Source organism: Campylobacter sp. RM12651, from assembly GCF_022369475.1.
Taxonomy (GTDB): domain Bacteria; phylum Campylobacterota; class Campylobacteria; order Campylobacterales; family Campylobacteraceae; genus Campylobacter_E.
On the sequence record NZ_CP059600.1, the window covers coordinates 1,153,430 to 1,211,100 of the forward strand.

56 protein-coding genes (2 of these 56 running past the window's edge) are annotated in these 57,671 nt (G+C 27.7%); 24 read left to right on the plus strand and 32 right to left on the minus strand.

All coding sequences use genetic code 11. The annotated features are described in order from the left end of the window. Nucleotides 1-235, minus strand: the 5' end (the start) of a protein-coding gene (gene edd / locus AVBRAN_RS05570; protein ID WP_239802694.1) for a phosphogluconate dehydratase. The gene continues 1,562 nt to the left of window position 1, outside the view; 235 of the gene's 1,797 nt are visible here — the first part of the coding sequence; the start codon lies at nt 233-235; its stop codon lies beyond the left edge, outside the window. A gap of 112 nt (nt 236-347) precedes the next feature. Between edd and AVBRAN_RS05575 the strand changes: the two genes are divergently transcribed. From AVBRAN_RS05575 to AVBRAN_RS05605, 7 genes are all read left to right on the plus strand, one after another. Next, nucleotides 348-1,628, plus strand: coding sequence for a glucose-6-phosphate dehydrogenase (locus tag AVBRAN_RS05575; protein ID WP_214120225.1), 1,281 nt, complete (start codon nt 348-350; stop codon nt 1,626-1,628). A 1-nt stretch (nt 1,629) separates the two neighbouring features. After that, on the plus strand, nt 1,630-2,301 hold the full coding sequence (pgl, locus tag AVBRAN_RS05580; protein WP_214117927.1) for a 6-phosphogluconolactonase: 672 nt from the start codon (nt 1,630-1,632) through the stop codon (nt 2,299-2,301). Beyond that, a complete protein-coding gene (locus AVBRAN_RS05585; protein WP_214117926.1) occupies nt 2,282-3,253 on the plus strand; it encodes a glucokinase in 972 nt (323 codons plus the stop codon). Before pgl ends, AVBRAN_RS05585 begins: the two co-directional genes overlap by 20 nt. Continuing rightward, nucleotides 3,253-4,890, plus strand: coding sequence for a glucose-6-phosphate isomerase (gene pgi / locus AVBRAN_RS05590; RefSeq protein ID WP_239802695.1), 1,638 nt, complete (start codon nt 3,253-3,255; stop codon nt 4,888-4,890). Before AVBRAN_RS05585 ends, pgi begins: the two co-directional genes overlap by 1 nt. Nucleotides 4,891-4,947: 57 nt before the next feature. Next, nucleotides 4,948-6,783, plus strand: a complete 1,836-nt coding sequence (locus tag AVBRAN_RS05595; RefSeq protein WP_239802696.1) for a site-specific DNA-methyltransferase — start codon at nt 4,948-4,950, stop codon at nt 6,781-6,783. A gap of 1 nt (nt 6,784) precedes the next feature. Then, entirely contained in the window at nt 6,785-9,541 is a 2,757-nt protein-coding gene (locus AVBRAN_RS05600; RefSeq protein WP_239802697.1) for a type III restriction-modification system endonuclease, read from the plus strand. Between the two features lie 118 nt (nt 9,542-9,659). Further along, the gene (locus AVBRAN_RS05605; RefSeq protein ID WP_239802698.1) at nt 9,660-10,229 is read left to right on the plus strand and encodes a hypothetical protein; all 570 of its coding nucleotides are present in this window, start codon (nt 9,660-9,662) and stop codon (nt 10,227-10,229) included. A gap of 74 nt (nt 10,230-10,303) precedes the next feature. On the opposite strand, the gene AVBRAN_RS05610 is transcribed toward AVBRAN_RS05605, so the two are convergent. Continuing rightward, nucleotides 10,304-11,473, minus strand: a complete 1,170-nt coding sequence (locus AVBRAN_RS05610) for an acetate kinase (RefSeq protein WP_239802699.1) — start codon at nt 11,471-11,473, stop codon at nt 10,304-10,306. 20 nt (nt 11,474-11,493) lie between these two features. After that, a complete protein-coding gene (gene pta, locus AVBRAN_RS05615; RefSeq protein WP_239802700.1) occupies nt 11,494-12,948 on the minus strand; it encodes a phosphate acetyltransferase in 1,455 nt (484 codons plus the stop codon). Between the two features lie 69 nt (nt 12,949-13,017). Between pta and flgH the strand changes: the two genes are divergently transcribed. Then, on the plus strand, nt 13,018-13,695 hold the full coding sequence (gene flgH / locus AVBRAN_RS05620) for a flagellar basal body L-ring protein FlgH (RefSeq protein WP_239802701.1): 678 nt from the start codon (nt 13,018-13,020) through the stop codon (nt 13,693-13,695). A 24-nt stretch (nt 13,696-13,719) separates the two neighbouring features. On the opposite strand, the gene AVBRAN_RS05625 is transcribed toward flgH, so the two are convergent. The 3 genes from AVBRAN_RS05625 to AVBRAN_RS05635 are packed head-to-tail and all read right to left on the minus strand — an operon-like array spanning nt 13,720 to nt 15,578. Next, a complete protein-coding gene (locus tag AVBRAN_RS05625; RefSeq protein ID WP_239802702.1) occupies nt 13,720-13,965 on the minus strand; it encodes an AtpZ/AtpI family protein in 246 nt (81 codons plus the stop codon). After that, complete coding sequence (hemL, locus tag AVBRAN_RS05630; RefSeq protein ID WP_239802703.1) at nt 13,958-15,235, minus strand: glutamate-1-semialdehyde 2,1-aminomutase; 1,278 nt, start codon at nt 15,233-15,235, stop codon at nt 13,958-13,960. The genes AVBRAN_RS05625 and hemL overlap by 8 nt, the downstream gene beginning before the upstream one ends. Then, the gene (locus tag AVBRAN_RS05635; RefSeq protein WP_214120453.1) at nt 15,225-15,578 is read right to left on the minus strand and encodes a hypothetical protein; all 354 of its coding nucleotides are present in this window, start codon (nt 15,576-15,578) and stop codon (nt 15,225-15,227) included. The genes hemL and AVBRAN_RS05635 overlap by 11 nt, the downstream gene beginning before the upstream one ends. Nucleotides 15,579-15,638: 60 nt before the next feature. On the opposite strand from AVBRAN_RS05635, the gene AVBRAN_RS05640 reads away from it, so the two are divergent. Continuing rightward, nucleotides 15,639-16,484, plus strand: a complete 846-nt coding sequence (locus tag AVBRAN_RS05640) for a bifunctional 5,10-methylenetetrahydrofolate dehydrogenase/5,10-methenyltetrahydrofolate cyclohydrolase (protein WP_239802704.1) — start codon at nt 15,639-15,641, stop codon at nt 16,482-16,484. Further along, nucleotides 16,471-17,322: a signal peptidase I gene (gene lepB, locus AVBRAN_RS05645; RefSeq protein ID WP_239802705.1), complete on the plus strand. Its 852-nt coding sequence runs from the start codon at nt 16,471-16,473 to the stop codon at nt 17,320-17,322. Before AVBRAN_RS05640 ends, lepB begins: the two co-directional genes overlap by 14 nt. A 91-nt stretch (nt 17,323-17,413) precedes the next feature. Here the strand turns inward: lepB and AVBRAN_RS05650 are convergent, their stop codons facing one another. From AVBRAN_RS05650 to fldA, 7 genes are all read right to left on the minus strand, one after another. Next, a complete protein-coding gene (locus tag AVBRAN_RS05650; protein ID WP_239802706.1) occupies nt 17,414-18,274 on the minus strand; it encodes a hypothetical protein in 861 nt (286 codons plus the stop codon). 62 nt (nt 18,275-18,336) lie between these two features. After that, nucleotides 18,337-19,191: a hypothetical protein gene (locus tag AVBRAN_RS05655; protein ID WP_239802707.1), complete on the minus strand. Its 855-nt coding sequence runs from the start codon at nt 19,189-19,191 to the stop codon at nt 18,337-18,339. A gap of 73 nt (nt 19,192-19,264) precedes the next feature. Next, complete coding sequence (locus tag AVBRAN_RS05660; protein ID WP_214150618.1) at nt 19,265-20,092, minus strand: restriction endonuclease; 828 nt, start codon at nt 20,090-20,092, stop codon at nt 19,265-19,267. Between the two features lie 37 nt (nt 20,093-20,129). Then, entirely contained in the window at nt 20,130-20,321 is a 192-nt protein-coding gene (locus tag AVBRAN_RS05665) for a hypothetical protein (RefSeq protein WP_214117910.1), read from the minus strand. Nucleotides 20,322-20,385: 64 nt separating this feature from the next. Next, nucleotides 20,386-21,096, minus strand: a complete 711-nt coding sequence (locus AVBRAN_RS05670) for an EI24 domain-containing protein (protein WP_214120649.1) — start codon at nt 21,094-21,096, stop codon at nt 20,386-20,388. Continuing rightward, nucleotides 21,089-22,531 (minus strand): ABC transporter substrate-binding protein, encoded by a 1,443-nt coding sequence (locus AVBRAN_RS05675; protein ID WP_239802708.1) that lies wholly within the window; start codon nt 22,529-22,531, stop codon nt 21,089-21,091. Before AVBRAN_RS05675 ends, AVBRAN_RS05670 begins: the two co-directional genes overlap by 8 nt. 43 nt (nt 22,532-22,574) lie before the next feature. Then, on the minus strand, nt 22,575-23,060 hold the full coding sequence (gene fldA / locus AVBRAN_RS05680; protein ID WP_214117907.1) for a flavodoxin FldA: 486 nt from the start codon (nt 23,058-23,060) through the stop codon (nt 22,575-22,577). A gap of 264 nt (nt 23,061-23,324) precedes the next feature. Between fldA and AVBRAN_RS05685 the strand changes: the two genes are divergently transcribed. Genes AVBRAN_RS05685 through AVBRAN_RS05695 form a run of 3 tightly spaced genes read left to right on the plus strand, consistent with a single transcriptional unit; the run spans nt 23,325 to nt 25,892 of the window. After that, a complete protein-coding gene (locus AVBRAN_RS05685; RefSeq protein ID WP_214120628.1) occupies nt 23,325-24,896 on the plus strand; it encodes a flavocytochrome c in 1,572 nt (523 codons plus the stop codon). A 2-nt stretch (nt 24,897-24,898) separates the two neighbouring features. After that, nucleotides 24,899-25,300: a cytochrome c3 family protein gene (locus tag AVBRAN_RS05690; protein WP_239802709.1), complete on the plus strand. Its 402-nt coding sequence runs from the start codon at nt 24,899-24,901 to the stop codon at nt 25,298-25,300. 10 nt (nt 25,301-25,310) lie between these two features. Then, nucleotides 25,311-25,892, plus strand: a complete 582-nt coding sequence (locus tag AVBRAN_RS05695; protein WP_214117904.1) for a NapC/NirT family cytochrome c — start codon at nt 25,311-25,313, stop codon at nt 25,890-25,892. An 87-nt stretch (nt 25,893-25,979) separates the two neighbouring features. Here AVBRAN_RS05695 and fliS read toward each other — a convergent pair whose 3' ends face one another. The 8 genes from fliS to AVBRAN_RS05735 are packed head-to-tail and all read right to left on the minus strand — an operon-like array spanning nt 25,980 to nt 34,639. Further along, nucleotides 25,980-26,351, minus strand: coding sequence for a flagellar export chaperone FliS (gene fliS / locus AVBRAN_RS05700; protein ID WP_214116767.1), 372 nt, complete (start codon nt 26,349-26,351; stop codon nt 25,980-25,982). Nucleotides 26,352-26,360: 9 nt separating this feature from the next. Beyond that, nucleotides 26,361-28,682 carry a flagellar filament capping protein FliD gene (gene fliD / locus AVBRAN_RS05705; RefSeq protein ID WP_239802710.1) on the minus strand — a complete coding sequence of 774 codons (2,322 nt, stop codon included), beginning with the start codon at nt 28,680-28,682 and terminating at the stop codon, nt 26,361-26,363. Nucleotides 28,683-28,712: 30 nt separating this feature from the next. Further along, complete coding sequence (locus AVBRAN_RS05710; RefSeq protein ID WP_214116763.1) at nt 28,713-29,081, minus strand: flagellar protein FlaG; 369 nt, start codon at nt 29,079-29,081, stop codon at nt 28,713-28,715. 43 nt (nt 29,082-29,124) lie between these two features. Next, nucleotides 29,125-30,945, minus strand: a complete 1,821-nt coding sequence (locus AVBRAN_RS05715; RefSeq protein WP_239802711.1) for a menaquinone biosynthesis decarboxylase — start codon at nt 30,943-30,945, stop codon at nt 29,125-29,127. After that, on the minus strand, nt 30,942-31,877 hold the full coding sequence (hemC, locus tag AVBRAN_RS05720; RefSeq protein ID WP_239802712.1) for a hydroxymethylbilane synthase: 936 nt from the start codon (nt 31,875-31,877) through the stop codon (nt 30,942-30,944). The genes AVBRAN_RS05715 and hemC overlap by 4 nt, the downstream gene beginning before the upstream one ends. Nucleotides 31,878-31,886: 9 nt before the next feature. Beyond that, the gene (locus AVBRAN_RS05725) at nt 31,887-33,494 is read right to left on the minus strand and encodes a cation:proton antiporter (protein ID WP_239802713.1); all 1,608 of its coding nucleotides are present in this window, start codon (nt 33,492-33,494) and stop codon (nt 31,887-31,889) included. Then, nucleotides 33,494-33,847, minus strand: coding sequence for a helix-turn-helix transcriptional regulator (locus AVBRAN_RS05730; RefSeq protein ID WP_214116754.1), 354 nt, complete (start codon nt 33,845-33,847; stop codon nt 33,494-33,496). The genes AVBRAN_RS05725 and AVBRAN_RS05730 overlap by 1 nt, the downstream gene beginning before the upstream one ends. Nucleotides 33,848-33,859: 12 nt before the next feature. Then, on the minus strand, nt 33,860-34,639 hold the full coding sequence (locus tag AVBRAN_RS05735) for a DnaJ domain-containing protein (RefSeq protein WP_214119978.1): 780 nt from the start codon (nt 34,637-34,639) through the stop codon (nt 33,860-33,862). 107 nt (nt 34,640-34,746) lie between these two features. On the opposite strand from AVBRAN_RS05735, the gene gpmI reads away from it, so the two are divergent. After that, nucleotides 34,747-36,174, plus strand: coding sequence for a 2,3-bisphosphoglycerate-independent phosphoglycerate mutase (gpmI, locus tag AVBRAN_RS05740; RefSeq protein ID WP_214119979.1), 1,428 nt, complete (start codon nt 34,747-34,749; stop codon nt 36,172-36,174). 153 nt (nt 36,175-36,327) lie between these two features. On the opposite strand, the gene AVBRAN_RS05745 is transcribed toward gpmI, so the two are convergent. The 5 genes from AVBRAN_RS05745 to AVBRAN_RS05765 all read right to left on the minus strand — a co-directional run bounded on the left by AVBRAN_RS05745 (nt 36,328) and on the right by AVBRAN_RS05765 (nt 42,805). Then, on the minus strand, nt 36,328-37,191 hold the full coding sequence (locus AVBRAN_RS05745) for a hypothetical protein (protein ID WP_239802714.1): 864 nt from the start codon (nt 37,189-37,191) through the stop codon (nt 36,328-36,330). Nucleotides 37,192-37,394: 203 nt separating this feature from the next. Then, nucleotides 37,395-38,249, minus strand: a complete 855-nt coding sequence (locus AVBRAN_RS05750; protein WP_239802715.1) for a hypothetical protein — start codon at nt 38,247-38,249, stop codon at nt 37,395-37,397. Nucleotides 38,250-38,463: 214 nt separating this feature from the next. After that, complete coding sequence (locus AVBRAN_RS05755) at nt 38,464-39,456, minus strand: hypothetical protein (protein WP_239802716.1); 993 nt, start codon at nt 39,454-39,456, stop codon at nt 38,464-38,466. Between the two features lie 333 nt (nt 39,457-39,789). Beyond that, on the minus strand, nt 39,790-41,718 hold the full coding sequence (locus tag AVBRAN_RS05760; RefSeq protein WP_239802717.1) for an ABC transporter permease: 1,929 nt from the start codon (nt 41,716-41,718) through the stop codon (nt 39,790-39,792). Then, a complete protein-coding gene (locus tag AVBRAN_RS05765; RefSeq protein WP_239802718.1) occupies nt 41,693-42,805 on the minus strand; it encodes an efflux RND transporter periplasmic adaptor subunit in 1,113 nt (370 codons plus the stop codon). Before AVBRAN_RS05765 ends, AVBRAN_RS05760 begins: the two co-directional genes overlap by 26 nt. A gap of 70 nt (nt 42,806-42,875) precedes the next feature. Between AVBRAN_RS05765 and fliL the strand changes: the two genes are divergently transcribed. From fliL to AVBRAN_RS05790, 5 genes are read left to right on the plus strand one after another with little or no spacing between them, the layout of a single operon-like run. Then, nucleotides 42,876-43,394 (plus strand): flagellar basal body-associated protein FliL, encoded by a 519-nt coding sequence (gene fliL / locus AVBRAN_RS05770; protein WP_214116740.1) that lies wholly within the window; start codon nt 42,876-42,878, stop codon nt 43,392-43,394. Then, on the plus strand, nt 43,394-43,744 hold the full coding sequence (gene acpS / locus AVBRAN_RS05775; protein WP_214116738.1) for a holo-ACP synthase: 351 nt from the start codon (nt 43,394-43,396) through the stop codon (nt 43,742-43,744). The genes fliL and acpS overlap by 1 nt, the downstream gene beginning before the upstream one ends. A gap of 1 nt (nt 43,745) precedes the next feature. After that, complete coding sequence (locus AVBRAN_RS05780; protein WP_239802719.1) at nt 43,746-45,020, plus strand: MFS transporter; 1,275 nt, start codon at nt 43,746-43,748, stop codon at nt 45,018-45,020. After that, nucleotides 45,008-45,559, plus strand: a complete 552-nt coding sequence (locus tag AVBRAN_RS05785) for a CheB methylesterase domain-containing protein (protein WP_214116734.1) — start codon at nt 45,008-45,010, stop codon at nt 45,557-45,559. The genes AVBRAN_RS05780 and AVBRAN_RS05785 overlap by 13 nt, the downstream gene beginning before the upstream one ends. Before the next feature lie 5 nt (nt 45,560-45,564). Continuing rightward, nucleotides 45,565-46,398, plus strand: a complete 834-nt coding sequence (locus tag AVBRAN_RS05790; RefSeq protein WP_214116732.1) for a CheR family methyltransferase — start codon at nt 45,565-45,567, stop codon at nt 46,396-46,398. 19 nt (nt 46,399-46,417) lie between these two features. Here the strand turns inward: AVBRAN_RS05790 and AVBRAN_RS05795 are convergent, their stop codons facing one another. Both AVBRAN_RS05795 and mnmG read right to left on the minus strand, forming a co-directional pair. Next, nucleotides 46,418-48,448, minus strand: coding sequence for an adenylate/guanylate cyclase domain-containing protein (locus AVBRAN_RS05795; protein WP_239802720.1), 2,031 nt, complete (start codon nt 48,446-48,448; stop codon nt 46,418-46,420). Then, the gene (gene mnmG / locus AVBRAN_RS05800) at nt 48,445-50,301 is read right to left on the minus strand and encodes a tRNA uridine-5-carboxymethylaminomethyl(34) synthesis enzyme MnmG (RefSeq protein ID WP_214116728.1); all 1,857 of its coding nucleotides are present in this window, start codon (nt 50,299-50,301) and stop codon (nt 48,445-48,447) included. Before mnmG ends, AVBRAN_RS05795 begins: the two co-directional genes overlap by 4 nt. Before the next feature lie 49 nt (nt 50,302-50,350). On the opposite strand from mnmG, the gene AVBRAN_RS05805 reads away from it, so the two are divergent. Continuing rightward, on the plus strand, nt 50,351-50,962 hold the full coding sequence (locus AVBRAN_RS05805; protein WP_239802721.1) for a riboflavin synthase: 612 nt from the start codon (nt 50,351-50,353) through the stop codon (nt 50,960-50,962). 8 nt (nt 50,963-50,970) lie between these two features. Further along, a complete protein-coding gene (locus AVBRAN_RS05810; RefSeq protein ID WP_214120047.1) occupies nt 50,971-51,159 on the plus strand; it encodes a hypothetical protein in 189 nt (62 codons plus the stop codon). Nucleotides 51,160-51,193: 34 nt separating this feature from the next. On the opposite strand, the gene AVBRAN_RS05815 is transcribed toward AVBRAN_RS05810, so the two are convergent. From AVBRAN_RS05815 to selA, 3 genes are all read right to left on the minus strand, one after another. Continuing rightward, nucleotides 51,194-52,201, minus strand: a complete 1,008-nt coding sequence (locus AVBRAN_RS05815) for a HAMP domain-containing sensor histidine kinase (protein ID WP_214116717.1) — start codon at nt 52,199-52,201, stop codon at nt 51,194-51,196. A gap of 176 nt (nt 52,202-52,377) precedes the next feature. Then, nucleotides 52,378-52,815 (minus strand): thioredoxin-dependent thiol peroxidase, encoded by a 438-nt coding sequence (gene bcp, locus AVBRAN_RS05820; protein WP_214120049.1) that lies wholly within the window; start codon nt 52,813-52,815, stop codon nt 52,378-52,380. Nucleotides 52,816-52,817: 2 nt separating this feature from the next. Next, a complete protein-coding gene (selA, locus tag AVBRAN_RS05825) occupies nt 52,818-54,104 on the minus strand; it encodes an L-seryl-tRNA(Sec) selenium transferase (RefSeq protein WP_239802722.1) in 1,287 nt (428 codons plus the stop codon). 48 nt (nt 54,105-54,152) lie between these two features. Between selA and AVBRAN_RS05830 the strand changes: the two genes are divergently transcribed. From AVBRAN_RS05830 to AVBRAN_RS05840, 3 genes are read left to right on the plus strand one after another with little or no spacing between them, the layout of a single operon-like run. After that, nucleotides 54,153-55,763 (plus strand): 4Fe-4S binding protein, encoded by a 1,611-nt coding sequence (locus AVBRAN_RS05830; RefSeq protein WP_239802723.1) that lies wholly within the window; start codon nt 54,153-54,155, stop codon nt 55,761-55,763. Nucleotide 55,764: 1 nt separating this feature from the next. Further along, the gene (locus tag AVBRAN_RS05835) at nt 55,765-56,448 is read left to right on the plus strand and encodes a hypothetical protein (protein ID WP_214120052.1); all 684 of its coding nucleotides are present in this window, start codon (nt 55,765-55,767) and stop codon (nt 56,446-56,448) included. Between the two features lie 18 nt (nt 56,449-56,466). After that, nucleotides 56,467-56,913, plus strand: a complete 447-nt coding sequence (locus AVBRAN_RS05840) for a low molecular weight protein-tyrosine-phosphatase (protein ID WP_214120053.1) — start codon at nt 56,467-56,469, stop codon at nt 56,911-56,913. A 14-nt stretch (nt 56,914-56,927) separates the two neighbouring features. Here the strand turns inward: AVBRAN_RS05840 and AVBRAN_RS05845 are convergent, their stop codons facing one another. Beyond that, nucleotides 56,928-57,671, minus strand: the final stretch of a protein-coding gene (locus tag AVBRAN_RS05845; RefSeq protein ID WP_214120054.1) for a tetratricopeptide repeat protein. Its footprint extends 1,509 nt past the window's final position; only the last 744 of its 2,253 coding nucleotides appear in the window; the start codon falls outside the window, past its right edge; the stop codon is at nt 56,928-56,930.

Consider the following 57,671-nt stretch of genomic DNA (forward strand, 5'->3'; position numbering starts at 1 on the left):
ATAAAACATCGTTATAGCTTGAAATAATAGCTAAATGAGTGCTATTTGAATTATTTAATTTTTCTCTTACGCTTTCAGGAATTGCTGCATAAGCGTGAGCTAAATTAGCACAACCTAGCTTTGAGCGATTGATTTTTTCATTAGCATTATCTATTAAATTAAGATAATCTTTTCTAGTTTTTTCACTTCTTTTTATAATCTTTTCAGTGATTTCTAATAATTTTTTATTTGTCATAAATAAGCTTCTTTCATTTAAAATATTTGATTTATTATAAATAAATAAATGTTATTAATGTTAAATCCTTTTTAGTAAGATTTAAAAAATTATTTTTACTTAGGGATTATTTATGAAAACTAATTTTGATTTTTTATTATTCGGAGCTACTGGAGATTTAGCTCTTAGAAAACTTTTTCCTTCACTTTATGAAGCCTTTTTAAATGACTTGCTTCACGAAGATTTTAAAATACTTGCTACAGGTAGAAGCAAGCTTAGCTTAGAAGAATTTAAGCAAAAATTAAACGATAAATCAAAAATCCATTTAAAAGATACTACAAAATGGAACGATTTTTTAGAAAAAATATCTTATGAGAGCGTAGATATTAATAATCTTGAAGATTTTAAAAAACTTAAAAACAATTTAAGAGATGGCAAAGATACTATTATATATTTTTCAATTTCGCCTGAATTTTTCATCACTTGCTGTAAGAATTTAAGCGAATTAAATATGAATAAAGACAATGTTAGAATAGTTCTTGAAAAACCTTTAGGAATGAGTTTAAATGAATGCAGAGCAATCAATGAAAGCGTAGCAAAATATTATAAAGAAGAACAAATTTATAGAATTGATCATTATCTTGGTAAAAGTATGGTTAAAGAATTATTTGAGTTTAGAAAACAAAATCCACATTTTAATGCACTACTTAATAAAGACTATGTAAAAAGCATTAATTTATATGTTTTAGAGCGTTTAGGTGTTGAAAGTCGTGGAGAGTTTTATGATAGTTGCGGTGCTTTAAGAGATATGTTACAAAATCATATGTTACAAATGTTAGCTTTATTTATGATTGATATTAATTCAACTAATATTAGAAAAGCTAAGCTTGAGTTTTTTAACTCACTTGAAAAAATTGATTTTAAAAATGTAATTAAAGCTCAATATGAAGCTAATGAAGATAGCTTAAGTTATTTAGACGAATTAAATGTGGCTAAAGATAGTAGGACAGAAACTTTCGTATCAATTAAAACTAGTTCAAATCAAGAAAATTACAAAGGCGTTTTAATAAAACTTGCAACAGGCAAAAGAATGGCTGAAAATAAAGTATATTTTGATATTGACTTTAAAAATGGTGGAAAAATGTATATAGAAATCCAACCAAAACCTAAAATCAAATTCCTGTTAAAAATAGCCGAAGAATTTAAAGAATTTGAAATAGGAATTTGTGATATTGAAAAAATGCCACCTTATGAAAGATTACTTTTAAATGTAATTAATAAAGATTTAAGTTCATTTAATGAAAAAGATGAGCTAGAGAGTGCTTGGAAATGGGTGCAAGATGTAATTGATAATGATGATTTTACAATGCATAAATACAAAGCCTACACAAATGAAATTATTTTTAAGGACTAAGATGAGATTATTTACATTCAATGACAAAAACATAAGCGAAATCGCTTTATATAAAGAATTAGTATTTTCATTAAATGAATGTATTAATAGTAAAGGTAGCGTAAATTTTTATGTATCAGGTGGTAAAAGTCCTAAAGATTTATTTATTAAATTAAGTAAAGAAAAGCTTGACTGGACTAAAGTAAATGTATTTTTAGTAGATGAAAGGATTTTACCTACAAATCACGAAGATAGTAATACAAATCTAGTAAAGCAAAATCTATTACAAAATGATGCTAGTAAGGCTAATTTAATTACTTGTATTAAAGATGAATTAATTAATGATTATGAGGCTTTAAAAAACCACGCTAATAATATTTATCAAACTCCTGATATTTTGATTTTAGGTATGGGAGCTGATGCTCATACTGCATCAATCTTTCCAACAGCTTCTAATTTAGATGAATTATTAAGTGATGAAAACCAAGCTTATCACATAGTAAAAACTCCTAATTACGATAGAATTAGCCTTAGTTTAGAAAGCATATTAAAAGCTAAAAGAATATTTTTAAATATCAGTGGAGATGAGAAATATCAAGTATTTTTATTAGCTTGTAAAGAAAAAAATAAAAAATATCCAATAAGTTATGTAATTAATTCAAAAGGAAATTTAGATGTCTATTACGCAAAATGAATATCCAAGATTATTAGCAGATATTGGTGGAACTAATGCTAGATTTGCATTAGAATTTAAATCAGGAAATATAGATAAAATAGAAGTCTTACAATGCAAAGACTACGATACTATAATAGATGCTGTAAGAGCATATTTAAAAGATAAAAATGTAAATGTAAAACACGCTGCTTTTGCAATGGCAAATCCTGTTACAAGTGATTTTATACAAATGACTAATAATCATTGGGCTTTTTCAATCAATACCACAAGACTTGCATTAGGATTTGATACTTTATTAATTCTAAATGATTTTACCGCTCAAGCACTTGCTATTACAAAATTAAATAGTGATGAATTAGTTCAAATTGGTGGAAGAGAAGCTGAAGAAAATTGCGTAAAAGCTGTTTTAGGGCCTGGCACAGGACTTGGAGTTAGTGGATTAATCCCTAGTAAAAATGGCTATATTGCACTATCAGGTGAAGGCGGACATGTTAGCTTTGCACCTTTTGATGAGATTGAATCAATGATTTGGCATTATGCAAAAAACAAATTCGGGCATGTATCGGCTGAAAGATTGCTTAGCGGAATGGGACTTGAGCTAATATATGAAGCTTTAGCACATAAAGAAGGTATAAATGATACTTTAGACGCTAGTAAAATTAGCGAACTAGCATTAAGCGAAAAATCAGCTTTATGTAGATTAAGTCTTGATATATTTTGTGCAATGCTAGGAACAATTGCTTCAAATCTAGCATTAACTCTAGGTGCTAGGGGTGGTGTTTATATTTGTGGTGGGATAATTCCTAAAATATTAGAGTATTTTAAACACTCATCATTTAGAGCAAGATTTGAGAATAAAGGTAGATTTGATAGTTATTTAGCAGCAATTCCTGTATTTGTGGTTTTATCAAAATTTCCAGGTATAAACGGCGCTAGTGTGGCACTGCAAAATCATTTAAAGGATAAATAATGTTAAGCAAATTAAAAAGCTATGAAAAATTATGGTCTTTATACAACAAATCAAAAGATACTCATATGAAAGATTTATTCGCTAATGATAATAATAGAGCGAATAAATACTTTTTAGAAGTTGGTGGGATTAAGGTTGATTATTCTAAAAATAGAATAGATGAAGAGATTTTAAGCAATCTTATTAATCTTGCAAAAGAAGCTAATTTAGAACAAAACATTAAAGATATGTTTAGTGGTAAAAAGATTAATACCACAGAAAATAGAGCAGCTTTACATATTGCTCTTAGAAATCGTATAAATACACCTATTTATGTAGATAATGAAAACATAATGGATGATGTAAATGCAGTGCTTAACAAAATGGAGAAATTCTCTCACGCAATAAGATCAGGCGAGTGGCTAGGCTATACAAATCAAGTAATAACTGATATTGTAAATATAGGAATTGGTGGCTCTGATTTAGGACCATTGATGGCTTGTGATGCTTTGAAAAAATACGCACACCCAAGACTAAAAATGCACTTTGTATCAAATGTAGATGGCTCAAAATTACAAAATGTATTAGATAGCGTTCATCCAGAAACTACACTTTTTATAATAGCGTCAAAAACATTCGTAACTCAAGAAACCCTAACAAATGCCTTAACTGCTAGAGAGTGGTTTTTAAATCACGCAGTTAATAAACGCTTTGTAGCTAAACATTTCGTAGCAGTTTCAACTAATAAAAAGGCTGTTGAAGAATTTGGAATAGATAGTAATAATATGTTTGAGTTTTGGAACTGGGTCGGTGGGCGTTATAGTTTGTGGTCTGCAATTGGTCTTCCTATTATGATTTATTTAGGAAAAGAACATTTTTGGCAAATGCTAGAAGGCGCGTATTTAATGGATTCACATTTTAGCTCGGCTGAATATTCTAAAAACTTGCCTGTGATTTTGGCTTTAATAGGTATTTGGTATATTAATTTTTATGGTGGTGGCTCACATATAATCGCACCTTATGATGAATATTTAAAGCATTTTCCAAGATTTATTCAACAACTTGATATGGAAAGTAATGGAAAACAAGTTAGTAAAAATGGGGAATTAATTAATTACGAAACTTCTCCAATCATTTGGGGTGAAACAGGAATTAACGCTCAACACGCATTTTTTCAACTACTTCATCAAGGAACTCATATAAGTCCGATTGATTTAATAGTAAGTCTTGAAAAACCACACGATATGCCAGAACACCACGAAATTTTAATTAGCAATGTATTCGCTCAAGCTGAAGCCTTTATGAAAGGCAAAAACAAGGATGAAGTAAGAGCTGAACTTAGTAAAAGTAATTTAAGTGAAAGTGAGATAGAAAAGCTAATCCCACATAAAGAATTTTCGGGAAATCGCCCTAGCAATACGATTTTATTAGAAAGAATAAGCCCTAGAAATCTAGGTAGCCTAATTGCATTATATGAGCATAAAATATTCGTTCAAGGTGTGATTTGGGGGATAAATAGTTTTGACCAATTTGGCGTTGAATTAGGCAAAACTTTGGCTAAAACAATACTTGAAGAGCTAAGAAGTGATGTGAGTTACGAGCACGATAGCTCAACTACAAATCTAATAAAATTATATAAAGAGTTTAATAAAAAATAATTTTAGGAATTTCTTTATGAAATTCCTATTTTAAATTCCACGAAAAAAGGAGAGAAAATGGAACTTTTACATAAGGACTGCAAAAGTAAATTAGATATATTAAAAGAGCATTTTGCTGAATGTTTTGATAAAGATGGAAAATTTAATTTAGAAAAATTCCAAAGCGAAATAGCTGCTAACGGGGGGGGGGATTTTACAAATGAGAGTTATAGTTTAAATTTTTTAGGCAAAAAACACGCAAAATATCTAGCAAATCTAAAACCATCAAGCTACCTTAAACAAAACGGCACATTTAATGAAAATCTAAAACAAAATCTACTCATAAAAGGCGATAATTTAGAAGTCTTAAAACACTTACAAAATAGCTATTATAAAAAAATCAAAATGATTTATATAGACCCACCTTATAATACCGCTAATAAGGATTTTGTCTATAATGATACTAGAGCTTATAAGCTAGATGATTTAATAAACGCTGGAATGAGTGAAGATGAAGCTAAAAGAGTGCTAGAGTTTAGCACTAAAAAATCAAGCTCACATTCAGCGTGGCTTACCTTTATGTATCCAAGGCTATTTTTAGCTAGAAAGCTTTTAAAAGATGATGGAGTGATATTTATCTCAATTGATGATAATGAAGCAGCTCAATTAAAGCTCTTGTGTGATGAGATTTTTGGTGAAGAGAATTTCGTAGCTGATTTTATTTGGAATAACAAATACACAACTTCTAATGATACAGATATGTCTTATCAACACGAACATATTTTTTGCTATTTTAAGAATAGGATTAATAATAAATTAAATTTATTACCAAGAAGCGAGAAACAAAATTCTGCATATAAAAATAGAGATAATGATCCTAAAGGTGCTTGGAAACCAACACCAATTCATGCAAGAAGTGGAAGTGAGCTGGGTAAATATAGTATAACTTTTCCAAATGGAATAACTTGGCAAGCTCCGATAGGTAGATACCCTAGATATTCTAAAGATAAGTTATTACAGCTATTTTATGATAACGAACTGTATTTTAATTCAAAAGGTGGAATAGATAAAAAAACTTATATTACTGAAGTTAGACAAGGAATTTCTTGTGGTAGTGTGTGGAGTTATGATGAAGTGGGGCATACACATAGCAATAATGAAGAATTATCTTCTTTGCTTGGTAAAGGTATTTTTAACGATCCAAAAGGAACTAAATTATTAAAAAGAATATTACAAATTTCAACCGATAAAGATGATATTGTCCTAGATTTTTTTGCAGGAAGTGGGACAACAGGGCACGCTATTATGCAATTAAATGCCGAAGATAGTGGAAATAGAAAGTTTATTTTAGTTCAACTTGATGAGCCAATAGATGAGAAAAAGAGTAAAATTGCTTATGATTTTGTAAAAAATGAGCTTAATTGCAAGCCAACAATTTATGCAATTACCAAAGAAAGATTAATAAGAGCTGCGAAAAAAATCAAGCAAGATTATCCAAACGCTACTAATTTAGACTTTAGTGAATTTAAGATAGTATATAAAGATGAATTAGAACTAGAAAAAATAGAAAAACTAGATTTAAGCTTAGGCGATAATCTTTTTGCACCATTTAATAACGATAAAACAAATGAAATTCTAACTAGCTATAAATTAGCCGATGGTATAGCTTTAGATATGGAATTTAAAATAATAAATATAAACGATTATAAGGCTTATTATTGTAATAAATTGCTTTACTTAGTTTTCCCACATTTTAAAAGCGAAAATATCAAAACCCTAATGCAAAAATTACAAGATAATGAGCTAATTTGTGAAAGAGTTATTTTATACAATACTAGTTTTACGAGTAGCGAACATAAGAGTTTAAAAGAAGCTTTAATTAAATTAGGCATTAAATTACAAGTGAGATTTTAAGATGGGTAGCTTTAATTATACTAATGATTTAGAATATCAAAATATAGCTATTCAAAGTGTTTTAAAAATATTTTCAAGTAATGATATAAAGGCAAATGTTAAAGAAATTCAAGAGTTTAATGGCATAAAAAATCAAAACTTTATAAATGATAACACTTATGATATTTGTATGCAAACAGGCACAGGTAAAACCTACACTTACACAAAAACTATGTTTATGCTAAATGAAGCTTATGGATATGATAGCTTTATAGTGCTTGTGCCAACTTTAGCTATTAAATCAGGGACTAAAAGTTTTTTTGAGCTATCACGCCAACATTTTATAGATGAGTTTAAAAAAAGCTTAAGTTTTTACGAAGTAAAAAGCGAAAAATCAAGTAAAAAAGAGCAAATGCCACAAAGCATAAAAGATTTTTGCAATCACGATGATAAAGCTTCTATAAGAGTGCTTTTAATAAATGCAGGGATGCTCAATTCAGATACTTTTAAAAAAGAATTTGAAAGCAATCTTTTTGATAAATTTTTTAGCATATTTCCCGCATTAGCAGATACTAAAAGTATTTTAATCGTTGATGAGCCACATAAATTTGATAAAGCAAGTAAAACTTGGGAGAATGTTTTAAAACTAAAACCACAATTTATATTAAGATATGGAGCGACTTTTAAAGAAAACTCAAACCTACTTTATAATCTAACCCCACTTAAAGCCTTTAATGATAATTTGGTTAAAGGTGTAAAAACTTTCGTGCAAGAATTTGAAATAGGAAATAAAGCTTATATTAAACTTCAAGATATAGTAGATAATGAAGCTATTTTTTGTGATGATAAAAAGCGTGAGTTTAGACTTAGCAAGGGGCAAAATTTCGCTTGTTTTTATGATTTTTTAGATATTTTCGTGCAAGATTTAAGTAAGCAAAAAGTACTTTTATCAAATGGCGTAGAGCTAATTAAAGATAAAAAATTTAATCCTTTTAGCTTTAATGATGATTTAGCTAAGCAAATGATAAATGCTTGTTTAGATGAGCATTTTAAGTTAGAGCGAGAGTTTTTAAATCAAAAGATAAAATTAAAGCCTTTAAGCTTATTTTTTATAGATGATATAAATTCTTATCGTGGAGAAAACGCAAGGCTAAAAGAATATTTTGAAAAGGCATTAAAAAGCAAACTAGAAGAAGAATTAAAGCTTGGCACAGGATTTTATAAAGAATATTTACAAAAATCTTTAAACGATATTAGCCTTACTCACGGCGGTTATTTTTCAAAAGATAATAGCGATAAAGATGATAAAATAGAGCAAGAAATAAATGAGATTTTGCACGATAAAATGAGCCTACTTAGTCTTAATAATACTAGAAGATTTATATTTTCAAAATGGACACTTAAAGAAGGTTGGGATAATCCAAATGTATTTAATATTTGCAAACTTAGAAGTAGCGGAAGTGAGATAAGTAAGCTTCAAGAAGTTGGGCGTGGGCTTAGGCTTCCTGTTGATGAATACGGCAATAGAATTACTAATAAAGAATATTATTTAAATTATTTCGTAGATGCTAGTGAGAGTGATTTTACTCAAAAACTTATAAATGAAATTAAGATATGTGATGAGTGTTTTGATATAAAAATAGATGATTTATTAGATGAGAAAATTTATAAAATAATTTTAAGTGAATATGATTTAGATGAAGATTTGATTTATGATGAGCTTTTAGAATGCGGTGTTATAAACAAGCGAAGTAAGATAATAAATGTAGATATTTTAAAAGCAAAATATCCAAAAGCATTTAGCAAAAATAACATTAAAAAAGGCAAGATTAAAAACTCTAATGAATTAGAAAATAAAGTAAAAATCAAAACTAATTTATATCCACAAATCAAGGCTTTATGGGAAGAAATAAACAAAAAAGTATTTTTAAAATACGATGCCATTGAAAATGTGTTTTTAGCTAATTTTAAAGAGTTTTTAAAAGAATTTAAAGCAAAAGATAATTCAAGTTATATAAAAATTACACAATTAAGCGTAAATAATAATCAATTAAAAAGCCAAAAAGATATTTTAAATAATAAAATAAATATAAAAACTCTAAATTATGGAGAGTTTTTGCTAGGACTTAGCACAAAATTAGGTCTTAATCTAAACACTTTACATAAAGCCTTTTATGAGTTAATGAAAGATGGTTTATTTAACATAAATGATTATTTAAATGAGCCTAGTTTGAATGCTATTTGTAAGGAATTTAATTTTTATCTTTTAAGTAATTCTAATAGGCTTTTTAGCATATCTTACGAAGAGTTTTCACACCACATTCATCCTACCAAAATCACTAATGAAAAAGGTGAAATATTAAATGAAATAAATGCTAGTGATATAGGTGTTTTAGGTGGAGATGAATTAGCAAATAATACCTTTTTATACGAGCAGATTTTTTATGATAGTAAAATTGAGCAAGAGATAATAAAAGAAGATATAAAAAGCATACAAGTCTTTATGAAAATACCTAAAAACTCATTAAAAATCCCTGTAGTAGGTGGATTTAGTTATTCACCTGATTTTGCTTATGTATTAAAAGATGATAAAGAAAATATCCATTATTTTGTGCTTGAAAGTAAAGGCGTAGATAGTAAAATCAATCTAAGAAGTGATGAAAATGCGAAAATTACTAACGCAGAAAGTCTTTTTAAAGGTATAAATATTACCTTTGAAAAACAATTTAATAATGATAAATTGGAAACAATCATAAAAAATATAATCAATAAAAAATAATTAATCTAATTTAAATTCCTTAAAGGATTTAAATTAGAATACAAGATTATATTAAAAATATGGAGTGTTAAATACTTTCTTTTATTAAAGAATTAATAAAAAATCTTTATTTGTTGGTTTGAGTTTAGCGTTTTTTATCATTGCTATTTTCGTTTTTTTAATGCTTGTTCAGTATTCATACGATATCTATAGTAAATACTTTAGTTCAACTTATGATAAATTTCTTAAAACCAAAAAAGAGCTTTGCTCTCTTGAAAGGCAATTAGAAGTAGAAGGCTATTTATTATTTTGGGATTTTAAAAATGAGTATACAAATTATAAATATGATTATTCTAAAAGCGAATATAAATGTAATTTAGAAAAAGAAGAAAAATATAAAAGAGCAATTGTAAATTATTTTAAATTAAGTAATGCAAAAATATATGAAGTGCAAAATTATAATAGCATTGATGAAGTTAAATCTCTTAAAACTCTAGATAGTTTAGAATTAAAAGAAGTTAATGAATTTAACAATAATCTAGTATTTTTTGAAAAAAGATTTTTTGATAAAAATTCATTTCAATTTATAGATGGATATAAAATGTATGTAATTTTATATAACTCATATACTAAGGAAAAAGAAGAGAGAGAATATTATATAGATGGGTGTGGTTATGTAACCCCAAAATATAAAATAAAATACAATTAAGAAGATATAATGGCAGTAAAACTACAAATAATGTTTAATTATTTATAGTTTTACAAGAATTTAAATCAATAGGATTAAATAAGTTCCATTGTTTGTTTTACTATTGATAATTCTTCGTTAGTTGGAATAACTAAAATTGGGTATTTTGAATCAGCTTTTGCTATATTTCTAGCTACTTTTTCACGCTTAGCATTTTTTTCTTCATCAATGCTAAAGCCAAGATGTGCAAGTTGCTTACAAACCGCAGCTCTCATTAAATCATCATTTTCACCAATACCTGCTGTAAAAATTAGAGCCTTAGCAGGAGTTACTGCAAGGTATGAGCCTATGTATTTTGCAATTCTATAGCAAAACATATCAAATGCTAATTTTGCTTTTTTATCACCATTTTGCATTTTTTCTTCAATTTCACGCATATCATTTGCACCACAAATTCCTAATAAACCACTTTGTTTATTGCAAATTTTATCAAGTTCAGCAATGCTTAAACATTTATTATATGCTAAATAAAATAAAGCTCCAGCATCAATATCCCCACATCTAGTTCCCATCATTAATCCTTCAAGTGGAGTAAGACCCATTGAAGTATCAACGCATTTACCATCTTTAATAGCACTAATACTTGCACCATTTCCTAAGTGAGCTGTAATTGCATCTATGTTTTTAATACCTAAGAATTTTTCTGCTTCACGAGTTACAAATTCATGAGATGTTCCATGAAAGCCGTATCTTCTAACGCCATCTTCTTCATAATATTTATTAGCTATTGCATAGCGATATGCGATTTCTGGCATTGTTTGATGAAATGCTGTATCAAATACTGCTATATTTTTAACACTTGGAGCAAGATTTATAATTGTTTTAATTCCTGAAATATTTGCAGGATTATGTAAAGGTGCTAATTTTACTAATTCATCTAAAGCTTTTAAACATTTATCATCAACTAATGTTGCTTTAATAAATTTATCTCCACCATGCACCACACGATGACCTACTGCTGCTAATTCATTAAAATCAGTTAAAAGTCCGCTTTTAGCAAATAAATCACGAACTACTTTTAAGCCATCTTCGTGATTATTTATGCCACCTAAATGCTCTAATTCTTTGCCATCAAATTTAATTTTTGCTCTTGAATTACTTTCTCCAATTTGCTCAACCAAACCACTCGCAACACTATCTTCATTAAAAAATAATTGGAATTTCAGTGAGCTTGAACCTGCATTTAAAACTAATATTTTTTTCATAATTTTTCCTTTTTTATAATTTATTGTGCTTGAATTGCACTAATTAAGCATGTATTTACAATATCTTCAACCAAACAACCCCTACTTAAATCATTAATAGGTTTGTTTAAACCTTGCAAAACAGGACCAACCGCAATAGCCCCTGCACTTCTTTGCACTGCTTTATAAGCTATATTTCCTGCATTTAAATCAGGGAATACAAATACATTTGCCTTTCCTGCTACTTTGCTATCAGGCATTTTTTTACTTGCTGTTGCAATATCTACTGCTGCGTCAAATTGTATAGGACCATCATAATTTAATCCCTCATAAGATTTTGCTAATTCGCACGCTTGTTTTACTAAATCAACGCTTACTCCACTACCGCTATTTGCAGTTGAATAAGATAGCATTGCAACTCTTGGCTCAAAACCAAAAGCCTTATAAGTAGCCGCACTAACACTTGCAATTTCGGCTAGATTTTCAGGAGTTGGATTAGGATTTACCGCACAATCAGCAAAATACCAAACCTTATCACTTAAGCACATAAAAAATCCACCACTTACACTCTTAACACCTGGTTTAGTTTTAACTATTTGAAGAGCTGGGCGAATTGTATCAGCAGTTGAACATGCAGCCCCACTAACCATAGCATCAGCGTAGCCTAAATGCACTAATAAAGTTCCAAAATAATTTCTATCTTTTATAAGTTCTTTTGCTTGCTCAAGGCTCATTCCCTTTGATTTTCTAGCTTCATAAAGTGCATTTGCACATTCATCATCTAATGATGAATTACCTGGATTATAAGTCTTAACATCATCTAAATCTATACCTAAATCACTAGCTTTTTGTGCTATTTCTTTATTGTTTCCTAAGATAATTAATTTAACAGCTTTACCTTCTAATAAAATACTAGCAGCCTTTAAAATACGCTCGTCATTTCCTTCTGGTAAAACTATGGTTTTAACATTTTCTTTAGCCTTGCTCTCTAGCATAACTTCAAATGCCATTGGGCTTATATAATCAGGTTTTTTAAGATTTAATAACTCATCTAAGCTTGTATTTTCATTATATAAACTTGCGTATTTATGATGAATTTTAGCAAACTCAAATTTGGTTAAATCATTATCAATTACATAATTTAAATTAAGCTCTTTACTTAGTTTTAAATTTATCCAAAAAGTATCAAGACCACCAAAAACTCCAAAACTAGCAACTAATACAAAATCATATTTAGCTTTTAATTCATTAACTTTAATGATTATATTTTTATAAAAAGTATTTTCATTTTTCAAATACTCTTTAACGCCTGTTGCACTATCATATAAGTATTCAGTTTTTATATTATGCTCTTTTGATAATTTATTTAAACCACACACCCCGTCTTCACAAGCAAGTGCTTGGAAAACAACAATATTTGAATATTTTTTTGATAATTTTATAGCAAGATTATCTAAACTTTCCCTGCTTTGTTTTTGAAAGTAAATCGCATTCATTGCTACTCCTTCATTGATTAAATTTCGCTAGAGTATATGCCTAAAATATTAATAAATAAGGAAGAAAATATGAAAAAAAGTTACATAAAATATTTTGTTTTCTCTTTGTTAATTTCAGGTTGTGGTTTGGCTGATCCGCAAATGGATATGAAAGCTCCAACATATGTAGAGCAAATTGAACCTAAGGCTGATAATAATTTAGGAAGTCCAGGCTCACTTTTTGGAAAAGGCTCTAATCCACTTTTTAGCGATAATAAAGCTATGAATGTAAATGATATAGTTACGATAATTATTAAAGAAGACACAAGCCAAAGTAGCAAAGCTAGTAAAAGCACGAATAAATCTTCTAATGCTAATTTAAATTCCGGAGTTTTTGCAGGATTATTATCAAGTCTTAATAAATCAGCAGATATTGGCTTTCAAACAAAAAATAATTCAGACTTTAGTGGTAGCGGTCAAGCTAGTAGAAATGAAAAATTTCAAACAACAATTAGTGCTAGAGTAATAAAGGTATTGGCTAATGGAAATTATTTTATTGAAGGAAAAAGACAATTATTAATAAACGGAGAAAAACAAATCGTTCAAATCTCTGGAGTAATTAGACCTTATGATATAACAGGTCAAAACACAATTGAGAGCAAATACATAGCAGACGCTAAAATACTTTATTCAACTCAAGGCGAAATTGATAAAGCTACTAAAAAACCTTGGGGAACAAAAGCAGTTGAAACTATTTGGCCTTTTTAACCTTGATTTAAGGTTAAAAAGACTTTATTTCTTATCATCTTCGTTGATTTTTAATAATAATTTATAAGCCTTATATACATTTGAAATTGCAGCTGCTATTCCAAACGCAAGTCCTACGAAAAATAAAGGCTTATAAATCTTAGCTAGTAAAAGCCCTAAGCCAACGCCAATTAGCACTGCAACTACAATGCTAATACCTAAGCTTAGATGATTTGCAGCATCTATTACACTTTTTACTTTTTTAGCTCTTTTATTTTCTTCGTTATGCACGAATAGCCTTTTTGAACGCATTTATAAATATTTCAAGCTCTTTATCTTCAAACTTAGAGCAAATAAATGCAGTTTCATAGGTTGATGGTGCAAGATTTACTCCATTTTCTAGCATAATTTTATGAAATCTTGAAAACTTAGCTGTATCACTTGTCTTAGCGTCATCGTAATTTAATGGGTATTTTTCATTAAAGAAAAATCCTAACATTGAACCTATATTTTTAGCTACAAAAGGCACTCCTGCACTTTTACTCTCATCTAGCATAGCATTAATTGCATTTTTTGCCCATTTATCACATTTTTTATAAATATCATCGTTTAATTGCTCAAGATTTGCAATACCTGCTGCCATTGCAAGTGGATTTCCGCTTAGCGTTCCTGCTTGATATACTCCGCCTAGTGGGCTTAGAAGTTGCATAATTTCTTTTTTTGCAGCATAAGCTCCAACAGGAAGTCCCCCACCAATAACCTTACCAAAACAAACCATATCAGGCACAACTTTATAAATCTCTAAAGCCCCACCTAAAGCAGCTCTAAAACCACTCATAACTTCATCAAAAATCAAAACGATTTTTAATTCATCACAAAGCTTTCTAAGGTCTTCTAAAAACTCTTTTTTAGCAGGGACAAAACCCATATTTCCTGCAATTGGTTCAATAATAATCACACCTATTTCACTACCATTACTCTTTGCTATAGCAATTTGCTCTTTTACGCTTTCTATATCATTGTATTTAGCTGTATAAGTATCTTTTACAGCGTTTTTACTAACTCCACTTGAGCTTGGAGTATTAAAAGTAGCCAAGCCACTTCCTGCATTTACTAAAAGCATATCAGCGTGTCCGTGATAACAACCATCAAATTTAATAAGCCCATCACGATTAGAATAAGCTCTTGCTAAGCGAATTGCACTCATAGTAGCTTCTGTCCCACTATTTACAAATCTAATTTGCTCTATCGCAGGATACAATGATATAACTTTTTGTGCTAATTTGCTTTCAGCTAATGTAGGAGCACCATAACTTGTGCCATCTTTTGCTGCATTAATAATAGCATTTGTTACATTTATATCAGCGTGTCCTAAAATGCAAGGCCCATAGCTTTGAACTAAATCAAGGTATTTTTTATCTTCAATATCAATTATATAAGCACCATCGCCCTTTTTTATAAATACAGGCTCACTACCTACACTTTTAAACGCTCTTACAGGAGAATTAACCCCACCTGCTATTAATGTTTGTGCTTGTGCGAAAGCTTCTTTATTTGTCATTTTTTTCTCCTTTTTTCTTGATATATAAGTATAAATTTTTTATTTCTTCATTTGTTAAATAATAATTTGGCATTATATTTTTTGAACTTGTTTTACTAACTAAGGCTTTATAAAAATTCTCATAACTAATATTTTTAATACTAGGGATTATTACTTGAATGGTTTTTCCATTTTCTTTATAAGTAGCAAATATTTGCTCACTTCCATCAAGCCCGTGACATTTATCACAACCAATTCCCCTTGGGTTTTGATACAAGCTTAATTGATATTCATCTTTGCTTAAAAAATCACTATTAGCATAAACAAATACGCTAAAAACTAATAATATTAATTTTGATTTCATTTTATAATCCGTTGTTTTTAAGGGTTATAATACAATCTTTATTTTTATAAAGGTTACAAATTGATACTAGATGGAAAAAAATTAAGCAAAGAATTATACGCACAATTAAAACTCAAAATTAATGAGCTAAAAACCAAACCTTGCTTAGCTGTAATTTTAGTAGGAGATGATTATGCTAGTGGGGTTTATGTAAGAAGTAAATTAAAAGCTTGTAATGAATTAGGAATAATTAGTAAAGATTATAAGCTAGATAGTAGTATTAGCGAAGAAGAATTATTAAAAATCATAAGAGATTTAAATGATGATGATGGTGTAGATGCTATCTTAGTGCAACTACCTTTACCAAATCATATCAATAAAGACAATATCATAAACGCTATAAATCCTATTAAAGATGTAGATGGTTTTACTCCACTTAATTTAGGTTTAGTTTTAGCGAATTTAAAACCACATTTTTATGCTTGCACCCCGCTTGGAATTGATATTTTGATGAAGCATTATGGTATCAGTGTAAAAGGCAAAAATATTTGCATAATAAACGATAGTATCATAGTAGGTCGCCCACTTGCTGCTATGATGATTAATGAAGGTGCAAGTGTTAGCGTATGCCACAAATATACAAAAGATTTAAAAGAGCATACTTTAAACGCTGATATTTTAATAAGTGCTACAGGTGTAATTCATCTAATAAATGATGATTTTATAAAAGATGGAGCTATTTTAATTGATGTTGGGATTTGCAAAGAAATTGATGGCAAAAAACTATCAGGAGATTATCTTAAGACAAGTAATAAAGCTAGTATGATTACTCCAGTTCCTGGCGGAGTAGGACCTATGACTATTTATGCACTAATGCAAAACACATATGAAGCAAGATTAAAAAAGGAAGAAAATGCAAGAAAATAAAACAAAATGGCAAAAATTAGTTGATTTTTGGAATTCATGGACGGGGACTATTGTATTTGTTCTTATTTTTATATTTTTCGTAGCTCAAGCTTTTACAATACCAAGTGGCTCTATGAAAAACACACTTTTAGTAGGAGATCATTTATTTGTAAAAAAATTCGCCTACGGGATACCAACTCCTAGAATTCCATTCCTAGAAGTTCCTGTGTTGCCTGATTTTAAAGGCGATGGGCATTTATTAAGCTATGCTAAGCCTAAAAGAGATGATATAGTGGTGTTTTTGTATCCGCACAATACAAAGCTACATTATGTTAAACGCTGCGTTGCTTTAGGAGATGATGAGATAATATTTGCAAATAAGACCCTTTATGTAAGAATGCACGAAGGAGATGAATACATGAGAGCAAATTATCCTGCTAATAAACAAGTGATTTTACAAGGCAAATTATACATAAAAGAGCCTTATACTAAAAAGGGTATTCATTATGATGAAAGAGTGGATTTTGATAAGGTCATAGAATACTTTATGGCTAAGGGTGAATTTGTAATGAAGCCAATTTATGTTAGTGAATTAAGAAGTGATATTAAAGCGTATTATTATAAGGTGCCTAGCAATGAATACTTTATGATGGGTGATAATCGCGACCACTCAAATGATAGCCGCTTTTGGGGAAGCGTAGATTATAAATATATTGAAGGTAAGCCTTGGTTTGTTTATCTAAGCTGGGATGATGATTATAATATCCGCTGGGAAAGAATGTTTAAAAGCGTTGATACCTTAGAAAACGATGAAAGATATATCCATCACGAAATAAGCGATATTAATTCTCTTGATTGACAAAAATATCTAATTCAAATTCTTGTGATTTGAATTAGAATTTATTTTATAATACATTATATTTTAAAGGTAATTTATATAAAAATTAAAATTATTTAATTGTATTTGAAGACTTTTCACTTAAAATCTTTTCAATTTTCTTTTGTTGTTTTGCTATGTATTTTTCACCTAGTGGTTGTGCTTCTTCTCTAAATTCCATTTCAAATCCGCCTTTACTTATTGCAGAATACTTTTGTCTAAACTCTGTGTATAAAAAATAAACCGATAAATCATCAACAAAAGGCAATGAAACTAGCTTGGTTTTAGTTTGATATATTGTGTAAGTTTTTAAGTTTTTACCATTTAAGAAAAATAGTGCTAAATAGCTTGATAAAATATCTAATATTACAAAAAACATAATTATAGGAAAGAAAATTATTCTAGCTATAGGGTAGTCTAATCTATAATTTAAACTTTGATTTTCTGTTTCTTTAGTGTTATAAGCGTCTTTATTGAATATATACGAATAAGCTAAAGCAGGTCGCTTGGTTTGTAATCTAAAAACTATATCGCTTTTATTTATCGTTGCAGTTACTTTCTTATAGCTCTTTGCTATACCAAAAACACCTGCTTCATCTATCTCATAAGTATCAAAACATATCTTTTCATTATCTACGCTAATATAAAAATCATTATTTTTAACAAATCTAAGTCTTTTTATTTGTCTAAGTTTTAAAAAGAATGCAACGAAAAAAATACCATCAATAATGCCACTCCAACCTTTTTGAATTCTTCGTATGTCAGTCATTGTTTTTTCGGGTTTACTATTTAATTCATTGATAATATCTATTGTAAAATAAAACAAGATAAAAATAAGTAAAATTGAAAAAATCTCATTAAATAACCTAATAAGCTCTAAGCTATATAAATAATCGTTTTTTATTTTATAATCTTTTAAATTATCTATATTCAAATTTATCCTTTATTTTTAATAAGATTAATTATAAAAATTACTAATATTTTTATAACTTGTTTTCATTTTAATTCTCCTTTTAATTTATTTAAATAATTTGTATAAACATCATTAGAGCAATCACTTATATAATTGTCTAAACTAAGATAATAGTTATCAATAAATAACCTAGTAAAAGAATCATAAATTCTATTAAGATTAGGGCTAAGTTCTAAACTCAAATTATTTAAATTTGTTATTGCATAACTACAAGGTTTATAATAACCATAAATATCATAATTTATTAGTTTATCTTTGCTAAGTCTAGTTGGTAATTTTGAAGCTTCTTCTTCAAAGCGTTTTTCATATTTTTTATAATTTTCATATAATTGCACTTCTTTATCAACTATCAATTTTACACTTTTAAAAAATTTTCCATCTATCGTATAGTTTTGTTTTTCAATTGTGCTTAATAATAAGGTATTTGGTTTTTTAAGTTCTATTACTTCGTGCTTTGGACTTTGCTGTAAATTAAAATGACTTATTAATAATATTCCGTGAAAGGCAATCATTAAAAATGAGAAAAAATAGAATATACCTTTAATAAATTTTTGATTTTGTTTCATTATTAACTTATAAAACCACCAAATTAATAGTGAAAATACAATTGGTAGCAATAGTTGTAAAACTACAAACCACCCACCGGCATCTCTATCAATAAGCCCAACTCTTATAACCAAATAAAAAAATAAAATATATAAAGCTATTATAAATCTAGGATAAAGGTTCATTCCTATAAAAAATGTAAGGGCAAAAAGCGTAGGATAGGTAATAAAAAATGGCACATAATCTATAGGAATTAAAATACTAATAATTCCACTAGCTAAACCATGTAAATTATCTAAAAAATATGTTAGATATATTAAAAACTCATTCATATCCTACCTTTAAAAATAAGGTTAATTATAGCAAATAAAAAATTATTAATCTATTATTTATTGTCTTAATGCTTTAATTTATATAGTTAATGATTTGATAATTTATTTCATTTGGATATTCTCTTAAATAACACACTACTCCGTAATCTTTATCATTACAGCTTGTTATAAAATCTTTATAAATTATTTTATTATCACATAATGATGGATTGTTTCTAATAAAAACTTCGCAATCTCCTATAAATTTTCTAAGCAGATATTGTTTTGGTGGATTTGTGTAGCACTTGCATTGAATTAGCCTTATTTCACTATTTTTATACGCTATTAAATCTATGCCTTTATCGTTTTTACCATTCACAAAACCATTTGGAAAAACCTTATAACCTATATTTTCATAGTATATTTTTATTTGATATTCGTAATTTTTGCCTTTTTTGATATTTTCTAATTTGATTTTATTTTGTGCGTTTTTTTCTTCACTTATTTTTAATTCATAAGACTGAATTAATTTATCTTTTTCTAGTTTATAATATCTATTTAATTCTTTTAATTTTTCTTCATAATCTTTTTCTTTTTCTAATATCAATTCTTGTGCTTTTTCAATGGCTATTTTATTAATATCTGAAGTTGTTAAAGTCTGTAATCGTTTTAACTCATCTTTGAGTTTTAATAATTCTTCTTCATATTTATAATTCTTGTATAGCAAAATATTTTTATCAGTTTTTGTATCTTCGTAATCTTCTTTATCTATTTTTAATGTTTGAATTTCTTTATTTTTGTCATTTATAAATTTTTCTGCCTTTTTTATAAATAAAACGAATATACCAAGTAATATGAAGTAAAAAATAGTTATTATTAAGCCATAGTAATTATGTAAAAATTCTAAAATGCTAAATAACATACAATTACCATAGGAATTTCAAATGAAATTCCTAAAATCAATCTAAATCTTTAATGATTTCTTCATCACTTTTTACAACCATTCCAGAGCCGTGAATTACGCTCGGAATACAACTTGTGCAAATATCTACTGGCTTATTGTTTTTATGAGCTCTAATAAATACTGCGTGCTCGTCTTCGCTAGCTTTTAGACTACATACATTACAAATAATTTCATTGTTTAAAACCATAATAATCTCCTTAAAAATAAAATTAAATACTACAAAAAAATCAAAATATAAAAGTTATTTTTAATCAATTTAAAGGCTGTTTTAATCTTAATTCATTTTGAAATAATAAATGAGCTAGAAATATTACAAAAAATACAGGTAGAAAAAACCCAACATAAGGAATATTTGAAGCTAAATAAAATAAAAATACGCAAAAAATATATTTAAATTTAAAAGGTTTAAAACTTAAAAAATCATTTTTATTTAAAACACAACTAGCCACATCGTAAATTAAAAAATTAAAAAATAAATAAAACATTAAGCAAAACATTAAAAATGATGCTATGAAATTTAATATAGGAATTATGTGAAATAAAAGCACAAAAAATAAAAAAAATAAGAATTTCAATACAATTTTAAACAAAAGCCAAGTTATTTGAATTAACCCTATTTCATCTAATTTATTGTAATTATAATGCTTTAAATTAATTTCTCTAACTATCATTGGAGTTAAAAATGAAGTAATAACTAAAGCAAAAAATATAGATAAATATAAAGCTAAAAAACCACCACCTGAAATAGTAATTATCATAATAAATATTTGTATGGCATGTAGTATCATCGCACCTAAAAAAAAGTTAAAAGCTTCTTCGTTAAAATCTAAACTACCAACATAACTAAATGCAAGTGTTAATAAACTAATAAATATAATTGAGCTTATAATTAATGGAAATAAAGAAAATGCTAAAAATCTAAATGTAAAAAAATCTTTTAGGCTAATAATGAAATTATTCATATTTATACCACTTAATTACTTGAGAAAATAATCCGTTTCCATTAAATCCTATTGGCATATTTTCAATACCTTTAATTTTTTTATTATAAGCTAAAAAATAATTGTAATTTACCAAAAATACATAAGAAGGGTTCATTTTAATCTGCTCTTGAAACTCTTTGTAATAATTCTCTTGCACTTGATTTATGGTATTTTTTGCTTGAGTTTTATTAATCTTATTTGTATTTAAAATAGTTGCAAAATTAATACTATCATATACTTCAATATCTACAATCTTACTAGCTTCATAATCATCATTGTTGGTTTGTAATACATCTGTTAATATTCCAAAATCTTTTAATTGCATAGCAAGATTTTCGGCTATACTTAAGTAGTCTTTATTATTTTTATCTACATAAATTTCTAATTTTAAAGGTAAATCTAATTTTTTATAATAATTTGCTGTGCTTTCTTTATTAATATTTAATTCTATACTCTTTTTATCTTTATAAAATCCTAATTCATTTATAATTTTTCTAGCTTCTGCTCTATCACAACCATTATTATTTAAACTTAAAATATGTTTATTAATACTAAAATTTGGTAATTGATTTAAAATAGATTTGTTACAAATAATCAAAGAAATTGCATATCTTAATTTCCTATCATAAATTACTTTATTATTTAATTGTAATGCTATAGCGTGATCTGATTCTAAAGTCTTATATACTAAATCATCATCAATATTTTTTATATTTTTATAATTAATCAAGCCAACATCAATTATGTCATTATTTAAAGCATTTTTTATTTGAACTTCATTTTGATAAAACTTAAAAACTACCCCGTCATTAAGTGCTTTAAAAATAGCATTAGGATTTTTCACTAAAACTATTTGTTCGTTGTTAAATTGCTTTAAATTATAAGTACCAAGACCAATAGCATCACTATTAAACCAACTTAAACCATATTTAATAAGAGCATTTTTTGACATAATCCCTAACGTTAAAGAATTTAAAAAATCATTATCTGGATACTTCAATACAAATTCAACTTTATATTTATCAATTATATTTATTTGAGAAATATTATTATAAAATCTACTATAATTTGAATTAAAAAAGTGATTTATAATTATTTCATAAGTAGTTTTTACATCTTCTGAAGTAAATTCTCCAAAATCTATATTATTTTTTATAAAATGAAGACCTTTTTTTAATTCAAATTCGTATCTTAATTTATCATTACTTATTTTGTATGAATTAGCTAGTGCAGGAATTAATTCTTTATTATTATTTTTATAAAACAAACCTAAATATAATAAATTTACTAAATCATCATTTGGATTATAAATTGGATTTATATTATTTGGTTGATTTTTCATAGCTACTTTAATTAAATCAGCAGATAAAAAATTAATTGAAAACACTAAAAATAATAATAAAAACTTTTTCATAAGTATCCTTAAAATAGCAAGTAAAAAACTTGCTATTTCGTGATTAGAAGTTAGCTTTAATTTGTGCTACCCAGTTTGCAATTCTTTCGTCTGTTAAATCTTCTTGATTGTCATTATCTAATGCAAGACCAACGAATTTACCATCAACTACTGCTTCTGAATCTTCAAAATCATAACCATCAGTTGAAACTGCTCCAACTAAATTTGCACCAGCTTCTTTTAATGCCGCAGCTAATTTACCCATACCGCCGCAGAAAGTATCAGAATAGCTTGAGCTATCTCCCATACCAAATACAGCTACTGTTTTACCAGCTAATTTTAGACCACTAAAATCAAATGAATCCCAATCATCTTGTAAGTCACCACTACCCCAAGTTGAAGTTCCGCAAACTAATTTATCAAAACCATTTAGTTTATCAGCATCAACATCAGCGATATTTAATAATTCAGCACCTAGTGCTTCTGCAATTTTTTCTGCTGCGCCTTCTGTATTTCCCATAGCACTTCCGAAAACTACTGCTACTGACATAATTATCTCCTTAATTTGATTTGCGACATAATTTTACCATTTGAAATTATTGTTAATCATTAACCAAATTCTTTTTACAAAAACCTTAATTATATTAATTTATTTATATAAGAATAAATTAATATCACTTATCAAAAATCCTTATTATTACTTCATAATAATTATTAAACTAAAAATATTATTAAAAAATTTTTATTATTTACTAAGTATATTTTATTTTAAAATAAAATTATTATTAAACTTATTTTTTAATTAGGAGGTTTTATGAAAACTAAAGATAGAAGAGACTTTTTAAAGTTTTCTGGCTTAGTGTATGGCTCTATTTTAATGCCTAATATTGCTTTATCTAATAGTATAGATATTGATGATATAAAATGGGATGAATATTATGATGCAATAGTAATTGGAAGTGGTTTTGCAGGAAGTGCAGCTATGCTAAGTCTTTTGGATAATGGTATTAAAAATGTTGTTATGATTGATAAAATGCCTTATTTAGGTGGCAACTCGGCTTATTCAGGTGGTTCAATGGCTGTTGCTGGCTCAAAATTACAAGCTAGAGATGGAATAGTTGATGATATTAATCTACACATACAAGATACATTAAAAAGTGGTAAGAATTTAAATGATTTAGAATTAGTAAATATTATGATAAATGATGGAGTAAAAACTCTTGATTGGCTTATAGATAATGGAGTTAATTTTAAGTGGGTTAGCAGAAGTGGTGGTCATAGCGTTCCACGCTCTCATTCAGCAGGTGCAGGTAGTTATATCACAAGACCATTACAAGAACAAATTCTTAATAGAGGCGGTAAGATTTTAACAAGAGTTATAATGGATGATATTTTATATGATAAAAATCATAAAGTTGTTGGAATTAAAGTAAGAGAAAAATATCAATTTAACTTTGAGCGTGGATATGAAGAAAAAAACAATGAAAGTGGAATTACTAAATATTATAGAACCTTTGGTGGTATTATCTTAGCTACTGGTGGTTGGGGAGCTGATTTAAAATTTAGACAAATATTTGACTCTAGTTTAAGAGATGATGTATTAACCACAAATCATTTAGGAGCTACTGGCTACACAGCACAAAAACTAATAAATGATAATGTTAAATTCATAGATATGCAATATATTCAAAGTATGCACGTAACAAGTCAAGATGAAGGCGGTTTTGGATTTGCTTATAGATGGATTACTAGGGCTTATGCTTATGGAATGATGGTAAATCCTAAAACAGGAAAAAGATTTGTAAATGAAATTACTGATAGAAAACAAGGTAGCGATGCAATATTAGCTATGAATGAAAAAGGTTTAAATCCACCTGTTTTAATTATGGATATAAATGGCACTAAAACGGTTGATATAGAAGATTTAAATAGGGGCTTATTAGTTGGTGCTGTAAAACAATTTGAAACAATGGATGAATTAATAGCTCATTATAATATCAATAAAGAGCCTTTCTTAGAGCAGTTAAAAAGATACAATGAGTATGTTGAACTTGCTTCAAAAGATAAAGATTATAAAGACCCAGAATTTAATCGCAATTTTTCAGATTACAAAGGAAAGTATATAAAAATAGAACAAGCTCCATTTTTTGCTGCAAGACCAGGACCAAAAGTTCATCATTGTATGGGTGGAGTAAAAACCAATAAAGATTGTGAAGTATATGATAATGATATGCAATTAATTCAAGGTTTGTATGCGTGTGGAGAAATTACTGGTGGAAGACACGGATACAATAGATTGGGTTCTAATGCGGTTTTAGATTGCTTAGTTTATGGAAAAAGAGCTGGAAATACTCTAGCAAAAAATTATAATTTATTAAGGGGTTAGCAATGAGATTTATTAGCATTATATGTTTATTTGCCTGTTTTTTATTTGCAAATGAAAATGTATTAAAGGATTCGTTAGGAAAAGTAAATGTAGATTTTAGTGAAAAAGCCTATGAAGTGAAAGGAATTCATAAAAAATTAAATCTTAAGTGTAATGATTGCCACCTAGAAGCACAAGAGAAAGATTATTCATCAGCTATGCTAAATAGTTGTATAAAATGCCACGGGGATTATTCAAAATTAGCAGAATATACTGCAGGTTACGGACATAATAACAATGTTCATCAAAGCCCACATTATGATAAATTAGACTGCGATAATTGTCATAAAACTCATAAACCATCTGTTAATATGTGTGCTAGATGCCATAGCCAAGAAATCTTAAAAAATTTAAAAGTAAAATAAAGGAGAATACATGAAAAATAAAATAGCTTTTACTTGTATGATAGTAATCATAACTCTTGTTTTAGTATTCTTAGGAGAAAAAATTGTTCATGTAACAGGCAAATATCCGTTTTGTGGAAGTTGCCATTCTTGGGATGGACCTATAGCAATCACAAATGTTAATGATGATATACACGGGGCTAAAAATCCTAAAGGAGTGGTAGTTAATTGTGCTGATTGTCATTTACCACACGACAATTTGGCAAAATACTTATTGACTAAAGCTAAAAACGGAATAGCAGAAGGCTTTACAACTTTAACAAAAGACCCAACTAAAAAAGATTGGCTAGCAAATAGAGAACACGCTAGAAAAAATTATACTTTTGATAGCTCTTGTCTAAAATGCCACGAAAATGCTTTCGTAAAAGACAATGAAAGCACATTACCAATCCATCTTACCTATCTAAGTTTTAAAGGTAGTGCTGATGAGATGAAATGCACCGATTGTCATAAACATGTAGGGCATAAAGATTTAGCACAAACTTTATATGATTTAAAGGACACAACTCCACATAGTTGGGAAGATTGGGAAAAACAAAGAGCTAAGCAATAAGCTTAGCTAATAGAATTTAGAATTAATTCTAAATTCTATAAATTCTTTTTCAAACTTAACTCAAATTCTTTTTCAAACTTATTGATTTTAAAGTTCCATTTGATTTACTTCACGCCAAGCTTCAAGCAAACCATTAGCAACTTTCATAACTTCATCTAATTTAGCAGTATCACTATCAATTATTACCTTACTAAGTGTGCTAATTTGATGAGAATAAAGCCCTTGTAAATAATAACTAACATCACCTTGACTAAAGTCTAAATAATTTAATAGCTCAACAAAAATTGCTGTGGCTTTTTTAATATTTTTACATTTGGCTTCTATATCGTTTTTTTCTATGGCTTTTTTGGCACGAGAGCAAAACCTAAGTATGCCCTCGTATAAAAGCTCAATCATTTTCTCATTACTCTCAATTGAAATATTGTTATGAGAATAACTCGCATAAGCATTACTTACCATTTATATTCCTTATTTATTAGCAAATGCTGCATTTGTTAAAGCTGTAATCGTTTGGCTTTGATTATCAAGCTTATTTAAAATAACATCATACATACTTAGTCTAGTAGCTAAAATCTCATATCTTTTCTCAATTTCTTCATTGGTTTTTTTGATTTCTTCATTTAGCTTTTTAACATCATCTTCTAAATTTTTATTATATTTAGTAAGAGTTCCATCAGTGCCTACCATACTATCTAAAGTATCTTTAAATGTTCTAAACACTCCTGTTTGCTCTGTTTTAATAGTTCTTATTGTTTTTTCTTCTAAACCAAGTTGTAATAACTTCTCGCTAGAACCACCTATTTCAAGTGCATTTTTTCCATCACTTGTAATAATAATATTATTTTCTTTACCTAATTTAGCCGTTACACCATCTATTTTCGCATCATTAATAGCTTCAATTAATTTATTTATATACTCTTCTTGAGTTACTTTGCTATCTTGTTCATTTAACTTATCTAGGAATTCTTTTTTAAAGGTAATTTCCTTACCATTTATCTTCAAATCCCCTTCAGCTAAAGCTACTTTTTGACTAATTGTCTTACTTGTAGTGCTTAATTCTTGGTATTTTACGCTACCTTGTAAGAAATTTTTAATTCCTTCGCTATTTTTCTTATAAGCTTCTTCAAATTTTGATTTTTTAAAAGTTAAAATTCCTTTTTCATTAAGCTCAAACCCCATACTAGATAAACTAATTCCATTTGAATCAGTCTTAGTAATCATTGATGATAACATTGTTTTTAGCTTACTTACTTCGCTAATTCCTTGCAAACTTCCTGCTGTTTTTTTCTCTTTATCAAAACCTGTTGAGGTAGCAAGAGAATTAACTATAGAATTATAATTCGTTGTAAAAGTAGTTAAATGCTCTGTTAAAGAATCTAAATCATCACTTACTTTAAAGTTGGTAATACCTTCTTTTTTAAGAGAAATTTTTGCTCCAATTATTAAATCATCAATGGTATTTGTGCTTCTGCTAATCTCAATACCTTCATAAATAAACTTAGCATCTTGCGCTGTTTGAACATGGTTTGATTTTGCATCAATTCCATCATATTTAGTTTGAGCAGCTTTTACATCTAATTCATTTATAAAATAATTTTCCCTAGAAGTTTCAAAAAATTCTTGAATTCCTTTCTTTTGTTCTGCCGTTAAATTATCAAAATTAGTAGCTTTATTTATACTAACTGCTTTTGTTTGATTAGTAGCACTATCTTTATATGAAATATTTAATTCTTCTCCGGTATTTTTAATATATTCAACCCAGTTTTTTGTTTGTTGAGTCATATCATTTTTATCTTTAAATTCGGCAAAAACTGCTTTTCTTTCACTATCACTTAACTTAGATAAATCTGTATCTTTATTAATTTTAAAAGTTATTTCAGTTTCAACAATATTATCAGGATTACTAGAATCACTTGTATAAGCTTTATATTTTAATTCTTTTTCTTGAGCTAATTCAGAAACTTGTTTTTGAATATTTTCTAAGTATCCACTACCACCTAAAATAACTTTAGATGCGTCTAATTGCTCGTTAGCTTTTTTAAGCTCTGTTTTAGCAGCACTAGCATTTGCAGCGTCTAATAAACCAAGCTTTTTAAGAACTGCTTTTGAAAACTCTGCTGTATTAGGGTCGTCAAGTTTAAAAGCACTTCCAAATACTATTTCATTATCAATTCCTGCTTCTTTACTTGTAATCATAAGCCTATAATTATCATGACCTGTATCTAAAACCTTAGTGCTTACAAAATCGCTTAATTTTTTATTGTTTTCATTTGTAGCTGATAGAATTTTGTCATTTAAAGTTTGTAAAGAATCTCCTGAATTTACCTTAATAGTAAATGTTTGTTTATTTACAGTGATTTTAAACTCTGCTTCTTTTAGCATTTCTTTTTGACCATCACTTTTAATAATACCAACATCGTTAAATATGCCATAAGTTTCGCTAGAAAAAGAATTAGTCTGATAAGCATCTTTTGTAGCAAGTTGTTTAACATTAATATCAAAATCACTTACTTTAACACCCTTAGTAGTAGTCATACTAGCACTCTCACCTGTAGCATCTACTTTACTTTTAGAAAATGCTTCTCCTTCCACTAAAGAAGATATATCACCTTTAAAACTGCCTAAAAGTGTTGTTAAATCTGTTAAATCCTTTTGCTTTGCTTGTGTATCAGATAGTTTTTTATTAGGTATTGCTAATAAAGATTTTTGCTCGTTTGCTTTTAAAGCGTCATATTTTTCTTTAAATTGAAATTTATTAGCTCCTGCTATTAATCCTAAACCTGTTCCCATATTTAACTCCTTTTAAATTCTTTAAAGCAATTAACTTTTTTTATCAAAAATAATTCCTATTGCTTCTTTCATACTTTCGCTAAGCTTAATTACTTCTTCATTTGGAATTTTACGAATAATTTGACCTGATTTTGTAGCGATTACATCTACATACATTTGATTGATTTTATCGTTATAACCAAATCTTACATCAGTTTGTAATTCTTCCATATTTTCATTTAATTTTTTAATAGATTCATCAAGCTTTTCTTTTGTTATTTCCTTGTTTATTTCTTCATTTTTTTGCTTACCTGAATTTGTTTCAATATGAGTTTGCTCAACTGGGCGCATTTTAGTTGTTTCTGCACTAGCTTTTAGTTGAGTATCATATTGAGAACTCGCTGCTTTAAAAATCTCCATTACTATCTCCTTTTAATAAGCTTTTTTCTAAATCGGCTAAAGTTTAAAAAACTTCATAGCTTTTGAAAAATTTTTCATCATTTTCTAATAATTTTAAATCTATTAATTTATTTATTACATCTTTATTGCAATCAGTTGTGCTAGGCCATTCGCTTAAATAGCCATCTATTTCGCCTTTTGAATACGCTGCAACCAAAATCCCATTATCATCTATTTTAATATCAGTGCTAGGGTCGTAATTATTAAACGCTCTCCAAATTAACATATAAGGATTATTTAAATTAACTCCTTTGTCAAATAAAACAACAATCCCACCTAAGTTATTTTTGCAAGCATTATAAATAGTGTCTAAATTATGCTTTCTATCTAAGCTTATACAAGTAATTTGTGTTTTTGCTTCTGGATAGAAAATATTGTATTCATCTAAACCAAATTCTTTTAAATCATCTAATAAATTTTTAAGATTTGGTTTAAAACTTGTTTTATCCATTTCTTGTTTTTCTACTTTAAAGGTATGAGCTTTATAAGTAGATTTTGAAGTAGCGTCAAGTCCTAACTTACCACCCATACCTAATTTAGTGCTAGAATGATCTAGTTCATCGCATAATCCATAGCTTAATAATAATTTTTTAGGAGAGAAATTATTTAAAATATATTCTGTAATTTTAGGGTAATCATTCAGACTAGGTGCATTCTCATCTACAAAAATAGCATTTTTTACAAAACTCATCTGCCCTACTCCCCAAAATGCGTGCATATTAGCTAATGCTAAGCCATCATAATTGCTTTTTACTTTAGCTAAGATTAGATTATGAAAAACACCATTTTCAGGCATACAATAATCAATCAAATCAGGGCAAGTTGTCTTAAGTAATGGTAAAAATATTCTCTCTGTTCCATACCCCATCCATTTATCTTCTAAAGGTGGTTTACCAACTACGGTTGCATTATAAATTGGCTCATTTTTGCCTGTAATTTTTGTAATTTTCATAACAGGAAAATTACCTTGCGGAGTATAAAATCCCGTATGATCGCCAAATGGACCTTCAATAGCAAAATGATTTACATCAATTTCGCCTTCTATTACAAAATCACTATTACTTGGAACATACAAATCATTAGTATCACATTTAACTAATTTTGCTCCTTGTTTTTTGATAAATCCATAAAGCATTAATTCAAATATACCTTTAGGCAATGGTGCTTGAGCGCAAAATATATGAAGTGGGTCATCGCCTATTGCAATAGCTATTGGCATTTTTTTATTTGCGGCTTTATATTCATAAAAGAAATTATTAGCATCTTTATGAAGTTGAAAGTGCATTATTAAATGCCCTTCATCTAATACTTGCAAACGATACATTCCTAAATTATTTTGCTTACCATCAAGACTTTTGGTATAAACCTGACCCATCGTAATAAATGCACCTGCATCTTTTTCCCAAGTTTTAAGGATTGGAATTTGATTTAGAGAATATGTTTTTTGCTTACAAGGTGCGTTTTTGTTTATTTCTCTTTTTGGAGCTATATTTTTTAAAGAAAATAATTTATTTGCAAGGTTTAATTTAGCACCAAATGTAGGTGGAATATGTAGCTTTAATAAGCTCTCAATCTCATCTGCAATCTCATCAGGATTTTTACCTAAAACCAAATTAAGTGCTTTGCTATTTGCAAAAACATTCATAATAATTGGCATATCATAATTTATATTGCCTTTTTTTGGATTTGTAAATAACAAAACTTTTGAATCACTCTTTTTAGCTTCTAAATAAGCTAAATGAGCGATTTCTAACTCAACATCTAAAGGTGTATTTATAATCTTTAAAAGATTTTCTTTTTTTAATTTTTCTATATAATTTTTCATAGCATTTCTTTTAATAATTCTTCATTTTCAGCTAGAATTTCTAAAGCTCCGTGTTTTATAAATTCTTTTGCTAAAACTACCCCAAAACCACTTGCATTTGCTTGATTAATCTTTCTTTGCATTTTTATAATTTTACTAGCATCAATTAAGCCAATAATCGCATTTACGCAAATAATCTCATCATCAATAAAAGCTGCATTAATTCCTATTGGAGCACCACAACCACCATTTAAAGTAGCAGTAAAATCACGCTCAATTTTGCATAATAATGCTGTTTTAGGGCAATTTAATTTAGATACAAGATTTAACACCTTTTCATCATTAATACTCTCAATCGCAACAGCACCTTGACCTGCTGAAGGTATCATAATTTTTGTATCTAAAATCTCATAATTTAACTCATCTAAAAGATTTAATCTCTTAAGTCCTGCATAAGCTAAAACTATCGCATCAAATTCGCCATCTTTTAATTTTTTAAGTCTAGTTTGTAGATTTCCCCTTAATGAATGAATAGAAAAATCATCTCTAATTAATCTTAATTGCATTTGGCGGCGAAGACTTGTTGTGCCGATTTTTGCACCTTGTTTTAGTTCATTTAATGATTTTTCATTTCCACGAAAAACCACAACATCATTAGGAGTTTCTCTTTTGCAAATACTAGCAAGTTTAAAATCATACGCCAAACTTGCCCCAACATCTTTTAAAGAATGAACACTAATTTGTGCAAGCCCATCGTGCATTGCGTTTTCTAATTCTTTAATAAACAAATTCTTCCCACCAATTTTTGCTAAAGGAGTATCTAAAATAACATCTCCTTTAGTGCTAAGCTCTAATAATTCTATATTTAAACTAGGCTCAATTTCTTGTAATTTCGCCTTTACAAATTCGCTTTGCCATAAAGCAAGTAATGATTTTCTAGTAGCTATTTTCATATTTTTCCTTTAAGATTGTTGTTTTATTCTGCAAACTAATGCTTCTTGTAAAAGTGTTCTTGCAACCACTTTTTCTTCTTTTACCATTTTGATATTGTCGCCTAAATCTTCAAATATTTTATATTCATCTTTATTTATTCTAATTATTACATTAGCATTTGGGTCATAATCAAGTATTTTTTTACTAACTACTTCTAAGACTTGTTCGTTTGAAATAGTAACGATTACTGCTGCACTTGTTTTAATACTAGCGTTATCAAAACTTGTATTTTGCTCTGCACTAGCATAAAAAACATTTTCTCCCCTACTTTGTCCAAGCTCAACTAAACTCATATCATTTTCTAGCACGATATAAGGAATGCCTTGAGTTTTTAATCTTAGCACAACTTCTTGACCAAGTGAGCCATATCCAAATATTACAAAATGTCCGCTCATTGATTCAATCTTAGGAGCTACGGTAATTATCTCATCATTAGTAATACTTGCAAGAGATTTTATATTTTTTAAAATAAAAGGAGATAAAACCATACTTAAAATTACTGATAAAGTAAGCATTTGAGCTGTATTTGTATCTAGCATTTTATTTGCAACCAATAAAGTAAATATTGCTAAAGCAAATTCTCCAATTTGACTAACGCTTAATGCAGTTTTTAACGAATCACTTTTAGTGCTTCCAAGACTTAATAATAAAAATATACATAAAGTCTTAATTAGCATAATACCAATTGTAAGTGCAATTATTATATACCAATACTGAATGATAATATTTATATTAATTTGAAGCCCAACGGTTATGAAGAAAAATCCTAATAACAAATCTCTAAACGGGATTAAGTCGGCTTCTATTTGGTGTTTAAATTCAGTTTCTGCTATCATCATTCCTGCAATAAATGCACCAAGTGAATATGAAAACCCAAAAAATGAAGCTAAAAACGAAGCACCAACGACAGTGAAAAGTATTGTTGCTATGAATATTTCTTGAGAATTTGTCTTTAATACAAAATAAAGTACCCTGCTATAAATATATTTTCCAATCAAAAATAACAATAAAAGCACAATAAAAGCTGATATTAAAGTCTTAACAACTAAAGTGCTAATTGCAACTCCATCTTGATTGAAAATATCAATCATCAATAATAGTGGAATTACTGCAATATCTTGAAATAATAATATTCCTAAAGCTTTTCTTCCATATCGCTGATTTATGTCTTGATTTTCATTTAGTATTTTTAGAACTATTGCAGTTGATGAAAGTGAAATTGTAAAGCCAATAATTAAAGCAATATCATCAGCTATATTAAATGCGTGGTGCAAAATTACTGCAAACACAATTCCACATATTCCCATCTGTAAAGCACCATTTATAAATACATCGGTTTTCATAGTTAAAAGGTGTTTGATAGAGAACTCAAGTCCTATGGTAAACATTAAAAATACTATTCCAAATTCTGCAATGTGGCTTAATTGTTCTGAAGTGGTTACAAAAAATACTTCTTCAATAATAAAGCCAGTTGCAATATAACCAATAATTGTTGGTATGCTAAATTTTTTAAGCACTACATTTAAAATAATCGCAATAGCACTTGTAATTAAAAATATTTCTAAGAACTCTTGCATTAGCTACTACCTTTATCATCATAAAATATCACATCGTATTTTTGATTTTGTTTAATTAAGGCGTTTTTCTTAGGCTTTTCTTTTAAACCACTTAGCATTTCTTCATAATCTGCTATTTGACTTTTAAGCTCTAAAATAATGCTAACTCCAGCTAAATTTACCCCCAAATCCCTTGTAAATCTTAAGATTAATTTAATTCTATCTACATCTCTTTGCGAATACATTCTAACCTTTCCACAGGTTCTATTAGGCTCAATCAAGCCTTCTCTTTCATATTGTCTTAGAGTTTGTGGATGAATATTTAATTGCTTTGATACTACAGAAATTAAAAATACCGGTTCATCATAGTGCATATTTCCTCCTTTTTATAAATAATCTTTTAAAGCTTTAACCAACTTATCATCAAGCGTATTAATATCAGGTAAAACCACCTTAGCTCTTAAGAATAAATCCCCTTGATTTTTAGAATATGAATTATAAATTCCCCTACCTTTAACACGGATTAATCCACCATTTTTTACATTTTCTTTTAAAGTTACTTTTAAGCCTTGCTCTTTTGGAGTATCAAACTCAACTTTACCACCAAATAAAGCTATTTTTAAAGGAATTTCAAGTTCTTTTGTCAAGTCATCTCCATCACGCTCATACTCTTTTGAATGCTCTATTTTAATAGTTGCTTTTAATGTTAGATTGTCTTTTTGCATAGTTATTTCTTGATTATTTAATACGCCTGATTTAATCTCTACATCAAAACTAACACCCCTTACATTAATGCTCCTAGTAGTTCCTAAAACAGATTCTAAAAAGCTTATTTTTAACTCAACTTGAGCTGGTTTATTATAAGACCTACTTTGCCCTGCTCCAAAACCAAAATGAGAAAATATATCCTCAAATCCACCACTAAAACCGCTTGAATTAAAATTAAAGCCATCAAATCCACCAAAAGAAGGATTATCATAAGCTCTTCTTTTATCTTCATCGCTTAACACTTCGTAAGCTTCGGTAATTTCTTTAAATTTTTCTTCAGCACCCTTGTCTTTATTCACATCAGGATGATATTTTCTAGCTAAACTTCTATATGCTTTTTTTATTGTGTCAGTACTTGCGTCTTTTTTAACGCCTAATATGTCGTAATAATTCTTCATCTTTTAATCCTATAATAATAAAAATTTTTGAGTAATATTAGCTAGTTAAGCTTAATAGAGTTTAACCACTTACTATCAACTCTTAAATTATACTTAAAGGAGTAAAAATGCAAAAATGTATATTAGTAATTACCGATGGTATCGGATTAAACGATAGATTAGAATACAATTCTTTTTATCACGCAAAAAAACCAAATTATGATTTTTTAAACCAAAATGCAAAATTTTCAAGACTTAAAACAAGTGGCAATGCAGTAGGTCTTCCAGATGGTCAAATGGGAAATAGTGAAGTAGGACATATGAGTATTGGAAGTGGTAGGGTTATTTATCAAAACCTAGTTAGAATTGATAACGCTATTAAGGATAAAAGCTTAGAAAATATTAGTATTTTAAAAGACTTTTTGAAAAAATATAAAAATATTCATATAATAGGTTTATATAGCGATGGTGGAGTGCATTCAAGTTATATTCACTTTAACGAAATTGCTAAAATTGCAAGCGTTAATAATAATATTTTTATGCACTTAATAAGTGATGGAAGAGATGTTAAACCAAATTCTTTTAAAGATTTTATAAAAAATAATCCAAGTTTTATAACTCCAAGCAGTATTTCAGGTAGATTTTATGCTATGGATAGGGATAATAACTTAGATAGAACAAATGAATATATAAATATGCTTTTTAGTAAAGCAAATAAAAGTGATTTAGAACAATACATAAACGATAATTATGAGAATAAAATTTATGATGAGTTTTTTAAGCCACTTAATCTTGGTTTTGATGGCATTGGTAAAGATGATGGAGTTATTATCATTAATTATAGAAGCGATAGAGCAAGGCAAATTGCAAGTGAGCTGAAAAATCGTTTAAGTAAAAATCAAGTTTTGTGTATGTGTGAATATGATGAAAAACTTGACTTAGGCGTGATTTTTCCAAAAATTGATATTAAAAACACCTTAGCTGAAGTCTTAAGCAAAAATAATTTAAGGCAATTTCACACAGCAGAAACAGAAAAATATGCCCATGTTAGCTTTTTCTTTAATGGCGGGGTAGAGAAAGAATTTCTTAATGAAAAGCGTGTATTAATCCCAAGCCCAAAAGTAAAAAGCTATGATGAATTACCGCAAATGAGTGCTTATTTAGTTTGTGATGAAGTAATTAAGGCTATGAATGATGGTTTTGATTTTATCGTAGTTAATTTTGCAAATGGCGATATGGTAGGTCATACAGGAAATTATGAAGCTTGTATTAAAGCGGTTGAGTGCGTTGATGAATGCTTAGGCAAAATCATTAAAGCTTGTAAAGAAAATAATTATGCTATGCTACTAACTTCAGATCATGGAAACTGCGAAGATATGAAAGATTTAAATGGCAATATTTTAACCAATCATACAACTTATGATGTTGGTTGTTGGCTTTATAATTATCATAAAGATAGTAATTTAAAAGATGGCTCATTAGCAAATATTGCTGCTAGCGTGCTAAAAATACTAAATTTAAATAAGCCTAGCGAAATGGAAGAAGCTTTATTTTAAATCTTTATTCCTAGTTCAAATTCTTTAAAAAATTAATGGAATTTGAATTAGGATTTTAATAAATTTAAATATATTTTATTATTATCATTTTTTAATCATCATAAACTATATCCGATAAAACTGCATATTTTAACAATTCAATATAACTTGTTTTCATTTAAATTCTCCTTTTAATTTATTTAAATAATTTGTATAAACATCATTAGAGCAACTACCTCTATTATTATCATAATTACCTAATTTAAGATAATAATTATCAACAAACATCCTAGCAAAAGAATTAGAAATTCTATCAAAATCAGGACGTTCTGGGATTTTTAGTCCTCTAAAAGACATATATGATTTTGCGTAACTACAATCCACAAAATAACCATAAATATCATAATTTATTAGCTTATCTTTACTAAGTCTAGTTGGTAATTCTGAAGCTTCTTCTTCAAAACTTTTTTCATGATAATCTTCATATAATTGCACTTCTTTATCAACTATTAAATTTACGCTTTTAAAAAACTTTCCATCTATCGTATAGTTTTCTTTTTTAATTGTGCTTAATAATAAGGTATTTGGTTTTTTAAGTTCTGTTACTTCGTGCTTTGGGCTTTGTTGTAAATTAAAATAATTTACCAAAAATACACTATAAAAACTAATCATTAAAAATGAGAAAAAATAGAATATACCTTTAATAAATTTTTGATTTTGTCTCATTATAAATTCATAAATTGATTTAATAGGATAATACAATATAAAAGGGAAAATTATTTGAAAAAACAATATTGCTGCAACAGAATCATGGTTGCTAATTTCAACACTAAAATCTAAATAAAAAAATACAACATATAAAACTTTTATAAATCTAGGATAGAGCTTTAATCCTATAAAAAATGTAAGGGCAAAAAGCATAGGATAGGTAATAAACAATGGCACATAAATTATAGGAATTAAAATACTAATAATCCCACCAGCTAAATCGTGTAAATTATCTAAAAAATACGCTAGATATATTAAAAACTCATTCATATCTTACCTTTAAAAATAAAGTTTAGTATAGCAAATACACATTCATCAAATTTAAAAATAATTATTAATATATGTTGCTTTTCGTAATAAATAATATTAAAAAATATTTTTTAATTTAATTTCAAATCCCTAATTCAAATTCTTTTAAAATATAGATAGCAAAAGTTTAATTAATATAATCATCAAAATCTCTTTTGTTAAAATCAAACATTTACTCTCCTTTTACTTAAAATCTTTTCAATTTTCTTTTGTTGTTTTGCTATGTATTTTTCGCCTAATGGTTGCGCTTCTTCTCTATGCTCTATTTCGTAAGCTCCTTTGCTTATTGCAGAATGTTTTAATCTATATTCAGTGTATAAAAAATAAACCGATAAATCATCAACAAAAGGCAATGAAACTAGCTTGGTTTTAGTTTGATATATTGTGTAAGTTTTTAAGTTTTTACCATTTAAGAAAAATAATATTAAATAACTTGATAAAATATTTAATATTGCAAAAAACATAACTATAGGAAAGAAAATTATTCTAGCTACCCTATAGTCTAATCTATAATTTAAGCTTTTATTTTCTATTTCTTTAGTATTGTAAGTATCTTTATCAAATATATGAGAATACGCTAAAGCTGGTCGTTTAGATTGCAATCTAAAAACTATATCGCTTTTATTTATCGTTTCGCTTACTTTTTTATAACTTTTAGCAATATCAAAAAGACCTTCTTTATCTACTGTATATGTTTCAAAATATATCTTTTCATTATCTACGCTAATATAAAAATCATTATTTTTAACAAATCTAAGCCTTTTAATATGATTGGTCTTTATGAATAAAAAAATAAAAAATATACCGACAATTATTGTAGCTTCGCCTCTTCCTCTTAATCTAATCTCAGTCATTTCTGTGTGAGAAGCTTCTGGTAGTTTATCTAACTTGTAAGCTATAAAACAAATTGTGCAAATTAATAATAAAAAAGTAACAATGTCATTAAATAACCTAATAAGCTCTAAGCTATATAAATAATCGTTTTTTATTTTATAATCTTTTAAATTATCTATATTCAAATTTATCCTTTATTTTTAATAAGATTAATTATATGAAATAAAAATAAAAATCCATAAAATTATTAATATATGTTACTTTTTATAATAAATAATATTAAAAAATATTTTTTATTTAATTTCAAATTCATAATTCAAATTCTTTTAAAACTAAAAAACTAAAAAATTTATAATAAGGCTAATTAGTGGTGTAAAATATTTTAGAATTTAATAATCTTCATTTAGCATTTACAACTCCTTTTTTATTTTTATTAATTTCATCAATCTCTGCTTGTATTTTTTTTCTTAATTCTTTTTCATTAGGGCAGGAATTTTCTAAAACTCCTAATATTTCTAAACTTGTTCCAGATAAAGAACTAGAATAATTTTTTGTAGTTTTTACATAATCAATAATTTTTTGAAAATTATCGTATATTTCAAATATATCTTTTTTATAACATAAATCTTGTGGGATTATTGCTGGTTCAATCATTTTTCCATTTTCATCACCTTGTAAATTTAAATATATGTCTTTAGCATGAAGCATAATCACTGTATTTATATATATATAATAAAAATATTCCTTTGACTTTTGTGAATCAAAATATCTTCTATAAGCCATGTCTAAATGCTTATATATTTCATCATGTTTATTTGATTCTTCTTTTAAATAATATATAAATCTATCAATATCTAAATCTGTATATATTGAAACAAGCCTTAACATGGTTGCAAAGCGATTTTGATTTAGCTCAATATTATCAAAATAATTTTTTCCATATGGTAAGCGTTCGATCATTGAATAAATCTCATTAAAAAATTCATCTTTATAAGTATTTGTAACATACTTAGCATACGATAAATCATCACTTTTAAAAAACATATTTCTATTTAAAATCATCCACCATAAAATGTCTTCTATGCTATCTTTTGGTAAAAGCTCTTTACCTTCTTTAAATTTATTATTCATTTGATTTATAAGAAATATCATTATAAAATTATCATAATTCAAATATTTATGTAATGATTCAATAATAATTCTATATTCCATTGCATTTGCAAATTTAGCAGAAGCTTCTGGATTTTTGCTATATTGTATGTCAAAAGTTTCTTTTTGAGTTTCGCTAACCATTGCATAAAAACTTCCTATAATAAGAAAAATTATAGTAAAGATAAAAGCTATTACTTTTTTTAAAATGATTTTTAAATATTTTGTTTGATTTACTTGCATACTCAACCTTAATAAAAAATAAGATTAATTATATCAAATATAAATTTAAAAATAATTATTAAATTTATCTTGTGTTTTATGTTAAATACTTTGAAAATATCTTAAATTCCTAATTTAAATTCTTTTAAAAGATAAAAACTAAAAATTTATAATAAGGTTAATTAGTAGTGTGAAATATTTTAGAATTTAAATTAGGATTTTAATATATTAATTTAGTCCTTAAATTTTGTAAATTCCTAAAATTATGAATAAAACTACACATTCATTAGTTGCTTATGATTTTATATAAAATAAAAAGGAAAAACTTTATTAATTTAAGTTTTTCCAAATTAATCAATCATCAGTTAAAGCAACTGCAGGGATTAGTTTACTAGCTTGTTTAGCAGGAAAATATCCAAAAAATAAACCAACTAAAGTGCTACTTAAAAACCCTAACATAATAGCATCAAAATCAACTATCATTTTAATAGGGGCGTCAAGTAAATTAATGCCATAAACAAGCATTAAAGCAATCATTACACCAATACTAGCGGCCACGCTACAAAGCACAACCGATTCAATCAAAAACCCCGTGCTAATATAAGATGGACTTGCTCCGATTGCAAGTTTTACCCCTATTTCTTTAGTTCGCTCTTTTACAACGACAAGCATAATATTCATAACACCAATTCCGCCAACAATCATAGCAATAAATGCAATACCAAAAATCATTAAACTAAGTGTATTTGTAGTGCTTTCTATACTTTTTTTAATAGCGTCTTGATTAAAGGTCAAAATTGAATTAGCACCCTTTTTAATCTCTAAAATCTGTTTAATGCTATTATCAGCTAATTCACTATTTACATCATCTTTAAGCAATACAACAATACGCCTAATATGTTTATTACCATCAAATTTATTGCTAATTGTGCTATTTGGAACATAAACTCTAATATCAAAACCATCTCGCTCATTTTTATCTTTTTTAAGAACCCCAATTACTCTTAATGGCTGACCTTTTAGATATATTATTTTATTTAATGGACTTTCTATTTTAAATAAAGTTTTAGCTAAATTCTCACTAATTACACATACATTCTTAGCGTCTTGTTCTTCTTGCTCGGTAAAAAATCTACCTTCTTTCATCTCCTTAGCACTAATTTGTAAAAAATTCGCAAAAACCCCTGTAGCATCAGTATCTACTTCGTTTTTTAAATAAGTAATATAAGCACCACTTAAACCACTCTCAACCCCAACTTCTTTTACAAAATCAAGCCTTTTAATAAGCTCTAAATCTTGGTATGTTAAATCCTTAATCCTACCTGCATTCCTATCTCCAAATCTTGAGCCTTTATGAACTATAATTGTATTTGTCCCAAGTGATTTTATCTCTTCTAAAATATCAGCTTTTCCACCATTTCCTAAAGCTATCGTTGAAATTACTGAAGCAGTAGCGATTATAAGCCCTAGCATAGTAAGAAATGACCTTAATTTATTTGTGATTAGATTATTTAATGCAAGTTTTACATTTTGAGAAAAAAAGCTAAAACTAGCTATAAATCTATCTTTAAAATTAGCTTTATTTAAATTATCTTCATTTAAATTGCTTGTTTTAAATTCTTTGACATTTTCATCGCTAATGATAACTCCATCTTTCATTTTGATAATTCTAGTTGCGTATTTACATAAACTCTCATCGTGAGTTACTAAAATAACCCCAACTCCGTTTTCATTTAGCTCCTTTAGAATTTGCATAAGCTTTATTCCATTTGCACTATCAAGCGCTCCTGTTGGCTCATCTGCTAATATAAAATTTGCATCATTTATAAGTGCTCTTGCTACACTTACACGCTGTTGCTGACCACCACTTAAATGTGCTGCTTTTTTATGAATATGTTCGCTAAGTTCTAATTTTTCTAATAATTTTTTAGCTTTTTGAATACTAGTTTGTTTGTTTTTCTTAGCATATAAAGCTCCCATTATTACATTTTCTAATACACTTTGTAAGGGCATTAAATTGTATCTTTGAAATATAAAACCTAAATTATCTCTTCTAAAGGCTGATTTTTCTTCACTATTTAAAGAATACAAATTCTTATCATAAAATATATATTCTCCGCTACTTGGCTCATCAATTAAGCCTATCATATTAAGCAAGGTGCTTTTTCCTGAACCACTTTTGCCTAATAATATTACAAACTCGCCTTTTTTTATCTCAATATTTATATCTTTTAATACTTGAGTTGAGCCGTAAAATTTATTTAGATTGCTTATCTTTATCATTAGTTATTACCACTTCATCATCATCATTTAAGCCACTTGTAATTTCTATATTAAAATTATCGCTCTTACCTAAGGTTATATATGCTTTTTTATAGCCTATCTCGCTATTATCTTTAATATTTACAAAATAGCCTTGATTGTCTTTATTAATATAATTAATAGGTAAAGTTAAAGCATTTACTACCTTATCAATTTCTATGGTATTTTGAACATCTATTCCTATTTTTAATTCAGGGTTATTATTTACAAAATATCTAGCATAATAATAAACAGCCCCACTTGAAGTAGCATTATCAATAACACTAACATCAGCACTATCAATACTATTTATGCTAGCTTCTTTAGTGCTAGCCCCATCACTTAATGGAGTATATGTGATTTTTTGCCCTACTTTTAATAAGCTAACATCATTTTGTGCTATTTGCATTCTTACTTCCATCTCATCTAAGTTAGCTAATTTAATTAGTGTTGGTGAGCTTTGCTTTGAGTTAATTGTCTGACCTAAACTAGCATAAACACCTATTACACTACCATCAATAGGGGCTTTTACTATTGTTTCATCTAAGCTTTCTTGCATAGTAGAAATATTTGCATTTGTTTGAATTATTTGAGCTTTTATTGAGCTAAGTTTTGCTTTTGCGTTGTAATAATTAGTTTTTGCGTTTAAATAATTTTCTTTAGAGCTAGCACCCTTACTTAATAACTTTTCTTGAGTTTGAAGTTTTACATATAATTCGTTTAAATATACTCTAGCTGCTTCTTCTTCATCATTTAAACTAATCAATTTACTTTTTTCTATAGCCAAATCATTCTTAGCTTTTTCATCATCTAAAATAGCAATAATATCGCCTTTTTTAAGCTTATCTCCTAGCTTTACACGAAATTCTTTAATTTCCCCATTTGCTAAAGTTGCAACATTTACCAAAGAAGGAGAATAAGCCTTGCCTACTGCTTCAACATTAATTGATAAATCCATTCTTTTTGGTTTAATAATTCTAAAATTATTATTAGTTTCATCATTACTAAAATATGCAAAACTAAATATGCCTATAATTATTACTATCAAAATAGCTAGTATTTTTTTCATTTTATCCCTTCTTTAATTTATTTTTGCTAAAATCTCAATTTATAAAATATTTATCAAAAAAGGTTAATAAATGGCAGAAAACGAAGAAGTTGTAGCACCAAAATCAAAAGGTTCTAGTTTGGTTTTAATTTTAGTAACCGTTTTATTACTTGTTGTATTAATCATAGGCGGTTTAGTTATATTTTTATTAATGGGAAGTGGCGATGAAGAAAAGGCTGATGAAAGTGTAAAAACCGAGCAAGTTGAAAAAAAACCTGCTAAGAAAAAGAACGAAATGTCAGCTGATGTTGGTGTTATTTATCCATTAGATGGCTTTACCGTGAATTTAGTAAGTGATAGTGGGACTAAATATTTAAAATGCAAAATTGAATTAGAGCAAAATATAGAAACACTAACACCAGAACTTGATAAAAAAATACCTATTATTAAAGATAAAATAATAGAAACTCTAAGCTCAAAAAGTGTAGAAGAAATAAGCACAGGAAAAGGCAAAGAAAGATTAAAAGAAGAAATTATCAATAAAATTAATGAAGTATTAAATGATGGCTTTATCAAAAATATTTATTTTACTGATTTTGTGATTACTTGATGATTGGTTGTGATATTGTTGAGATTGCTAGAGTTGAGAAAATTCTAGCTAAATCTCAAATTAAATTCTTAAAAAAAATCCTTACCGAAAACGAATTAAAAACTCTAAGTTCTAATTCAAATTCTATTGCAGGTTATTACGCAGCAAAAGAAGCAGCTAGTAAAGCTTTAGGCTGTGGAATTAGTAAAGATTGCTCTTTTATGGATATAGAAATTATAAAAAATAATCAAAATAGACCTAGTATTTTATTTAGTGAAAAAATTTTTAATAAATTTGGAGTAAAATCAGCTCATCTTAGTATTAGCCACGATGCAGGGATTGCAATGGCTGTTGTTATGCTGGAGAAATAAATTGAAAAATTATCTTGAATTATTAAAATATAGTAAGACTTTTAAAATTCTTATCCTAGTTCAATTCATAACTTATTTTGGGGCTTGGTTTTCACAAATTGGTGTTTATACTATGCTAATTGAGTTTGATTTTAGCGAGTTTAGTTGGAATATTTTAGGCTCTGAAATAAATCACGAAAGTATGAAAAAATGGGCTATATCTTTTTCTGCTGTATTTGCATTTTTGCCTACTATTTTAATGGCGCCAATTAGTGGAATTATAATTGATAGTTTTAAGTCTAAAAAACTTTTATTATTATCAATTATCATTGAATTATTTTCAGTATTTTTACTAATTTTTATAAAAGACGCTAGTTATATTTTTATACTATTTTTACTAATTTTTATAAGACTTGCGGTTGCAAGTTTATATTTTCAAACTGAAATGAGTTTATTGCCACATATTTTTGATAAAGACAGATTAAAGCTAGCAAATGAGTTATTTTCAGTAGTTTGGGCTATTTCATACACTACAGGAATGGCAGTTGCTGGTATGTTTATACATTATTTTGGGGTTTATAATGCCTTTTTGCTTGATTGCTTTTTATTTTTAATTGGAATTACATTATTATTTTTTATAAAAATAGAAGTAAAAAATGAAAAATTTTATTTCAAAAATATCACAAAAATGGCTAAAGAAGGTTTGTTTTATTTACTAGGAAATAAAAAAATATTACATTTAATACTATTACACGCCTTTATAGGATTTACAGCTTATGATGCTTTGATTAATTTTTTAGCTGGATATGATTATTTAAATAAAGTATATTTTCTAAAAGAAATTCTAAGCACAGGTTTAATAATAGGACTTAGTAATGCAATTAGAGCTTTATCTTTAGTGGTTGGACCTTTAATTTTAAGTAAAGTCGTAAATCACAAAAGATTATTTTATTTTTTTATTTTACAAGGCTTAGGGATTATTACTTGGGCTTTACTTCAATTTAATTTCTGGGTATCTTTTATAGGTTTAATATTTGCTGGATTTTTTACTAGCACGATATGGTCTTATACTTATACAGCAATTCAAAACAATTGCGATAAAGAATATTATGGCAGAGTGATTGCTTATGTTGATATGATTTATATGAGCTTTTCATTAGCAATTACTTTACTAACTGGTTGGTTATTTGATAATAAAGTTGGCACTTTTTATATTACAATATTAATTGGAAGTTGCTTTATAATAGGTGCTTTTTATTGGTTATTTTATATAAGGAATTATGGATGCGAAAAGTAATTTTAATAGGTGCTAGCACAGGTGGTCCTAGTCAGATTAAGTATTTAATTCAAGATTTAAAACTTGTAAATACAACAATAGTTATTGCTCAACATATGCAAGCAAATTTTTTACCAAGTTACGCACATCAACTTGATAAAGAATGTTTAAGCGATGTTGCGTTATTAGAAAATACTTGCTTTTTAGATGATAAAAAAATATATATTTGTCAATACAATACGGAGTTATTTTCAAATCTAAGGGCTAATTTTAATAATGGAGTTTTTCCATTTTGTCCTAATGTAGATTTATTGTTTAATAGTGCTTCAAAACTTACAAAAGATTATGAAATACTAGCAATATTATTAACAGGGATTGGAGATGATGGTGCTAAAGGCTTATTTGAACTATACAAAAAAGGCGCTAAGTGTATAGGCGAGAGTGAAAAATCTTGTATAGTTTATGGAATGCCAAAAAGAGCTTATGAATTAAATAATAATCTTTTACAACTTGACATTGAAGATATAAAAAAAGAAATTGTAAATTTCATTCAAAGGTAGGTTTTATGTTTAGTTTTTTATCAAATAAAAAAGATATAGAAAATCAACAAAAAGAAGAGTTTAAATTCCACGATGATAATTATGAGTTTGATATGCTTTTATTGAAAATTAGGCAAGTTTGTGGAATTGATTTAGAAGTTAAAAAAACAACAATAAGACCAAAATTAATCAAATTTTGCACTAATAATAATTTAAGCTCTTTTTCTCAATTAACTAATAAAATGGATTTAAACCTTCCTATTAGACAAGAATTATTTGACTTAATAACGGTTTGTGAAACTTATTTTTATAGAGAACTAAAACAACTTAATGAATTAATTTATATCCTAAGAGCAGAACCTAGCAAAAGAAGAATTTTATGCGCTCCAAGTTCAAGTGGAGAAGAAGTATATTCAATACTAATGCTAGCAAATGAAGCAGGGATTACTAATCTTTCAATCTTAGGAATAGATATAAATGCTGAAATTATTCAAAAAGCAAGAGCTAGAAGATATTCAAAACGCTCATTATATAATCTAAATGATAATCTAATCAAAAAATACTTTGACCAAGACAATGATGAATATGTGATAAAAAGCCAATATTTTTCTAATGCTAAGTTTGAAGTTGTGAATGTATTTGATAAGAAATTTTTAGAATTAGGTAAATTTGATGTGATACTTTCAAGAAATATGATGATTTATTTTAATGAAGAATACAAATACCGCTTGGTTGATAATTTTGTCAAAAATCTCAATGATGGTGGAATGTTTTTCGCTGGACATGCTGATTTAGTTCCAAGTCATAATGAATTAAAAAAAGTATATGCAAATACTTGTACTTACTATGTAAAAGAATAATTAGAAATTAAATCCCTAATTATTCACGCCATAAAGTTAATTTCTCTCCTTTAAAGCCACTGCATTTATATAATTTAGTAGCTTCATCTTTACCTTTTAGCTTTAATTCATCAACTAATTCTAATTCATATATACTAGCGTCTTTTAAGGCTGCTAAAGTGTTATGAGAGATTAAGATATTTGCCTTATAGTTTTTACAAGAGCTTTCTACCCTACTTGCCGTATTTACCCCATCTCCTATGCAAGTATAATCACTTCTTGAAAGGCTTCCCATCTCCCCTACAATACATTCACCTGTGTTAATTCCTATGCCTATATTTATATAAGGAAGTCCTTTTTTGCCCCAATCTTCGTTTAAAAGCTTTAAAGCTTTTATTTGTTCAATTGCAGCTTGTAAAGCACAATCAGCGTGATTTTCTAAATCATTTGGAGCATTAAAATACGCCATAACAGCATCGCCTATATATTTATCAACCGTTCCATTGTATTTAAAAATAATATCACTCATAGGGGTCATATATTTATTTAAGAAATTAACCAAATCAGAAGCATCCATATTCTCACTAATCGTAGTAAAATCTCTAATATCACTAAAAAATACTGATATTTCTCTTTTGCTTGTGCTAAATACATTGCTATCTGTATTAATCAATTGCTCTGCTACTCTTTTTGAAACCTTTTTTTCTAGCTTAGCTTTTATAAATTCTTTTTGTCTGCTTTCTAAAAAGAAGTTAATTAATATCCCAATTACTCCCATAATAGCTAAAACCAAAATAAGTTCAAATGTATGAAGTAAATACTTCTTGCTAATTATAAAATAATAATGCCCTAAAATAATAGTTGCTAAAAGTATTAAATGCCATAAAACTTGTAAAATTATGCTTTTAAAATACATAAAAGAAACACTAAGAGCAATTATTATTAGTAAAGAAATTAAAAGTATTTCAGATGAATATTTTGGGGTTGTTAGGTATTCATCATTTAATAAATTATCTATAGCATTTGCGTGGATTTCAACACCTGGTAGGTTTTCATCTAATGGATTGCTTCTAATATCATTAAGCCCTACAACGCTAGTTCCAATTAAAACTATTTTATCTTTAAAGAACTCTTTACTAATAGTCCCATCTAAAACATCAATAGCGCTAATATAATCATAATGCGGAGATTTTCCTTTAAAATATAAACCAAGCAATGCGTGAGCATTCACTACAAAGCTATCCTTATCTCCTAATACTAAATGTATATCTTTAAAATTATCCCCAATTGCTTTAATATCATCAATTCCTAGATATTTTGCATACATTGCAAGACTAAGACTTGGTAAGAGTTGTTTAAACTCACCATCATCATAATAAATCATCATAAAGGCATTTCTGATTACATTATCTAAATGTGAATATGAATTAACAAATCCATTTGCATAAGCATTATCACTTAATTCTTCTATACTTGCTGTAATATTTTTGCCATGTTCAAGCAATGAATAATCAATATTATCTTCAGCTATACTTTGATTACTTAATGGGGCTAATTTTTTTTCCGTATCGTTTATATAAGAGCCTAAGTTTATAGCATAGGCTAAAATACTATTTGTCTTTGAAAGTGCCATAGCAAAAGCTTTATCAGTATCTTGAGTGCGTTGGCAAAAATGATATTTTGGAATGTTTAAAGAATTAAACTCCATATCATTCATCTTTTTAGTAATTTCTCCACGCTTATCGCTTTCTGCAAAATAAATATCAAATCCTACTACGCTAGCAGCATTTAATTTATACACCAAACAAGCAAGAATATCTCTATCCCAAGGCCATTGCCCAAGACTAGCTAAGCTTTTTTCATCAATATCAACTATAGCAATTCTACTATCACCTTTAATATTATGATTAAAATAAGCATTAATTCTAAAAAACATATCGTGAGTTAAATTATCTAGCCTTGTGATGATACCTACTTCTTTTATAGTTATAAAAAATGAAAAAACAATCATTAAAATTGATAAAACTATAAAAGAATAAAATTTCTTAAACTTACTTAAATGTCTAATCAATTTTTAGCCTTTAATTTAATATAAATTTGAAGAATATCAATTGCGGCTGGGGTAATTCCACTAATTCTACTTGCATCAAACAAATTATCAGGCTTATTTTTTTCAAGTTTTTCTACGACTTCATTACTAAGCCCACTAATTCCACGATAAGTAAAATCATTTGGAATTTTAATCTTAATCAAATTCGCTTGATTTTGAATACTTTCATCTTGTAATTTTACATAATGATAATATTTTGCATCAAGTAAAATTTCATCTAAAACAAAATCATTTAAATTAGCCAAACTTGGTGCTAAAGAAAGCATTTTTTCCTTTGTTATCGTGCTACGAGCTATGATTTTTTGAAGAGTTGTTGGTTGAGAAATCGGCTCTTCATTAATACTTGCTAATAATTCATTAAAAGAATTTGAAGGAACAACCCTGCTTTCACATAAGAACTCTAAACCTTTTTTAATATCATTTATTTGATTTTCATAGTATTTAAAGCTATTTTCATCTCTTAAACCACACTCATAAGCGTATTTATTAAGCCTTGTGATTGCATTGCTTTCACGAAGTAATAATCTAAACTCAGCCCTACTTGTAAACATTCTATAAGGCTCTTTTGTGCCTTTTGTAACTAAATCATCAATTAAAACACCAATATATCCTTCATCACGGCGTAACACAAGTCCATCTTTATTATCAATTGCCAAACTTGCATTTATAGCTGCCATAAGCCCTTGAGCTGCTGCTTCTTCATAACCAGTTGTCCCATTTACTTGACCTGCTAGATAGAAGTTTTTAATAATTTTACTTTCTAAAGTATGAAACAAATCAAGCGGGTCAAAATAATCATATTCTATTGCATAGCCGTGTCTTGTGATTTTAGCATTTTCAAAGCCTTTAACCGAGCGTATCATTGAATGTTGAACTTCAAATGGTAAAGAAGTTGAAAAACCATTTATATAATATTCTGTAGCTTCTTTTGTCTGTGGCTCAATAAATAAATGATGACTTTCTTTATCCGCAAAACGATTGATTTTATCTTCTATACTAGGACAATATCTAGGGCCAACTCCTTTAATTTGTCCTGTAAACATAGGAGCTTTATCAAAATTTGAACGGATAATATCATGGGTTGTTGTATTTGTATGCGCTATATAGCAAGGAAGTTGCGGCAATGTATGAGAAGTAAATTCTAAGCTAAATCCTTTAGTATTTAAATCGCTTTCTTGAGTTTCTAATACGCTAAAATCAATACTGCTTGCTGCAATTCTAGGACAAGTTCCAGTTTTAAGTCTTCCACGATTAAGCCCTAAAGCAGCTAAATTATCGCCTAACTCACTAGCACTAAGCTCTCCTACACGACCACTTTTTATCTTGCTTAAACCTACATGAATTAAACCATTTAAAAATGTCCCACTGCATAAAATTATTTTCTTAGCTTCATAAGTTTTATTAAGCTCTGTTTTTACTCCATAAGCTTCATTATCTTTTACTAAAAGCTCTGTAACCATTTCTTGAGAAATGTCTAAATTAGGCATATTTAATAATATATTTTTAGCATTTTTATTGTATTCATCCATATCTATTTGAGCTCTAGTTCCACGAACAGCTGCACCTTTACTCTCATTTAAAGTCTTGTAATTAATCGCACTTAAATCAGTAATCTTTGGCATAATTCCGCCAAGTGCGGCTATTTCTTTTACTAAATGCCCTTTTGCAAGTCCGCCTATTGCAGGATTGCAAGAAGTTGCTCCAATTCTATCGTTTAAAATCGTAAGAAGTAGTGTTTTTTTACCCATTTTAGCACTTGCGTGTGCTGCTTCAACACCAGCATGACCAGCACCAATTACTATAATATCATACATCATTAATCCTTTTTTTTATAATACACTAAGCTTATTGTAAAGGATAAAAATGTTTAATGGTTTAATAAGAGAATGTGGCTTTATAAAAAACTATTCAAATAATGAATTAAGATTAATTTCAAAACTAAAACCAAACATAGGAGATAGTGTAGCAACTAATGGAGCTTGTCTTAGTGTGATAAAAACTCATAATGACGGCTTTAGTCTAAATCTTAGTAGTGAAACTCAAAAAATAATCAAACCTTTTAAAGTAGGTGAAAAAGTGCATACTGAATTAGCAATGCAAGTAGGAGATAGGATTGATGGGCATATTTTAAGTGGGCATATTGATGGGCTTGGTAAAATCATTAAGATAAATAAGCTTACTAGTGGGATAGATTTTTATATAAGTCTTGATGAAAAATTAATGCCTTTTGTGTGTAATAAAGGTAGCATCGCAATTGATGGAGTAAGCCTTACTATCAATGAAGTTTTAAACAATTCTATAAGACTTACAATAATTGATATTACTTTAAAAGATACTTTATTTAATTCATATAAAATCAATGATTTAGTAAATGTAGAAACTGATATTTTGGCAAGATATGTTCATAGAATGCTAAATTATAAAAATAACTCACTTACTTGGGATGATATTGATAGAATTAGTGCTATTTATTAGGAGTTTTTATGAATGAAGAAATTATGCTAAGAGCTTTGGTGCAAAAAGCACAAGAGATGGATGATGAGTATTTGGCAAATGAAAAATTAGTAAAAATGCTTATTAAAAAACAAGTATCATTTGATAATTACGATAAAATAAACGAGTTTTTAAACTTTATAAAAGACGCTAAAACAAACGCTCAAAAAAGCAAATAAAAAATAATTAAGATATTTAATAATCAATGAATTATTAAATATCTAATTTAAATTCCACGCAAAAGCTCTTAGGCTCGTTGCAATAGTATATGTTTGCATTGTGAGCGTTGCAGATTTGTTTGCATAATGCTAAGCCTAAGCCATTGCCTTTTAATTTGGTTGTATTGAATGCTTCAAAAAGATTAGTAAGATTTGCTATCTTTTCGCCACTATCAAAAACACTAATTTTATATATATTATTTATAATTTCTCCTTTGACTTTGATAGTGCCATTTTCTTCACAAGCATCAATTGCGTTATAGATTAAATTACTTAAAACTAAGCTTATTAAAGACTTATCAGCACTAATTGTAAATGGAGCAAAAGTGCATTCACTTAGAATTATCTCATCACTATTATTATAGGTATTAAAGACATTTTGGCATTCGTTTTCAAATTCTTGCAAATTGAACTCATATTTATTTAGCTTAAACCCACGAGTAAAAAGTAAAGTGCTCTCAATTATTCTCTCAACCCTTTTGATCGCATCTTGCATTTGCATTACAATATGTTTATTTTTAAGCTCAACTTTACTAAAAAGCACCCCTGCTAAAAGCGAAACCGAGCCTATTGGATTTCTAATCTCGTGAGCTAAATTAGCCGCTACTTGACCCATAGAAACAAGCCTTTCATCTCGCTTTTCTTTAGTAATATTTGTAGCCATTATTAGGTGCTTATCAGCGTATTTTATAGATTTGATTTGATAAAAATTGTTTAAAAATTCTAATTCATAATGCTCTTTATTAAGGTCAATTTGCCTAAATAATTCATCACTTGCTAATTTATTTTTCACTACTAGATTTTGATTTTCATCCAAAACCCAAATAGCACTTGGTAAAATCTCAATGATTTCATTTATCATTAGCATTAAACTATCATAAGAAGTCTTTAAAGCCTTGTATTCATTCTCTACTACATAAGTTTGCTCAATTAACGCCTTTAGCCCATCAGCAAAACTCTGCTTATCTGATAAATCTAAGCTATCTAAAATATTTTTATTCATAAATGTCCTTTAATTTTTTAATTATCTTAGCAGTTTTTATAAAAACAAAAAGAATTTAAAATTAGAATTTATATAGTATTTCACATTATAGAATATCTTTAAAAAGAGAAAATAGTAGCAATTATGGAAAAATAAATTATATTTTTTTGATTTTAGCCATTAAGGCTAAAATCTAATTATTCTCCTAATAAATCCTTATTAAGTCTTGCGGCAAAACCTGTTGCTTTGTGATTTTTGTATTCTTTAATGATTTCGCCGTTTTCATCTAGGATAAAGCACGAGCGAATAAGCCCTTCGTATTCTTTACCATAATTTTTCTTAATCCCCCAAGCACCAAATAGCTTAGCCACTTCTTTAAATTCATCGCTTAATAAAATCTGATTTAAGCCGTATTCAGCTTTAAATTTCGCTAGTTTTTCACACTTATCAGGACTAATTCCAATCAGCACATATCCTGCATTAAGCAATTTATCAAAACTCTCACTTAATTCACAATTTTGCTTGGTACAACCTGGAGTGTAAGCTTTTGGATAGAAAAACACTATCACCTTTTTACCGCGAAAATCACTTAGATTAATCGCTACTTCATCTTGATTTAATAAAGTAAATTCCATATTTAATCCTTTAAAACTTCTTTTATAATATTTGCTAAGCATTCTAATTGATTAGGTAAAACGCTCCTTAAATCAATTATTATGCTATCTTTATCATAATTAGCCACTACGCCTTTATTTAAAAGTTCGTTTATCTTGCATTTATTAGCCTTAATTTTTAAAGCATAGCCACTTAGTAATTTTTCAGGCATTGAGCCACCCCCTACTAGGCTTTTGCTCTCTATGATTTCGCCAAAATTTATTAGCTCTTGCAAGGTTTTTGCTTTGTTTAAGACTTGAGATTTTGTATCATTTAATAAAGCTAAGCTTGGTAGATTTGCATAGTCTTTATTTAAATAATTTTTAACAGCTTTTGTAAGTATTAATAAGCTAGTTTTATTTAGCCTAAACATTCTTAAAAGCTGATTTTTGCGTAATTTTTCAATTAGTTCTTTTTTACCTAAAATAATTCCTGCTTGAGTGCTAGAAAATAATTTATCCCCACTAAATGAAACCAAGCTAATACCTTTAGATATTAGGCTTTTTACACTAGGTTCATCCCTTAAACTATCATTTATTAAATCCACATAGCCACTACCTAAATCATAATAAAATATTTTTTCATTTTTACAAGCTAAATCATTTAGGCTAATCGCATCTACTTCTTGACTAAATCCACCGATATAAAAGTTTGATTTATGAGTTTTTAAAATCATTTTTGCATTGTTTAATTCAGCTTCATAATCGCTCATCTTAGTCTTATTAGTAGTCCCTACTTCAATAAGCTTTGCTCCACTTTCACGCATCACATCGCTTACTCTAAATCCCCCACCAATTTCTACTAGCTCGGCTCTACTTGTAATTACACCTTCGTTTTTACCTAAAGTATTTAATACTAAAAATACAGCAGCAGCGTTATTATTTACCACAAGTGCATCTTCGCAACCAAAAAGCATTTTTAAATAAAATATGAGATTTTCATCTCTTTTACCCCTTGCATTGCTTTCTAAATCAAATTCTAAATTAATATTATTAGTATGAAAAGCCTTTAATTCATCATAATCACTCTCGCTCATTAAAGCACGACCAAGATTTGTATGAAGCACCACACCAGTAGCATTTATCAATGCTCTTGGCTCTTTTAATAGCCTTTTATTAATTCTTTCATTAAGCTCTTTGAGTATCATCTCGTAACTTTGCTCTTTATTAGTAGCTCTTAGTTCATTTATTAATTCTTTAGCCAAAAAGCTAACTAAAAAACTAGGTTTATCATTAAAGGCATTAATTAATTTTGATATTTGTGGTAGCATTTTAAAATCCTTAAATATTTTTTAAAATACTAGCAAGGAAAGGTAAAAATGAAAGAATTTGCATATTTAAAAAAGGCTGATTTTATAGATGATTTAGGCAAAAATATAGCCGTTATAAATAGCCCTACTAGTGAGAAATTTCTAATAGCAAATGATAAGGCTTTAAATGCTTTAATCTATGCTCCTGAAATTGATTTTTATATAAAAAACTCAAGTGCTTTTAATAATGAAAAATTAGAAAAATTATATGAAGCAAGAGCTATTAATTATGATTATTCAAGTGAGATTAATTTATATGCGAATATTGATAAAAGAATTTGCATATTATTTGATGATAAAGATTTAAAAAATAAATTAATAGATAATGGTTATAAGGCTGTTTGTGTTAGTGAATTTGAGTTTGTTTATGGTGGGATTGGCTCACTTGTAGTAGTTACTAAAGAAGGCGAATTAGATTGTGATTTAGCTATTTCACAAACAAAACTAAACAATCACGCAGTATTAATAAATCATGAAAATATATTGCAAGATTTAAATTCTTTAACGGGTAAAATTAGCTTTACAAGAAAGATTGAGTTTAATTCAAGTTTATGCCAATTAGATGGGCGTAGGAGTGAGCATTGTGGTTGGTGCGTTGAAGCCTGTCCTAGCGTGGCTTTAAGCACTGATGATAAAAAAATCATAATAAGCGAAATTGATTGTATTAATTGTGCAAAATGCGTAAGCGTATGTCCTACTAATGCACTTGAGTTTTGTGAGTTTAATAAAGATTGCATAAAAGAAATTAGCAAAATCTATGAAAACGAGCAAATAATAATAACTCAAAATTATGATAATGATTTTAATATAAAGCATTTTTTACCATTTAATATACCTTTTGATTTATTGGATGAATTAATACTTTTACATTTAATAAACACAAGTGGTAAAAGCATTGCTATAGTTGGAGATATTAGCGAATTTTTAGCCGAAAAAATCAACTTAGTAAATGATATTTGCAAGGCAATCACAGGAAAAATAGCCATATATGTAAATGCAAATTTAGATGAAATTCCAAATGAATTGATAAAAGAATTTAAATCAAGCGAAAGTAATTTTAGACTAAATAAAAGAGAGCTTTTTGGCTTAAAAATCTCTTCTATGTTAAATAATTTAGATAAAGGTGTAATCACTGCTAAAAATTATGCAAAAATTAGCATAAATGAAAGCACTTGCACCCTTTGTGCTTCTTGTGCTGGGGCTTGTAATACGAATGCAATTTTAGCTGATAGTAAAGAAAATGCTATTAAATTTAACGCATCATTATGCACAAGTTGTGGATATTGTATAAATTCTTGTGCTGAAAAAGATACTATTTTTATACAAAATGATATTTTAGAACTAAATCCGATTAGCTTTACTCATAAAACTTTAGCTAAAGATGAATTATTTGCTTGTATTGAGTGTGGTAAAGAATTTGCTACTAAAAAATCAATTGATAAAATAGCTGGTATTTTAGGGGCTACTTTTAGCTCTGATGTTACGAAAAAATACTCGCTTTATTGCTGTGCTGATTGTAAGGCTAAGATAATGATGCTAAAACAAGCTCAAGTTTTTGATGATACAAATAGTTTTTTTGCACCACTTGAAGAAAAATTAAATAAATTTTTGAAAGGTTAAAATGAACGAAGAATTAAATATAACTAGGTCATATTTTTACGAATTTTGTGCTAGAGCAATTAGCTTTATGAATAATGATGATTTTAATACTTTAAGAGAACAAGCTAAGTTTTTTTATGATAATTTAGATGATTTAAAAGATGATTTTAAAGTAATTTTAGATACTGATTATGCAGCTTATAAAGATGAGCAAAATGCTGTTTTTTATGATTTTTCTTATGTAAATGTGCCTACTGATGCTAGTTTTTATGATGAAGGGCGTGATAATGGCAAAATGAGAATAATTGCAACAGGAATTTTAAAAAGAGCTAATTTAATCAAAAACACAAATCTTAGCGATAATGAAGATAGTATGAATTTTTTATTTTATCTAGGTAGTGTTTTATGCAAAAATAATGATGAATTATGTCAGGAGCTATTTTCAAGAATTATTAATGAGGTTGTAGATGAGTTTTGTGAAAAACTACAAACTCATAAAAACTCAAAAATATTTACTCATATTGCAAATATCATATCTTATTTAATACAAATTGAAAGGGCATTTTATAGTGTAAATGCACCTGCTAAAAAAGAATCGGTTGCAGATAAAGCATTGCAAAGAATACCTTATGAACCAAGACTTCCAACCGAGTTTTCAAAAATCAATATGAGTGAGCTAACTAGCTTTAAAGAAAATATAGAATAAGTTTTATAAAGGAATAAAATGAAGATAATGTTTGTATGTTTAGGCAATATTTGTCGCTCTCCTATGGCTGAGTTTATTATGAAAGACTTATGCAAAAATAAAGAATTTAAAATAACAAGTTCAGGAACAGCAGGTTATCACGATGGAGAAGATATGCATATAGGCACGAAAAAACTTTTAAAAAATAAAAATATTGAATGCGATAATTTCGTATCAAAAAAACTCACAAAAAAATTATGCCAAGAATATGATTTAATCCTTACTATGGACGAGAGTAATTATAAAGATGTTTTAAATAATTTTTATGAGTTTAAAGACAAAGTAAAACCAATATGTTCTTATTGTGATTTAGGATATAAAAATGTGCCTGACCCTTGGTATACAAATAATTTTGATGAAGTTTATATGATTTTAAATAATGCTTGCAAAAACATTTTAAAAGAAATTGAAAATAATAAGATTTAGCTAAAAACTAAATCTTATCTAAATATCTGAAATGTAAAAAACTCTGATTTGTATTCATCATTCATTTTCTCATATTGCGATATAGCTGATTCATAATTTTTTGCTTCGTGATAAAGTAAAGCTAAAGCCAATCTTGATTCAAGATTGCTTGGATTTTTTACACGAGATAGCTCAAGTAAGGCTATAGCTGAATTATTATGCCCTGCTCCAATAGCTGCAACACTAGCTAAAAATAAAATATCAGAATCTTCAATATGATAATCATCAATCAAACTATTATAAATTGCAAAACTCTCTTCAAATTCATTAGCATAAATATCTATATAAGCAAGTGCTTTTAAAGCTCCTATGTCTTCATTAGTTTTTAAATATTGCTTTAATTTTTCTCTTTCTTGTTGTAAAAGACCTGAAATCTGCATTAATTTTACATAGTTATACCCTACTATTTTAGCACCACCAAATAATGAGCGATAATCTAATTTTTTGTTAAGAAAATACATTTGAACATCTTTAGCATAGGCTTTTACATCTTTTTTATTGTTTTTTAAAGAAAAATATAAAATATTTGCGATTATGTCATTATCACTTAAGTCTATTAAAACTTTTGATTTATCTATCATCTTATCGTAATCATTTTGCATATAAAATCCAAGAATTTCTAAACTAATATTGCTAATATTATTTGTATTAGTTTGGTTCAAAAAACCTTGCATATTTACATAATCTTTTTTCTTAATTGAAAGCAATGCTAAATAATA

Coding starts and splice junctions, on each gene's coding strand:
- AVBRAN_RS05575 (WP_214120225.1), top strand. CDS start 348: ATGAAAACTAATTTTGATTTTTTATTATTCGGAGCTACTGGAGATTTA.
- pgl (WP_214117927.1), top strand. CDS start 1,630: ATGAGATTATTTACATTCAATGACAAAAACATAAGCGAAATCGCTTTA.
- AVBRAN_RS05585 (WP_214117926.1), top strand. CDS start 2,282: ATGTCTATTACGCAAAATGAATATCCAAGATTATTAGCAGATATTGGT.
- pgi (WP_239802695.1), top strand. CDS start 3,253: ATGTTAAGCAAATTAAAAAGCTATGAAAAATTATGGTCTTTATACAAC.
- AVBRAN_RS05595 (WP_239802696.1), top strand. CDS start 4,948: ATGGAACTTTTACATAAGGACTGCAAAAGTAAATTAGATATATTAAAA.
- AVBRAN_RS05600 (WP_239802697.1), top strand. CDS start 6,785: ATGGGTAGCTTTAATTATACTAATGATTTAGAATATCAAAATATAGCT.
- AVBRAN_RS05610 (WP_239802699.1), bottom strand. CDS start 11,473: ATGAAAAAAATATTAGTTTTAAATGCAGGTTCAAGCTCACTGAAATTC.
- pta (WP_239802700.1), bottom strand. CDS start 12,948: ATGAATGCGATTTACTTTCAAAAACAAAGCAGGGAAAGTTTAGATAAT.
- flgH (WP_239802701.1), top strand. CDS start 13,018: ATGAAAAAAAGTTACATAAAATATTTTGTTTTCTCTTTGTTAATTTCA.
- hemL (WP_239802703.1), bottom strand. CDS start 15,235: ATGACAAATAAAGAAGCTTTCGCACAAGCACAAACATTAATAGCAGGT.
- AVBRAN_RS05635 (WP_214120453.1), bottom strand. CDS start 15,578: ATGAAATCAAAATTAATATTATTAGTTTTTAGCGTATTTGTTTATGCT.
- lepB (WP_239802705.1), top strand. CDS start 16,471: ATGCAAGAAAATAAAACAAAATGGCAAAAATTAGTTGATTTTTGGAAT.
- AVBRAN_RS05655 (WP_239802707.1), bottom strand. CDS start 19,191: ATGAATGAGTTTTTAATATATCTAACATATTTTTTAGATAATTTACAT.
- AVBRAN_RS05660 (WP_214150618.1), bottom strand. CDS start 20,092: ATGTTATTTAGCATTTTAGAATTTTTACATAATTACTATGGCTTAATA.
- AVBRAN_RS05665 (WP_214117910.1), bottom strand. CDS start 20,321: ATGGTTTTAAACAATGAAATTATTTGTAATGTATGTAGTCTAAAAGCT.
- AVBRAN_RS05670 (WP_214120649.1), bottom strand. CDS start 21,096: ATGAATAATTTCATTATTAGCCTAAAAGATTTTTTTACATTTAGATTT.
- AVBRAN_RS05675 (WP_239802708.1), bottom strand. CDS start 22,531: ATGAAAAAGTTTTTATTATTATTTTTAGTGTTTTCAATTAATTTTTTA.
- fldA (WP_214117907.1), bottom strand. CDS start 23,060: ATGTCAGTAGCAGTAGTTTTCGGAAGTGCTATGGGAAATACAGAAGGC.
- AVBRAN_RS05685 (WP_214120628.1), top strand. CDS start 23,325: ATGAAAACTAAAGATAGAAGAGACTTTTTAAAGTTTTCTGGCTTAGTG.
- AVBRAN_RS05690 (WP_239802709.1), top strand. CDS start 24,899: ATGAGATTTATTAGCATTATATGTTTATTTGCCTGTTTTTTATTTGCA.
- AVBRAN_RS05695 (WP_214117904.1), top strand. CDS start 25,311: ATGAAAAATAAAATAGCTTTTACTTGTATGATAGTAATCATAACTCTT.
- fliS (WP_214116767.1), bottom strand. CDS start 26,351: ATGGTAAGTAATGCTTATGCGAGTTATTCTCATAACAATATTTCAATT.
- fliD (WP_239802710.1), bottom strand. CDS start 28,682: ATGGGAACAGGTTTAGGATTAATAGCAGGAGCTAATAAATTTCAATTT.
- AVBRAN_RS05710 (WP_214116763.1), bottom strand. CDS start 29,081: ATGGAGATTTTTAAAGCAGCGAGTTCTCAATATGATACTCAACTAAAA.
- AVBRAN_RS05715 (WP_239802711.1), bottom strand. CDS start 30,945: ATGAAAAATTATATAGAAAAATTAAAAAAAGAAAATCTTTTAAAGATT.
- hemC (WP_239802712.1), bottom strand. CDS start 31,877: ATGAAAATAGCTACTAGAAAATCATTACTTGCTTTATGGCAAAGCGAA.
- AVBRAN_RS05725 (WP_239802713.1), bottom strand. CDS start 33,494: ATGCAAGAGTTCTTAGAAATATTTTTAATTACAAGTGCTATTGCGATT.
- AVBRAN_RS05730 (WP_214116754.1), bottom strand. CDS start 33,847: ATGCACTATGATGAACCGGTATTTTTAATTTCTGTAGTATCAAAGCAA.
- AVBRAN_RS05735 (WP_214119978.1), bottom strand. CDS start 34,639: ATGAAGAATTATTACGACATATTAGGCGTTAAAAAAGACGCAAGTACT.
- gpmI (WP_214119979.1), top strand. CDS start 34,747: ATGCAAAAATGTATATTAGTAATTACCGATGGTATCGGATTAAACGAT.
- AVBRAN_RS05745 (WP_239802714.1), bottom strand. CDS start 37,191: ATGAATGAGTTTTTAATATATCTAGCGTATTTTTTAGATAATTTACAC.
- AVBRAN_RS05755 (WP_239802716.1), bottom strand. CDS start 39,456: ATGCAAGTAAATCAAACAAAATATTTAAAAATCATTTTAAAAAAAGTA.
- AVBRAN_RS05760 (WP_239802717.1), bottom strand. CDS start 41,718: ATGATAAAGATAAGCAATCTAAATAAATTTTACGGCTCAACTCAAGTA.
- AVBRAN_RS05765 (WP_239802718.1), bottom strand. CDS start 42,805: ATGAAAAAAATACTAGCTATTTTGATAGTAATAATTATAGGCATATTT.
- fliL (WP_214116740.1), top strand. CDS start 42,876: ATGGCAGAAAACGAAGAAGTTGTAGCACCAAAATCAAAAGGTTCTAGT.
- acpS (WP_214116738.1), top strand. CDS start 43,394: ATGATTGGTTGTGATATTGTTGAGATTGCTAGAGTTGAGAAAATTCTA.
- AVBRAN_RS05785 (WP_214116734.1), top strand. CDS start 45,008: ATGCGAAAAGTAATTTTAATAGGTGCTAGCACAGGTGGTCCTAGTCAG.
- AVBRAN_RS05790 (WP_214116732.1), top strand. CDS start 45,565: ATGTTTAGTTTTTTATCAAATAAAAAAGATATAGAAAATCAACAAAAA.
- mnmG (WP_214116728.1), bottom strand. CDS start 50,301: ATGTATGATATTATAGTAATTGGTGCTGGTCATGCTGGTGTTGAAGCA.
- AVBRAN_RS05805 (WP_239802721.1), top strand. CDS start 50,351: ATGTTTAATGGTTTAATAAGAGAATGTGGCTTTATAAAAAACTATTCA.
- AVBRAN_RS05810 (WP_214120047.1), top strand. CDS start 50,971: ATGAATGAAGAAATTATGCTAAGAGCTTTGGTGCAAAAAGCACAAGAG.
- AVBRAN_RS05815 (WP_214116717.1), bottom strand. CDS start 52,201: ATGAATAAAAATATTTTAGATAGCTTAGATTTATCAGATAAGCAGAGT.
- bcp (WP_214120049.1), bottom strand. CDS start 52,815: ATGGAATTTACTTTATTAAATCAAGATGAAGTAGCGATTAATCTAAGT.
- selA (WP_239802722.1), bottom strand. CDS start 54,104: ATGCTACCACAAATATCAAAATTAATTAATGCCTTTAATGATAAACCT.
- AVBRAN_RS05830 (WP_239802723.1), top strand. CDS start 54,153: ATGAAAGAATTTGCATATTTAAAAAAGGCTGATTTTATAGATGATTTA.
- AVBRAN_RS05835 (WP_214120052.1), top strand. CDS start 55,765: ATGAACGAAGAATTAAATATAACTAGGTCATATTTTTACGAATTTTGT.
- AVBRAN_RS05840 (WP_214120053.1), top strand. CDS start 56,467: ATGAAGATAATGTTTGTATGTTTAGGCAATATTTGTCGCTCTCCTATG.